This is a genomic window from Kitasatospora sp. NPDC086791, from assembly GCF_040685975.1.
Lineage (GTDB): Bacteria > Actinomycetota > Actinomycetes > Streptomycetales > Streptomycetaceae > Kitasatospora.
This window is the reverse complement of record NZ_JBFBOC010000002.1, coordinates 511,971-568,309: the sequence shown is the minus strand read 5'-3', so window position 1 is coordinate 568,309 and position 56,339 is coordinate 511,971. Positions and strand designations below refer to the sequence as shown.

Here is a 56,339-nt window from a genome sequence, read left to right as displayed (position 1 = left end):
CCACGGGTAGCCCAGTCGCTCGGCGGCATCACGCGACCCTCCCCAGACCTCGGCGGTGGCCCGGGGATCGCCTGCGGTCAGCCGCGCTTCGACGTGCTCGGCCTGGTCCGCCGGGTCGTCCGCGGAGATCGGGAGGGCGATCCCGAACTGGAGCTGATCCGCATCGGCCCGGTCCCGGGGATGCCTCAGGAGGACGTGGATTCGGTCGGGTTGCTCACGGGAGGCCCAGACGTCCTCGACCTCGCAGTCCCACCCGACGAGCCAGTCCTCGCGCCCCCTCAGCCCCGCCTCAAGCAGCCGCGCAACCGCTCCCGCCGGCCACTCCCCACTGCGGTCCGCTCCGGCTCGCCGGACCTCCGCCCCGTACTGATCCGCGGCGAACCGGAGCTCCGGCAGGTCGACGTCCTGATTGGCCCGGTCGCGCCAGGCCGCCCAGACAACGTGATCCCCGTCACGCCTGACCGTCAGGTAGAGGGCACCACAGCACTCCTCCGAGCCGCACCCGGACCAAGCGAGGCGAACCTCGTGGGGCGTCGCCGTGGCATGCAACGGCCCGTCCGGGCCCGACAGATACCGGGGGCCTCCTCCCAGGTACCGAGAGCCTCCCACGCCACCGGGGACCACCTCGGCCAGAAGATCCCGGCCGTTGACGATCGGGCGGACCTCCACGCCGCCCTCGCCGGGCGGCGGGCACAGGATGCTCAGGCTGAGACGGTCCGGTTCCGTGGTCATCGGTCAATGATCGCGGAGCCGACCGCTGCCGTCAGGTGAATTCGCGCGGCCCCTGCTCAGGGCGGCAGTTCGGGCCGCCCTCGGGCTCGCGGACCCGGCCCGGGGCGGCGGCCCTCAGGAGCCCGCGAGCAGGTCGCGCAGCAGGGCCACGGTGTCGGCGTCGAGGTCGCGGCCGGTGCGACGGCTGAGGGCGTCCAGTCGGTTGACGGCGCGCAGGAGCTGGTCGCGGGCGCCGGCCGAGGCGTAGGCGTAGAACAGGTCCCGGTGCAGGAGTTCGACGTCCGGGGCGACGGCGAGACCGCGGAAGACGGCGGCCTCGGCGCTGCGGTGGTCGCCGTACTGCAGGCGGCGGGCGGCCAGTTCGTGCGCGGTGTCCACGATCGCCGCGATCATGTCCTGGCGTTCGGCCTCGGCCCAGCCGTACGAGGCCGGCGGGGCCTCGGCGAACGGGGCCCCGCGGACCAGGGCGAGCGCGTGGGCCAGGGCGGCGTCGGCGGTGGCACTGGTGCTGCGCATGCCGCGCCGGTAGAGGCCGCGGAACTCGTCCCAGTCGCAGGTGACCGTCGGGGCGAAGGAGTAGCCCTCGGTGGTGTCGGTGGGCAGGAAGGCCCGGCCCTCGGGCGAGGTGCCGAACCAGGCCGCCAGATCGGCGAGTTTGGCCGGCAGCGGGCTCGTGGTGTCGGCCGCGGGGTGCGGGTCGAGGTGCGCGGCTCCGGGGTGCAGGTCCTGGTCGAGGACGTGGTGGTCGGAGCCGGGGCGCAGCGCGAGGTAGACGGCGAGTTCGGTGAGCCGGGGCAGCGCGCCGGGCGAGGCGGTGCCGAGGATGCCCGCGACGTCCACCGGGCCGAGCAGCCGGATCCGGGGCGCGTTGCGCGGGGCGTGCGCCTCCGGGGAGCGGAGGATGGCCAGCAGGTCGTCGCTGTCGCTGCGGCCGGATGTGGTCCGGGCGACGGCGGCGACGGGGGCGATCGGGGCGACGGCGGCGGGGCCGGGTTCCACGGCGGCCGCGGTGGCACCGGCTTCGGTGCCCCCGGTCTGCCCGGTTTCCACGGCCTCGGGCTCGGGCCCGGGCCCGGCGGCGGTCCCGGTAGCGGTCCCGGCGGCGGGAGCGGGAGCGGCTTCGGCGGACGGCGCCGCCTCGCCCGCCGGCTCCGGCGCGACGGGCGCCGGCCCGGCCGGCGCCACCGGCACGACCGGCACGACCGGCACGACCGGCTGGACGGCGAGCACGGCCGTCGGGGTGTCCACCGCCCCGGTGGCTTCGTCACCGGCCCCGGCGGCGGCCCCGTCCACCTCCGGCGCGCCCGGCCGCCGCAGGTCCCGGGTGGCCTCGTCGCTCGCCGCCTGCCGCCCCTGCCCGTTGACCGCGAACCGCGCCGGACCTGCCGGAACGGCAGCCGGACCGGCCGATCCCGACCCCGACGATCCCGAGGTCGGTGAGCCCGAGGTCGGCGAACCCGCGGTCGGCGATCCCGGCCCGGTCGGTACCGGCGCCGGCGTCACCGGGTCCGTGCCCGCGAACGGGCTGGCACCGGTGCCGATGACCCGGGCCAGCAGCCGTGGGCCTGCGACGGTGCCCGCACCGCTCTCCGACGCACCGACGGCGGCCCCGACCGAGGCCCCGACGGCGGCCAGCACCGGTACCGCGGCCGGAAGTTCGGTGGTGTCGGTGTCCTCGGGCCCGTCCAGGGTCCAGGCCGGGGCGGGGTGCTGGGTGCTGTCGTCGGCGGCCCGGAGCAGCTCGGCGACCTGGTCGTACTGGTGGCCGCTGAGCCGCTGCAGCTCGACGGTGAGGTGCAGGCCCGGGATGGCGGCCTGGCCGCTGGTCGGGAGCGTCCAGCGGGCGACCGGGCCGGTGCCGCGTTCGGGGGCGCGGGTGATGACGGCGACGCAGGTGCGCGGGCGGCCGTCGAGCAGCCGCCCGAGTTCGGCGGGGATCTCGCCGCCGGGCTGCTGGGCGCAGAGCACGATCTCGGGGGTCCACGACTCGTCGGCCTGGCCCCGGCTGCGGGCGTCGCGCGGGCTGGCGGCCTCGGCGGCGACCAGGGTGGCGCGGGCCTTGGCGGTGCGCGGGCCGAGGGCGGCGAGCGCGGCCTCCAGGGTGGTGTGGCGGTGCACCCGCTCGGCGGCCGGGCCGCTGATCGGCACCTCCTCGGCGAGGTCGACCAGGTGCAGGTGGAGCCGGTCGGCGAGCGGGCTGTGGGCGAGCTCGATGGCGAGGGTGCGCAGCACGTCGCGGGCGTCGTCCGGGTGGCCGGCGAGGTGGAGCAGCCGGACGGCCTCCAGGTCGGCGAGGACCACCGAGCCGTCCGGCGAGGTGCCGAGGGTGACGAGCGCGGGGTACGGCGCGGCGGTCTTGCGGGCCTGGGCGGCGTTGAGCAGGTCGCCGGAGTCGGCGCTGCACCACCAGACGTTCGCGGCGTGCGCGGCGCGGAACGGCGCGATCGGGGTGGCCGGGCCGGACAGGTGCAGCTCGACGGTGTGGTCCGGGGTGATCCGGGCGGCGACGATGGCGGGCAGGCGCTTGCCGCCGCGCACGGTGTTGCGGGCCAGGGTGCGCAGGGCGCGGTCCAGGAGTTCCAGTCCGGCCTGGTCCTGTCGGGCCAGCAGCTCGTTCTCGAAGGCGGCGGCCTCGACGGCGGGCATGGCGATGCGGTGCCGGGGGCGGCGGACGCGCTGCTGGGTGCCGCGCTTGTGGGCGACGGTGCCGACCATGATGGCGGCGAGCAGGACGCCGACGGTGGAGGCCGTGAGGGCGATGGAGTAGTCGTCGCTGGGGGCCGGGTCGGCGTGCGCGGCGGGGGCGGGCGCGTGGGTGGGTGCCGGGGCCGACTGCGGCGCGCCCTGCGAGGGCGCGGGGGCCTGGGTGGTCGGCGCAGGAGCAGGCGCAGGAGCAGGCGCGGGAGCGGGTGCGGGTGCCGGAGCAGGGGCAGGAGCAGGAGCAGGGGCCGGAGCGGGCGCGGCGGCCGCCCCCGGCACCGTGAGCACCATCCCCGGCACCACCACGTCCGGGTTGGTCAGCTGCTCCCCGTCCGGTGCCTGCACCCCCTTGTTCGCCTCGAACAGCTTCGGCCACTCCTCGCCGTCGCCCAACTCCCGCTGGGCGATGGCCGACAGGCTGTCCCCGGCCTGGACGGTGACGGTCCGCTGACCGCCAGCCCCCGCACCGGGCTCGGTGCCGGCCTGCGGCGTCGTGCCCTGCGGAGCCCCCTGTGCCGCACCGCCCGCCGGAGCCGGAGCCGGTGTCGGGGCCGGAGCCGGAGCCGGTGTCGGAGCCGGAGCCGGAGCCGGAGCGGGGCTCTTCGCCGCGTCCGGCTTGGCGTCCGCCGGCATCAGCAGTTCCCACCCGGGCTGGATCGGCCGGTCGGCGTCGAACCGGGTGCCCGAATCGTCCATCGCCCGGCCGTCGTTGAGCTTGGCGATCTCCACCCAGCGTTCACCCGAGCCCAGTTGGCGCTCGGCGATGGTCCACAGGCTGTCGGCAGGCCGGCTGTCCCGCACGGTGTACGTGGGCTGCTGCTCGGCGGCGGGCGCCGGCGCGGGCGCGGCCTGCGCGGCGGGCAGGGCGGCGCGCTGCACGCCCGGGGTCAACTGCGCCTGGACGGCGGGGGCGTGGGCCGGTTCGGGGACGGCCGCGAAGGCCGAACCGGCCACCGGCAGCAGGGCGAGCACCGAGCCGACCAGCCCGGCCGCGAGCCGTTGGCTCCAGCCGAAGGCCGGGATCCGGCGGGCGATCCGGCCGCGCAGCTGGGCGGGGATCTCCAGCAGGACGGAGAGCGCGAAGCACCCCCAGGCGAGCCAGCCGACCACCACCAGCGCCCACAGGAACAGCCGTCCGTCGTCCGGACCGGTGAGCGCCTCGCCCACGCCGCCCGGCGCGACCTCGCCCATGCCGGCGACGGCGTGGGTGCCGTACAGCAGCAGCGCGGGGACGCCGAACAACAGGACGAGCAGGGCGACCAGCGCGCCGAGCGCGGTGATCAGGGCGCCGCCGCGGCCTCGACGGCGGGGCGGTCGGGGTGCGGGGGCGGCGGGTCGTCGCGCGCCCCCGCCGCCTCGATGCGCGGCCCCGGCCCGGCCGGTACGGGCCTGGGCGGTTCGGGCCTGGTCCTTGGCACGTGGCGCGGCCATCAGTCGGTCTCCGCTTTCTCGACTCCGTGGACGAGGGTCGCACTGCCCTTGCCCGTTACCTTCCGCTCCCCGAGAGCGCCCAGCAGGACCGGCCGGTAGTCGGCCTGCACGGTGACGGTGACGACCTTGCCGTCACCGGAGAACTCGATGTCGCCGGCCTTCAGGCCGTACAGGCCGAGGTAGGCGTCGGCGGCGTCCCGGACGTACTTCTCCTCGACCCGGAAGCCCGCCCCCCGCAGCACGGCGGCCTGGTCGAGCTGCTGTCCGCCGACCCGCGCGGCCTCCTGGGCGTAGGCGTCGGTGCGCTCGGCGACCCGCAGTCGGCCGCCCGCGTCGATCACCAGGGCGATGACGAGCACGACGTAGGCCGCGCAGATCGCGACGAAGAGGGCCACCGCGCCCCGGTCGGACCGGCGCGCCCGCGCCCGTCGCCGCAGCCGGCTCACCACCCGCATCCCCTCCCCCCAATCCGCACGCTGCTCTCCCCACCGGCCCCCACCGGGCGCCGCTCGGTACCGTTCTGTCATCCCCCGGGCGCTCTCCGCTTGCGTCTCCCCCGCACGGGCCGCCTCCAATCCCCCGTCTTCCCGGTGGTGGCGGCACGTTTCGTCATGCGCCCCGGTAACGGTCCACCACCGAGGTGAACTCGCCGACGAGGTGCTTCGTCACGGGTACGCCGGACGGTCCGCCGAGCAGGTCGGCCAGTTCGACGTCGCAGACCACCGTGACCTTGACGGTCGTGACCGGGCCGCCCGGCAGCCCCAGCTCGCCCTTGACCACCCGGACGTCGCCGTTCCGGCAGGACACGCCCTGCTGGCGCAGCGAGGCGAGGGCGGAGTCCCTGGCCGGCTGGTCCATCCCGTCCACGCTGCGCTGCAGCGAGGCGGTCCGGGCCCCGGCACGGGCGGCGGCCTCCACGCTGCCGGCCGTGGTCTGCACCCGTCCGGCGGCGATGGCCACCAGGACCAGGCCCACCACGGGCGGCACGACGATCGCCGCCTCGATCGCGACCCCGCCGCGGTCCCGCCGTCGCGGGCGCCACCGGCGCAGGCGCGAACCGGGCGGGCGCGCACCGGTCCGTCCCCGTCTCACGGCTTCACCACCGGTGGTACGAAACGCTCCCGCGGCGCCTCCGCGAACTGCGTGATGGTGGGCGCCGAGAGCCCGGGTATCAGCAGCGGCGGCGTCAGCTCGACGGTGACCCGGATGGTCACGGGCGTGCTGCCGTCGGTCGTCACCGTGTAGCCGTGCGCACCCTGCCGGTCGAGGAAGTCCCGGGCCTGGCGCCGCGCCGCCTCGTTCTTCACCTCGTCCGTCGCGTTCCCCTGCACCCGCCCGGCGTCCACGCCCTCACGGGCGGCGGTGAGCGCGACCTGCCGGTCGTACCACCACAGCGCGGCCTGGACGACGAGCAGCAGGAGCAGCAGGACGACCGGGAAGACGATGGCGAGACTGACGCTCATCGACCCCCGGTCGTCGCTGCGGCGGAGAGGACGGTGCGTCACTTGGTGGCGCCGCCCGCGCCGCCCGGCATGTTCGGGTCCTGCTCCACCTTCTGGACGACCTTGTCCTTCAGCAGGTACAGCGCGGTCGCGACGGCTCCCGCGACGAACACCAACGCGATGATGGCGAGGGCGAGTTCGATGCTGATCGCGCCGCGGTCACCGCGCGCGCGGGCGGCCCGGAGCCGGCCGAGCCGCAGCGTGAACAGCAGCAGGGCGAATTGCACCGGTAGCAGGACGGGCCGCAGCACCCGGCCGGCCAGGTGGGCGAGTCGTACGGTCATCGGGTTCTCCCGGGGGACGTGACGGTGTGGTGTGGTGGTGCGTGGTGTCGGCTGCTCTGGAACGGACGTGGATCAGGCGCGGTCGAACGTCGGGCGCCGGTGTGGATTCCGGCGCGAGGCGGACATCGGGCGTCAGTTGAGCATCTGGTGGAGCGCGGGGAAGACGATCAGGACGGTCATCAGCAGCGTCAGGGCGGCCCCCGGCGCGACCATCCGCTCGCTGTCGGCGTTGGCGCGGGCGAGGTCCTCGGCGAGCAGTTCGCCGCGCAGGCCCTTGGCGCGGGCCCGCAGGGTGTCGTACACGGCGGCGCCGTCGGTGCCGGACAGCCGCATGATGTCGGCCACGTCCTGCAGCGGGCTGAGCCCCAACTCCTCGGCCAGCGCGTCGAGTCCGGCCCACGGCGGGAGGCGGTCGGTGGCCGCGCGCTCCAGCGCGTCGCGGATCCGCCGGAACACCACGCCCTGCCCGACCGAGGCGGCCCGGCGCAGCGCCTCGGCGGGCCCGCAGTCGGCGGCCCGCTCCAGCGCGACGAGTTCCAGGTAGGCGGCGATGCCGTGCAGGTACTCGGTGCGAGCCTCCTTGGCCTCGCCGCGCGCGATGGCGTCCGGGACGAACCACAGCAGGCCGGCCAGCAGCGGCCCGGCGACCAGCGGCAGTGCGAAGGGCAGGCCGATGTCCATCAGCACGGCCATCGCGCCCAGGTAGGCGGGCAGCACCAGCCCGATCGCGGCGAACAGCAGCTTGTGCACCATGAACCGGGCCGGGGTGCGGCCGATCAGGGCGAGTTCGCGGCGCGGGACGGAGACCCCGCGCAGCTGGAGGGAGCGCTCGCCGATCCGGTCGTACCAGCGCGGCCGCTCGTCCGGGTCCTGCACGCGGTCGGCGGGGACGGCGTGCAGCCGGTCCAGCGCCTGGCGCAGGTCCGGGGGCGCGGGCCGCAGTTCGGCGACCAGCAGGGCGAGGCCGCCGGCCGCCACGGCGCCCGCCAGCACGGACCAGGGGGAGATCACCGGACCTCCCCGAGCCGCTCGGCCGGCGCGGGCTCGGCCGCCCGGGCGCTCGTCCGCCGTCCGCTCCTGCTGCGCCGGTCGGGCGTGAGCAGCCGGGGCACCGGCGGGTGGGAGGCCAGCGCCCGCATCCAGGCGATGATCACGACGAACAGGGCGGCGACCACGGCGAGGACCAGCTGACCGAGGACGGTCCCGTACGGCCGGGTGTACTCGGTGTTGAAGGAACCGACCGTGACGACCAGCACGATGATGCCGACCAGCCAGCGGATGGTGGTCCGGTGCTTGGCCCGGTCGGCCTCGATCGCGCGGCGCTGACGGACCTCCTCGCGCACCGAGTCCGCCATGTCGGAGAGCGTGCGGGCCAGGCCGGGGCCGCTGTCCCCGGCCCGCAGCACGAGCGCGGCGAGCACCTTGTCGGCGGTGGCGTCGGCGAGGCTGTCGGCGAGGGCGTGCAGCGCCTCCTCGGGCCGCCAGCGGGCCTGCAGCCGGGCGGCCAGCTCGCCGATCTCGTCCTCCAGGGCGGCGGGGGCGGTGCGGCGGCTGGTGATGATGGCCTGGTTGAGGCCGACGCCGAGCAGCAGCACGTCGGCGATCCGCTGGGTCCACTCGGACAGCGCCTCCAGCCGCTCGATCCGGCGGGTGTCCGGGCGGGTGGTGTCGAACAGCCAGGGCAGGCCGAAGACGGCCAGCGGCACCAGCAGCGCGGTCAGCGGGATGCCGGTGAACAGCCAGGCCAGCGGCGCGCCGACGAGCGCGAGCGGCAGCTGGACCCGGCGCAGCCGCACCATCCGGGGCGCGGCCGAGCCGGGCGCGCCGTACCAGAACACGTGGGCGCGCCCGGCCAGCAGGTTGGTCCCCGCGGCGGTGTCCACGTCGTCCACGGTCTCGCTGCCGCGGGCCCAGGCCACCAGGGCCACCAGGCCGCCCGCGACCGCCAGCCCGCACAGGGCGAACAGCAGCATCACCGCGCGCCACCGCCGATCCGCAGCTGCAGCGGGGTGGCCCAACTCCCGTACCGGGAACCGAGCAGGCCGGCGTCGAAACCGGCCCGGCGCAGGTCGTCCAGGCACTGCGGCGGGGTGTGCGGGACGGCCCGCGGCTCACCGAGGTCCGGCCGGGGGCCGAAGACGGTGTTCAGCGCGGGGCGGCCGCTCTCGCCGAGGCCGGTGACCTCCAGGACGTGGGAGACGTAGCGGTGCCGGCGGCCGCCGACGGCGGTCTCGTCGACCATGGTGACGTGCACGATGAGGTCCAGGGCGTTGGCGGTGAGCCGGTAGGCGAGCGAGTCGGTCATGTGCGAGCCGTACTCCAGGCAGAGTTCGGCGATGCGGTCGACCACCATGTGCGGGCCGCGGGCGTGCAGGGTGCACATCGAGCCGCCCTCGCCGTTGGTCATCACCCGCAGCATCGGGACGACCTCGCCGGAGCGGACCTCGCCGACGATGATGCGCGAGAGGGTCATCCGCAGCGCGGCCGGGATGAGGTCGCCGATCGACAACTCCCCGGCCAGCCGCCCCTCGACGCGCTCGCCGTTGCCCTCGCGGGCCTCCATCGGGACGACCTGGCGCAGGTGTCCGAGGGTGTGCAGCCAGAGCTCGAACTCCGACTCCAGGGTGCCGATCCGCTCGTCCGGCGGGATCTCGGCGGCCATCGCGCGCAGCAGACTGGTCTTGCCGACGCCCTGGGTGCCGGTGATCATCACGTTCTTCCGGGCCCGGATCGCGGCGGCCAGGAACGCGGCCAAGGTGCCGTCCAGGGTGCCGAGTTCGACCATCTCGGGGAGCGTCGCGGAGGCCACCCGGTGGCGCCGGATCGCCACGTACGGGCGGGGCGTCACCTCGGTGAGCGCCTGCAGACGCATGCCGCCCTCCAGCCGGAGCGCAAGGGTCGGGCTGGCGGTGGACAGGCTGCGCTCGCCGCCCCCGTGCTGGCGGGCCAGGTCCTGCAGCAGCTCGATGAGTTCGGCGTCGCTGTCGGCCACCGGCGGTACCTGGCGCAGGGGTTGGTGCACCTTGGAGACCCAGACGTCGTCGCAGCCGTTGATCAGGATGTTCTCGATCTCCGGGTCGTCCAGGTACGGCTGGAGCCGGCCGGCCCGGAAGAGCAGGTCGAAGACGGCCTCGGCGAGCGCGCGGTCCTGCTCCCGGGTGGGCGGGATGCCGTGGGTCTGCGCGTAGGCGTCGGACCAGCGGGCGACGGACTCCTCGATCAGCGCCCGGCCGCGCTGGCGGCGGGTGGCCCGGTCCGGCTCGGAGCCGGAGGTGGCGGTCAACCGGCTGATCTGCTGGTGCAGTTCGGCCGCGACCTGGCGCTTCAGCTCGCGGGCGACCTGCGGGTCGACGGCCGGCCGGGTGGCGGCGCCGCGCAGGTCCAGCGAGGGCAGCTGGGCGGGTACGGCGGTGGGCCCGGACGCGCCGGGCTGCGGCGCGACCGGGCCGGGCGAGACCGGCTGCGGCGCGACGGGACCGGGTGTGAGCGGGCCCGGTGCGAGCGGGCCGGTCGCGGGCGCCGGAGTGGCCGTCGGCACGGTCCAGGGCAGCGCGGCCGGGTCGGCGGCGGGGCGCTGGTGCAGGGGACTACCGCGCACGGAGCACCTCCCCGGGGTTGTGCGGGTACTGCCCGTTCACCTGCACCTGACCATCCGTCACGCTCGGTTGCTGAAGCGGGTACCGGTCGTCCTGATCGTCCTGCTGCGGCGGCTGCACGTGCGCCGGGAACGGCGCCGGTGCGGCCGGCTGCGGCGCGAGCCCGGCGAGCGGCGCCACCGGGCCGGTAACGATCACCGGCGGGACCGGCTGGGGCGGGGTGTACGACGGCGGCTCGGCCTCCGCGGCGTCGTAGGACGCCTGGCCGTAGGCGCTCTGTCCGTGGGCGGCCTGTCCGTACGAGGTCTGCCCGTACGGCGTCTGCCCGTGCGAAGCCTGCCCGTACGAGGTCTGGGCATGGGGAGCCTGGGCATAGGGGGCCTGCCCGTACACCGTCGATGCGGGCGTCGGTATCGGCTGGATCGGCACCGAAGGCGCGGCCGGCGCCACCGGGGTCGGCTGCGGCGTCGGCACCGCACCCGCCGCCGGAGCGAGCGGCGCCGGCCGGACCTTCGCCTGCCCCACCCCCGACGCCGCCGCCGCTTCGGCGTTCGGCGCGAGCCGCTGCCGCCTGCGGCGGACCAGCAGCTGCACCTCGTCCGCCGCCGACCGCGCCGTCCGCATCAGCTCGGAGCGCACGAACCGCCGGTCGGTGGTGTCACCGCCGTCGGAGAGCACCTTCGCCGTCCGGGTGGCGTGCGGCAGCACCCCGAGCACCGGCAGCCCGAGTTCGCGCGTCACCTCCGCCCGCGCGTACGGCCCCTCGGCGACCAGCAGCAGGCCGAGCGCGTCCGTCCCGGTGCCGGCGGAGGCCAGGTCCTCGGCGAGGGCGGACAGCCGGGGCCGGACCGAGCTCAGCCCGCGCAGCGTCGTCCGGACGGTCACCGCCACCACGTCCGCCCGGCGGGCCAGCACCGCGCTCGCGCCGGTGGCGCCGGAGCGGCCGAGGTCCACGATGACGTCGTAGCCCTGCTGCTCGATGCCGTGCAGCAGTTCGGCGAGCGGCTCCCAGGTGTAGGCGAGGCCGGGGGCCTGGGTGGGATCGGTCAGCCCGGGCAGCAGCAGGCGCACGGCGTCGCCCTCGGGCGAGAGGTCGATCAGCTGCTCCCAGATGGTCTGCGCGAGCAGCCCGCGCCGGTCGGCGACGGCCAGGTTGCGCAGCCCGTAGACCGCCTCGACCCGGCCCTCCAGGGCGCCCGCGAGCACGGCGCCACCGTCCGGGTCGGCCTCGACCAGCACGATCCGCCGGCCGGGCTGGAGCGGCCAGGCCAGCAGCAGCGCCAGAGCGGTCGTGGTCGCGCCGGGCGCGCCCGGGCCGCCGACCACCGCGATCACCGCCATCAGGCGCCACCCGTCGCGGTCGGGGACCCGGGCACGCCGGCCCCGGCGGAGGCCGTGCCGGCCGCGGGCGTACCCGTGGCGGGCGCCCCGCCCGGTGCCGGGCTCGGCGCGCCGCTGCCCCCGGCCGAGGCGCCGCGCGGTGCCAGCAGCACCTGGATCCGCCCGCTCGCCACCCACTGCGCCAGCCGGGGCCCGTCCGCCGTGCCGACCGCCACGTCGACCACCTGGCTGCCGTCGGTGTCCACCCGGCCGACGGTGATCACCGTCGCGGGCAGCGAGTCGGCCCGGCCGTTGTCGGGCGTGTAGACCACGACCAGTTGCACCCCGGGCAGGAGCCGGCTGGCGGGCAGCTGGCTGCGCTTGGCCGACACCCCGACCACGATCTGCCCGGGCTGCACGGTGAGGCCCTGGGCCAGGTCGCCGCTGGTGAGCATCGCGCCGCGCTTGAGGTCGGTGGCGGCCCGCATGCCGATCGCCTTCGTCCGGTCCAGGGCCGACACCGGGTGCAGGGCGGGGTCGCCCGCGATCCGGGCCACCACCAGATCGTCCTCGGTGATCACCTGGCCCCACGGCACGTCCCGGGCGAGGGCGAGCACCGCGACCCGCTGGCCGGTGCTGTTGTAGAGGACGGCCCCGCCGAGCCCACCGGCCGCGATCAGCGCGACCGCCATCGCCAGCACCGCCGGCCGCCGCCGCCTCGCCCGCATGGTCCGCCCGGGCGCGTGCGGCACCGCCCGCCCCCGGCCCTTGCCCGGACCGCCGCCCTGCTCCTGCTGCTCCGGGAGCGCCACGGACGCCACGGCGCCCGCGGGTGTGCCGGATCCCGGCGTCGCGAATGTACGGTTCTCCACCGGGTTCCGCCCTTCCCTCGTTCGTCTCTGGATCATCGGTGGTCGAATCGCCTTCGTGGCGAGGTCAGTTGAGGACCTGCATCTCGGCGACCTTGAGCGTGAAGCCCGAGGACTGCGGGATGTCGACGTCGAAGGTCTTGGCGTTCGGCCCGGTCACGACGACGTGGCCCTGCCAGTTCGCCGTCACGGTGCCGGCGAAGACCCCGTCCTTCCTGGTGCCCGAACCGACGGCGAACTCGTACCCGCAGTCCGGGGACTTGGCCGCGCCGTACTTCGGGTCGTACGGCGTCCCGGGCTTGTCGCAGGTCACGCCGACGCCCTTGTCGAAGGTCCAGGTCACGTTCTTCAGCACGGGCGTGACGGTCACCGAGGCGCCGGGCACCGCGAGCGTCTTCGGCTCGGGCGCCTTGACGCCGTCGAGCCAGAGCCAGACCGGCGCCTTGACCACGGCCGTGGCCTTGGGCGCGACCCCCGCCGCCGGCTTCGGGAACCGCATCTCGTGGGCGAGGCTGAGGCCGATGGCCGCCAGGTTGAGCACCGGCGGTCCGGCCGGCGCCTGCGACTCGAACACGCTCTGGACGCCGTCCGTGCCGCCGCCGGTCTGCGGGCAGATCTTGGTGTAGACCGTGCCCTCCGAGGACTTGTGCCCCTCCCACTCGGGCGCCCCCTCGGGCGGCTGCGGGACCTGCACCTTGAAGTAGCAGCCCACGTCGCTGTTGAACCAGCCGCGTTCCGGGTCGTGGCAGGCCCATTCCACGCCGTGGTAACTGCACACCAGCGGACCGTCGGAGGAATTGTTGCCACCGCCCGGCTGGGTGGACCCGGGTTTCGGGGTGCTGCCGCCGGTGTGGACGTCCGAGCAGATCTTGTCGGGGGCGCACTGCTCGGCGCCCCCGATCGGTGGTTCGTCCGCCGACGCCGTCAGCGCCGTGGAAAGCAGCAACCCGGCGGACAACGGTGCGAGGATCACGAATCGCCGGGCCCGATGACGCCTGTTCGGATTGGTCAGCATGTCCGGTCCACCTCCCGCTTGAAGTCGTAGATCAGCCAACGTGCTTGGAACCAGCGCAGGGACGCCGTCGCCAGGTAGCGGTTCAGCCGCTGGGCCGGGTCCTTCGCGGCCCGCGTGACGGCGTCGACGCGATGCCAGTCCGACACGTCGACGCAGTCCTCGATCACGGCGGTCTGCGGATCGGCCCGGAGATCGACGGCCTTGACCACCGCGGAATTGCGCGGTGTTCCGGTCATCACCAGTTTGGCGTCGCGCAGTTGACGGAGGCCGACGAGGGCGTCCGACAACGCACGGCCGGAGGAGTAGGACTCCAGCGTGAATCCGTCCGAATCCGTGCGTGCGAATGCCTCGGTCTGCGCCTGCCACCAGTCCTGATAAGTCTTCAGGGCGAGTCGGCCCATCGCTCCTTCCGGGCCGTCGGTCGGCGCGATGGAGGCGTTTGAGGAACCACTCGAAGGAGTGAGCGGAACCACTCCCGCAACCGTGGGCGCCGCCGTCCCGAGATGATCGACGGAACCGCCGGAACCACCGCTCGCACAAGCCCCGAGCAGCAACACCAGAACCGCCCCACCGACCCCAACCGCCCCGGGGCGCAACACATTTCCGCGCTGCCGCATCGCCCACCTCGATCGCGACCGACCCGATCCGTGATCCACGGCCGCCAGAAGAATTCCGCTGTCCCGCCGGTCTTTCCGCTGGGGATCGATTCTTCGCCAACCCACCCCTTCACGGCAACACCTCGGGCCCCCTGACCTTACGCGGAAGGCGGTTCCGTCGGGGCACTTTCCCGCCACAGAACGGCCAACAGTTCTTCGGAAAGCGACAATCCGGCCAATGCGCCCCGAACCGCGGCCCGATTGCGCATCAACAGGCGCCCGCCGTACGGCGGAACGAGCAGGCGCGCGCCCGGCGCACCCGAACTACCGGCCGGTTCCGCCCCGTCCGTCAGCGCCGCCACGGCGGGCTGCAGGTCCAGCGGGGCGACGGCCGCGGGGGCGCCCGGGACGCCCTGCCGCAGGACGGTGGTCAGGGCCCGGCTGAACGAGCCCGCACCGCCCGGCAGTACGGCGTCCCGGCCGCGTCTGCCCGGGGCGTAGCGCCCGATCCGGCCCCACAGCGGGACGCGCGAGTAACTCAGCAGTTCGCCCGCGCTGTCCTCGCCACCGCGTTCCAGCGCCGCCCAGGTGTCCCGGTCGGCCACCGCGTCGACCAGCAGCAGCGCCTCCTCCTGGTCGCCGTGCACCATCGCGCTGACCACCCAGTCCCAGGCCAGGCCCCTGCGGTAGGCGTTGTCAGGGGTGCTGCCGCCGGTGACCAGGGCGAGCCGGCGCCCGCGCGGGTCGGCCATCAACTGGCCGACCAGGCAGACCACCAGCCAACGTCCGGGGTGCTGGGCGGCCTCCCGGACGACGGTGAGCATCGCGTTGGCGTCCGCGTCCGGCGGCGCCGTGACGACCCGGCAGCCGGCCGCGCCGGTGTCGAAGAACATCCCGGGCAGCACCTCGGCCAGCAACCCGGCACCCTCCGGTGCGAGCGCCGCACCACCGAAGGCCCGGTCGGGCCCGCCGTCCGCCCCGATCACCACCAGATCGACCCCGCCCGCCATCGGTCCCCCCTCCTGGCCGGCCCCGGCGCACCCGGGACCGCCGCCCACCACTGTGGTCCGCCCGCCGCGCGTTTCGCGGGCGGACCGCCCTCCGCGTCACCGCCCGCCTCACCGTTCGGGTCCGCGGCACCGTTTCGCCGCCGGGCAGGCTATCGCCCCGGGCGGCCGACGACGGGGCTCACGACCCGTCCGCTCAGGGACCATGGGCCCTATCGGCGCGCGCGCCGACCGAGGACGATCGGACGCATGGAGCGTGAGGACCGTGTGGAGACCCTGAGCGAGGCCGAGTGCCTGCGGCTGCTCAGCACCGTGCCCGTCGGGCGGGTGGTGTACACCGAGCACGCACTGCCGGCCGTCCTGCCGGTCTCCTTCGAGGTCCTGGACGGGCGGTTGGTGCTCGCCGTGCGCCGGGGAAGTGCCACCGCGCGCGGGCTTGACGGCACGGTGGTGGCCTTCCAGGCCGATCTGCTGGACCCGGTCACCCGCACCGGGTGGAGCGTGCTGGTGCACGGGCGGGCCGACGTGGTGCGCGACCCCGAGCAGGTGCGGCGGATGCTGCGCTCCGGCCTGCGGCCGTGGGTGGGCGACCCGGAGCCGCTGTTCGTCGCCCTGGTGCCGGAGCTGGTCAGCGGCCGGCGGCTGTTCCCGACCGGGGTCGGCGCCGTGGGGCGGGCCGCGCTGCGGCCGTGAGCGGCCGCCCCGGCCGGGCTCCGACTGCCGCTCCGGCCCTCGGTTCCCGCTCCGGCCCTCGGTTCCCGCTCCGGTCTTCGGATCCCGCTCCGGTCTCCCGCCCCGGTTCCACCTGGGGCTCCTGACAGATACCGATGGGTAGGCATACGCTTCCGGCGTCCTGGCCCCACCCCGGGCCCGTCCCTCTCCAGGAGCGCACCGTGACGACCTTCGCCTCCCTCGCCGAACTGACCGCCGCCGTCGGCACCGAGCTGGGCACCAGCGAGTGGCACACCATCGAGCAGCGGCAGATCGACCTGTTCGCCGAGGCGACCGGCGACCACCAGTGGATCCACGTCGACCCGGAGCGGGCCAAGGAGAGCCAGTTCGGCTCGACCATCGCCCACGGCTACCTGACCCAGTCGATGATCCCGGTGCTGGCCAAGGAGTGCTACGCCGTCGAGGGCGTGCGGATGGCGCTGAACTACGGCTCCGAGAAGGTGCGCTTCCCGGCCCCGGTGCCGGTGGGCACGGCGATCCGGGCCACCGCCGAGCTGCTCTCGGCCACCGAGGTGCCGGGCGGCGTCCAGGCCCTGGTGCGCTTCACCATCACGAGCGGGCAGAGCGCCAAGCCGCACTGCGTCGCGGAGACGATCACCCGCTTCTACGTCTGACCGGCCGCGTCCGGCGGGCGGCGGGTACCGGCCCGCCCGCCGGAAACGCGGCCGGGGTACGCCGATTGGACCGCACCGGGCCCTCCACCAGGTCCGGACGGCCCACGGCGAGTAACCTCCGACGAGATGGTTGTCGCACCGCAGTGACCCCCTGCAGCTCGCCGTGACTTCGGACGTCGCCGCGGTGCGCGCCCCGGCCCGCCCGGCAGCCGTGACCGTCCTTGGAGGAGCCGTGCCCCGCCCCGTCCCGTGGTTCTCCCGCCTCGTCGGTCTGTCCTCGCAGTTCGTCCCGCCGCCCTCCGGCCCCGCCGCCGACCGCGCCGTCCCCGGCCTGGCCGGACTGCCCCGGGCCGCCTGGCACCGGGTCCGCACCGACGCCTTCGGCGCCGAGCCACGGGGCGAGCGGCTGGCCCGGATCCGCCGCTCCCCGCAGTACGCCGACGGCGCCTTCCGCAACCCCGTGCCGACCCGCCGCCTGGTGTACGAGCGCAGCCCGCTGGAGATCACCCGCGCCCAGCTGACCGGGGACAAGACCCGCCGGTTCCCGGCCGCCGCCGTCCCGGTGCACCGGCTGCTCCCGGACGACCTGGCCGCGCCGCCGGAGTCCGGGCTGCGGCTCACCTGGCTGGGCCACGCCACCGTGCTCGCCGAGATCGGCGGGCGGCGGGTGCTGCTCGACCCGGTCTGGGGCGAGCGCTGTTCCCCGTTCGCCTGGACCGGCCCCAAGCGGCTGCACCCGGTACCGCTGCCGCTGTCCGAACTCGGGCCGGTGGACGTCGTCGTGGTCTCCCACGACCACTACGACCACCTGGACATGGCCACCGTCCGGGCACTGGCCGGGACGGAGGCGGTGTTCGCCGTACCGCTCGGGGTCGGGGCGCACCTGGAGCACTGGGGCGTGCCGGCCGAACGGATCGTCGAGCTGGACTGGTGGGAGTCGGCCGAGGTCGCCGGGCTGACCCTGACCGCCACGCCGGCCCGCCACTACTGCAGCCGCGGCCCGCGCACCAGCTCGCTGTTCCTGTGGGCCTCCTGGGTGGTGTCCGGCGGCGGGCACCGGATCTTCCACAGCGGGGACACCGGCTACTTCCCCGGGTTCGCCGAGATCGGCCGCCGGCTCGGCCCGTTCCACGCGACGATGATGCAGGTCGGGGCGTACAGCGACTTCTGGCCGGAGGTGCACATGACGCCCGAGGAGGGCGTCCGGGCGCACCTGGACCTGGGCGGCGAGCTGCTGCTGCCGATCCACTGGTGCACCTTCAACCTCGCGCTGCACCCCTGGGACGAGCCCGCCGAACGGGTGGTCACCGCTGCCGAGGCGCTCGGCGCCAGCCTGGCGGCGCCCCGGCCCGGCAAGCCCTTCGAGCCCGCCGACCCGCCCGCCCTGCGCCTCTGGTGGCGCGCCGTCGCCGTCGCCCGGGGCGCCGTCGAGCCCGCGGCCGACGTGCGGGAGCCCGCGGTCGGTACGCGGGAGCCTGCGGCCGGGTCGGCTCCGGAGACGGCCGGGGCGCTCGAAGAGGTAACGGAGTTCAGCTGACGGAGTTCAGCGAACAGACTTCAGCCGACAACTTTCAGCGAACAGATTTCATCATCTGTTTGATGAAAGTTGTTCGCTGAAACATGTCAGCTGTCAGTTGTCAGCCACCGGTCGCCACCACCCGCCGCCCCGGTTCACCCCGCGAGGACGTCCCGCAGGGCCCGCGCCTCCTTGACCACCCGGCTCGACCCGGCGCGCTCCGCCACCGCCGTCACCTCGGCCATCGGCCCGCGGGCCCCGGTGCGCCGCGCGCAGTCGGCGGCCAGCGCGACCAGGTCGCCCAGCCCCCGCACGGACGGATCGGTCGCACCCAGCAGGCCCGGCAGCGCCGGCCCGAGCACCGACCACACCGTGACACTCGCACCGGTCTCCGCCGCCATGGTGAGCGCCGCGCCCAGCCGGGTCGCCAGGACCGTGCCGCAGGCCACCAGCCCGCCCAGCTCACGCCCGAGCAGCTCACCGTCCAGGTCCCCGCGCGCGGCGAGCACCAGCAGGGCGTCCACCGCCGCCGTCCGGTCCTCGGTGTGCCGGGCGCCCAGGCCGTACGCCAGCGCCAGGTGCAGCGCGAGCCCGGCCGGGCCGCCGGCCTCGGCGAGCAGCGGGAGGTGACGGCCGGCGCCGCGCTCGTCCCGGTCGGCCCCCTCGGCGAAGGGGTCGAGCCAGCGCGCGGCCAGCTCCTCCCGGTGCCACGGGAGCATCGCGAACCAGTGTGCGACCGGCCGCCGACTCCAGTCGTACACCCTGCGGGCGCGGGCCACGCTGGGCTCGGTGCCGTCCAGCAGCGCCAGCAGCTCGGGCGCGAGCCGTTCGCCGTCCGGCCCCTGCGGTCCGGTGCCGATGCCCGGCTGGGCGACGGCGACCCGCTGGACGTCCTCCCACCAGCGATCCCCGTGCACGTTGGCCCGCCGGAGGCCCTGCCCGGGCGCGAACAGCACCCGCTCGGACGGCTGACCGGGCAGCCCACCGGTGCGCAGCCAGTGCGCCAGCCGGCGCCCGGCCGGGGAGGTGAGCGCCCCGGCGGCCCTCAGCACCGCCGCGTCCGCCTCCGCTCCCTCCGCACGCTCCGAGCCGTCCGCCCGCTCCACACCCTCTCCGCCTCCCGCACCGACCCGCAGCAGGGCGGCGGACAGGTCGACGGCTCCCGCGGTGACGCCCGCCGCCTCGTACCCGGCGATCCGCTCGACCAGCACCGCCGCGTCCAGCGCGCCGGTGGCGTCCGTCGGGGTGGCCAGCAGGTACGGCGGCCGGGTGGCCGTCACCTGCCAGGCCGCCTCCTCCAGTCGGGCGGCGAGCGCGGCGCCGGGAACCGTCGTGCGCGCGCCGCGCAGCGGGGAGTGGTTCCGGCCCCGGAGGGCGTCCCAGAGCCGGCGCGGCGGCGTTTCGCCCGCCACCGCGGCCACGACGAACAGCACGTCCCCGGGCGTGCAGTCCCCCCACTGGCCGGCGCCGCTCCACGGATGCGCGCGGCGGACCGGCTCCAGCGCCGCGAGCAGCGCGGCCCGGTCCAGGTGGGCCTGCCGGACCAGGCCGTCCAGCACCCGCTCGAAGGCCGTGACCCCGGGCTCCCGGGAGGCCAGCAGGGCGGACAGCTCCTCCGCGAGTTCGGCCGCCGAGGCGACCGGAGCGCCGAGCGGGCTCGGCACGGGGACGGGCGGCAGGACGTCGTTCCAGCCGGTGTCCGGGTCATCGTCGTCGCCGCCGACCGGCACGCCGACCGGTGCACCGAACAGCTCACCGGCGCGCCGGTGGTGGACCGGGTTCAGCGCCTCGGCCGCGAACCGCAGCTCCGGCAGCACCGCCTCCCCCGCCGCCGCGAGGTGACGGGCCACCACGTTCAGCGCCCGCTCCTGGACGCCGGTGTCCGCGCACCCGAACGCCTCGGCCGCCGCGAGCACCACCGGCCCGGAGCGCCCGGGCGCGCGCCGGGCGGCCCGCTCCAGCCAGCCCAGCTGGGCGCGCACCAGCTTCTTCTCGGTCCGGAACAGCACCACCGCCGAAGCCTCGTAGAGCACCTCGGGCTCGATCAGCCCGGCCTCGTCCAGCGCCGCGAGCACCCCCTGGGCGTGCCCGGCGATCACCGACGGGCCGGCCAGCAGCGCCGCCACGTCGCGCACCCGGGCCGCGTACTCCTCGGGCGTCGGGGCGAGCGCCCGCAGCACCTCCAGGAAGGCGCGCTGGTCGGCCGGCTTGCCGCCGCGCAGCAGTCGGGCCAGGCAGCGGTCGATCACCGCCGCCCGGTCCACCACCCCGGCCGCGGCCAGCTCGGCGATCGCCTCGGTCCAGACGTCGCCGGGGCGCGGGCTCAGCCGGATCGTCAACGCGTAGCCGACGTCCGCGAGTTGGAAGACCACGGGCAGCAGCACCGGGGTGAAGGAGTCCGCGCGCAGTTGCTCGGCCAGCGTCGGACGCGGGCCGCCCCGGCCGCAGGAGCCGTCCAGCCAGGCCCGGGCGAAGGCCTCGTCCCTCGGCACCTCGCAGCCGGTGCGCCGGACCACGGCCTCGATCAGCGGGTACATCGACCAGCCCCAGCCCCGGACCGGCCGGGCGGCCAGCCGGGTGGCCACCTCGACCTGCCACTGCTCCGGCTGCGCCTCGACCACCGTGTGCAGCGCGGAGTTCCGGGCCCAGTCGCGGACGGTGAGGTCGCCGCCGGCCAGCCAGGCGGCGGCGCCGGCCGGCCCGGCGTGGCACGCGGCCCCGGCCACCAGCAGCCTGCCCCTGGTGTCGATGGCGCCCTGCGACCAGTCCTGGCGCAGCTCCTTGCGCAACGCCTTGAGCCCGGGCAGGCAGGCCCGCCGCTGCGCCGCGTCCAGCCCGGCCAGCAGCCCCGGTATCCGCTCCAGCCGCCCGGACCGGACGGCCGCCAGCAGCTCCTCGACCCCGTCCGGCCGCCCCGCGTCCGTCGTCGTGCTCACGCCCCGGCCCCCTTCTCCACCGACTCCGCCGACCCCGTCACCTGCGACTCCACCGACCGCGACTCCACCGACCGCGACTCCGCCCCCGCCGACCGCACCATGCCGACCGCCAGCGCGTGCTTGCACGGCCCGCGCCCGCCCCGGTACTTGCCCCACCACAGGCAGGTGCAGCTCATCCGCCCCGCCTCGTCCGCGCGCACCCGCTGGAGGTGGTCGTCCACCGTGACGACGGCCGTCGCGCCGCCCTCCTCCAGCCGCACCGCGCCCGCCTCGACCAGTGCCCTGGCCGCCCGCAGCCGCGGGTTGGCGGTGTCGGCGCGCCCGGCGTCGTACGGGAGCTGCCGGTGGAAGTACGCGGCCTCGGCGGTGTCGTAGCCGATCTGGCCGGCGGTGCCGAGCCGGGTGAGCGCGGCCCGGACCCGCTCGGGGCTCAGGCCGGACTGCTCGGCCAGCTCCCCGACCTCGATCCGGGGCTCCCAGGCGAGCAGCACCGACACCAGCTCGGCGTCCCGCTCCGCCGTCGCGGTGGCGAGTGCGTCCAGCACCCCGCCCTCGCCGGAGAAGCCCCGGGAGGCATCGGGCGACAGCGTCAGGGTGAGCCGCATGCCGGGCAGCACCACCTCCCAGGCGGAGCCGGCCGGCTCCCCGGCGGCCACCGGCCCGTACACCCGCAGGGCGAGCGCGTGCCGCAGCACCCGCTGCAGCGCCACCAGCCGCTCCGGCCCGGGCAGGCAGACCGCCCCGGGCACCGGGCGGGTGGTCGGCCGCAGCGTCCGCCCGGCCGGGACGACCCAGCCGACGCCGCCCCGCCCGCCGCGCGGCAGCGCGCGCAGGAACCGCACCGCCTCGGCCGCGGGCAGCTCGGCCCGCAACTCGAAGCCGGCCGCGACGACCTGGGTCTCGGCGAAGCCGCGCAGCCAGCGCTCCGGCAGCGGCACCTTCTTCTCGACCAGCGGGCCGTCGAAAACGGTGACCTCCAGCGTGTCCGGCCCGACCGCGAGGTGCAGCGGGTCGGCCGGGCCGATCCTGGTCAGCGCCTCCCGCAGCGGGTCGTTGACATCCACGTTGGTGGTGCCGTGGCCGATCTCGTCGCCGTCGAGCCCGGCCTGCAGCACGTCGAGCCGGGCGTAGACGCCGCAGCAGCCGGAGAAGGACTCGAAGCGCAACCGGTCCCCGTTGGCGGTGACCACCGGGTCGAGCGAGGCCCGCAGCTGCGGCTGGTGGTAGCGGGCGGCGGCGACGTCCGCTACCGCGAGCAGCGCCGCGGCGGCGGGCGCCGGGTCGGCCAGGAAGCCCGCGAAGAAGCGCGGGTTGGCGACCGCGCCGAGCGGGGTTGCGCCCCCGGAGGTGGCCAGGTCGAGGCGTCGGCCGTCGGCACCGTCGAGGACGGCCGACGGGCGCAGATAGGCGTACGCCTGTGCGGATCGCGTCATGCCGAACACGCTAGGTGAGGGGTCTGACAGCCCCTCGCGTCACGTACTGGACTGAAACGTGTTCTACGGGCCACAGCACCTCGGGAGCGTTACCCATGTCACACCACGACACGGTTGGCTTCTGCCACTATGACCTCGTGACCGACCTGACCGTATCGCCTGTCCGGGCCGCCCGGGACGCCCGCCCGGCCTCCCCGTTCGCCGAGCTGCTGGAGCTGGAGCAGCTGGACGAGAACACGTTTCGGGGCTATTGCCACGCCGGTGCCCCGATGCGCGCCTTCGGCGGCCACGTCGCCGCGCAGGCGCTCGTCGCCGCCGGGCGCACCTGCGAGGACCTGCGCCCGGTGCACTCGCTGCACGGCTACTTCCTGCTGCCGGGCACCCCGGCCCAGCCGATCGACTACGTGGTCGAGCGGGTGCGCGAGGGCGTCTCCTACACCACCCGCCGGGTGACGGCGGTGCAGCGGGAGAGCGAGATCTTCTCGCTCTCCGTCTCCCTCAAGCACCCCGAGCCGGGCCCCGACCGCCACCGCGAGGTGCCGTCGCTGCCCGGCCCGGAGTCCCTCCCGGACGCCGTCGCCGGCGCGCCGGAGGAGGTCCGCAGGGCGGTCGCCGTCGGCGGCGGCTTCCGCGACCTCGACGTGCGCTTCGTCCCGCCGCAGGCCCCCGGGGTGCCACCGGCCGTCCCGGGCCTGCTCCAGCAGTTCGTCTGGATGCGCACCGCCTCCCCGCTGCCGGCCGGCGACCCGCTGCTGCACGCCGCCGCGCTCGTCTACCTGTCCGACCTCACCCTGGCCTCCACCGCCGGGCTGGACGAGCAGCCGAACTTCTTCCAGCGCACCGAGCCGCCCACGCTGCTGATGGCCTCGCTGGACCACGCGATGTGGTTCCACCGCCCGTTCCGGGCCGACGAGTGGCTGCTGTTCGCCCAGCGCAGCCCGTCCTCCTCGGACGGCCGGGGCCTGGCCCTCGGCGAGTTCTACGACCGGGAGGGCCGGCTGGTCGCCTCGGCCGTCCAGGAGGCGCTGATCCGCCGCCAGCCGTAGGGCCCGCGGCGGCGGGCCGGCGCCGGGGTTCGGGAACGGACCCGGTGCTTCCGCACCCCGGTGACCCACAGGCGAACGGAAGGGGGCCGGTCGGCGTCATACTCCTGAGCGGCCCCGGCCCGTATCATGGTGCGGGTGACCAAGGTTGACCTGTCACCACGACCGGTGGAGGCGATGTCTCCGCGTCAGCTCGAACGCCGCGAAAGCCTGATCGCGGCCGCGCTCGCCCTGGTGAACGAGATCGGCGTCGAGCGGCTGCAGATGAAGCAAGTCTGCGAGCGGTCCGGAGTCGCCCTGGGGACGGCGTACCGCTATTTCTCCTCCAAGGACCACCTCCTGGCGGCGGCGATCGCCGATTGGCACCGCCTGCTGCTGGCCGACCTGGTGGCCGAGCTGCGCGGGCCCCGGGCGGGGTCGGGCGACACCGACCGGGCGGTCCGGTTCGTCCGGGGCGGGATGCGGGCCTACCAGCGGCAGCCCGAACTCGCCCGGCTACGGGTAGCCGTGGCCGCCTCCACCGATCCGTTCGCCAGCGAGGCGCTCCAGGGCATGGCCCGGGCCGACAGCACCGCCCTGCAGGCGGTGACGGCCGAGGTGCCGGCCGCGTCCAGCGACCTGGTGCGGCACATCGTCGCCCACGCCTGGCAGGGCGAGCTGACCGCCTGGGTGACCGGCCGCACCACCCTCGGGGACGCCCGACGACGCCTGGAGGACGTGGTGCGGCTGGTGCTGACCCCGTACGAGACGCGGTACCCGGCCCCGTACGAGGTCCAGTCCACCGGTTGAGCCCGGGCGGATCCGGGCCGGCGGCCGTCCCTCAGAGGGCGTTCGATACCGATTTAGGCTGCCGCGAGCGGTTTCGGGCGGAGGTATTGCCCGGTTCTGTCCGGGCTGGCGGTCAGGCGGTCGGCCATGGAGTTCACCATGGCCCACTGGATCATCGAGCGTGACCGGTCCGGCAGTTCCTCGTAGTCGCGGTGGAGGCGCCGGTACCGGGACATGATCCCGAAGGTCTGCTCCACGCGCCAGCGGATCGGCTGCACGACGAAGCCCTTCTGTTCCTTGTCCCGGGCCACGACCTCGACGTCGATGTCGAGTGCGGCGCCGTGCCTGACGACGCCGTTGTTGTAGCCGGCGTCCACCCACGCCTTGGTCACCGTGGGCCACTGGGCGGCGAGGGTGTCCAGGACCTGCCTGCCGCCGGCGGAGTCCTGGACCCCGGCGGCGGTGACGATCAGGACCAGGAGCAGGCCGAGGGTGTCGGTGGCGATGTGGCGCTTGCGGCCCTTGACCCGCTTCCCACCGTCGTAGCCCTGGCTGTCGGCCGGGGCGTTCGGCGAGGCCTTCACCGACTGGGCGTCGATGATCGCCGCTGTCGGCAGGACCCGACGGCCCTTCTTCGCCCGCAGCTGGTCACGGAGCGTGTCGTGGATCTGCTCGGTGGTGCCGTCGCGTTCCCATTCCTTGAAGTAGCCGTAGACGGTGGTGTGGGGCGGGAAGTCGTGCGGCAGGTAGCGCCAGGCGATCCCGGTCCGCGCGACGTAGAGGATCGCGTTCACCACCTCGCGCAGCTCGGTCGTGGGCTCACGCCCTTCGGCGCGAGTGCGTCGCCACTCCAGCAGCATGGGCTCGATGAGCTCCCACTGGTCGTCCTTCAGGTCCGAGGGATACCGGCGTCGTTCCGTCACGGTTGATCAATATCGCGGACACGGACCCGGCCGCCACGAGATCCTGGAACCGAGTCCGTGCCGCACCATTCAAAGCCGGACAGTTGGGGGGAATCCCCTATCGAACGCCCTCTCAGGCGGGTTCGGACCACCGGCCACCGGGCCGCGTCAGACCACCGTCACCGGGTGGGCCACCACCGCGCCGAACAGGTAGCCCTCCCGGTTGAACACCGCCCGCTCGGGCTGGCTGTTCCCCCGGCGGTCCGTCGCGCGGGCACGCAGCTCGTACCGGCCGGGCCGCTCGGGGCGCCAGTCGACGCTCCAGCGCGCCCAGTCGTCGGCGTGCGAGCCGCCGTGCAGCGCGGCGCGCCGCCACGTCCGGCCGCCGTCGCTGCTCACCTCGACCCGGCGCACCGCCGCCGCGCCGGACCACGAGCGCCCGTGCAGCCGGTGGCTGCGGCCCGCCTCCAGCACCGCCCCCGGGGCCAGCTCGAACGCGCTCCGGACCACCTGCGCGGTGAGCGGCTCGCCGCCGCCGGGCGGGTGATCGGGCCCGAACATCCGGTAGAAGTCGGTGTTCCACGGCGAGTGGAGCGGGTGGTCGGCCACCTCGATGGTGCCGACCCACTTGATCGAGGCGATCCCCACCCAGCCGGGCACCACCAGCCGCAGCGGCGCACCGTGATCGGGGGTCAGCGGCGCGCCGTTCATCTCGTACGCGAGCAGCGCGTCGTCCAACGCCTTGGCGACCGGCAGCGGGCGGCGCACCGGGCCGTGGTCGACGCCGTCGACCACGTAGTTCGCGTCCAGGCCGGTCGGCAGCACGTCGACCGCCTCCCCGGTCAGTCCGGCCGCCCGCAGCACCTCCGCCAGCCGGACGCCCCGCCAGGCCGCCGAACCGATCCCGCCGAGCGTCCACGGCGTACCCGGGACGCTCTGGCCCTGCTGGCGGCGGAAGTAGTCCCGGCCGTTCCCGGCGCACTCGATCACCGCGCTGATCCGGGTCTCGGGCAGCGCCCGCAGGCCCGCCAGGTCGAACTCCACCGGCCGCTCGGCCGTCGGGGCGCCGCGCAGGCCGCTGCCGTACAGCCGCAACCGCCAGGCCCCGGGGTCGATCAGCGGGGTGCCGGTGTGGTTGCGGACGAAGAACCGCTCCACCGGCACGTGCCGGCCGACGGCGGCCGAGCCGTCGGCCGCGCGCAGGGCCTCCCAGCGCATCTCGGCGTTGGTGCCGTGCGCGACGAACCACTCGGCGGGCAGCGGCTTGACGATCCCGGACGACCCGCCGCCCGACGCGGCCCCGCCGGACGGGAGGTCGGCGGGCGGCAGGTCGGCGGGCGGGGCACTGCCGGACGCGGCACTGCCGGCCGGGGCATCGGCGGGCACGGCACTGGCGGACGCGGCGTTTCCGGACATGGAGCCTGGCACCTCCTCGGCGGCCGCCCGGCCCGGGGCAACACCGGCGCGGCCGACGCGGGCACGGTGAGCGCCCCGGCGGCGGAGGGGTTCGTACGGTGTCCGAACCGCGCTCCACACCCTCAGCGTAGGCGCTCCGGCGCGGTACGTGACCACGGCGGCGTGCGACCGTGCCCGCTCCGGCCACCTCGCCGCCCCGCCGCCGGCCCCTCCCGCCTCCACCCCCAGCACGGTCTGCGGGACGCCGTCCAGGTCGCCGTCGGCGACCCGACTCCACCCCGCTGACCAGGGCGTACGCCCCGCTCACGGGGGGTGGGGCGTACGCGGCCAATCGACGCCCAACCCCCGTCCGGACTTCACCCGCGCGTACCGACCGTTCACGCCGCCCTGGCAGCCTCCCTGTCATGAACGCCAGCCCTCAGGCGCCCTCCCAGGAACCGCGCCTCCCCATGCCCCAGCGGCACCGCCGCCTCCTCGCCTGCACCGCCGTCCTCGCCTCCGTCGCCCTCGGCGCCCTGGGCGTCGGGGCCACCGTGGAAACCGTCGAACACGGCCCCCTCGCCAGCGCCACGGCCGGCAAGTAGCCGCACCGCAGCCACCACCTCCCGGCACCGCAGCCCCGCAGTTCGGGCGCGGTGCTTCTGCTTTTCCCGGGCCGGGCCGGGCCGGCCCGGGCCCCGTGGCCGTGGCGGCAGAGTTCCCGGGCGGTCGGTGCCGGCCGGGCGGGCGCTACGGCCGCGGCTCGGTGCGGGGCCCCGGCGGGGGCGGGACGAAGGGGGCCGGGCGGGAGTGGCGGCCGGTGCCCGGGGTGGGCCGCAGGTCGGGGGCGGGGGCGAAGCGGGCCGCCGGCGCGCGGAGGTGCCAGGTCGGCGGGCGCTTGGGCTGGGGGGTGGGGGTGATCAGGCCGAGGCGGTGCAGCAGGTCCAGCGAGTCGCGGCGCAGCGCGGTGCGGTCGGAGAGGTAGCGGGCCGGGAGTCCGTACTCGTCGGCGATGTCGCCGAGGACGCCGTCTATCAGTGCGTCGGCGATCGGGACATCGCCGTCGGCCGTCTCGCCGGGCAGCGGGCGGACCTCCTCGACCAGGCGCTCGACCAACAGCAGGGTGGCCTGGGCGAGGGTGCCGGCGCCGGGGAGGGCGAGGTCGGTGAGTTCGGCGGCCGGGTCGAGCAGGGCGACGCCCTCGGCGCGCAGTTCGGCCTCCAGGCCGAGGAACTCGGCGAGCGCGGCCGGGCCGCTGAGCCGGTGCTCGTGCAGCCAGGCGCGGCGGTCCTCGGAGAGGTCGGCGGCGAGGACCGCGGGCGTCTCGGCGAGCAGGCGGCGTACGGCGGTGGCGGGTTCGGCCTCGGCGGCACGGCGGATCAGGTCGGCGGCGTCGTCGGCCAGGGCGGGCGGTCCGGCCGGGACGGCGCGGGCGAGTTCGCGGTCCACGGTCAGGACGTGGGTGTCGTCGGCGGGGTCGTCCGACAGGTAGCCGAGCACCTCCCACCCGGCCAGCGTGGCCAGCGCCATGTCGACGTCGGCCGGGTCGGCGGCCGGGCCGGGTACGGCGGCGCGCATCGCCGCCAGCAGCCGCCGGTACTCCAGTTGCTCGGGTGCGTCGACCAACAGGGACAGGGCGAGGGCGAGTTGGGCGTAGCCGCCCGGGGTGAACGGCGCGCCGGTAGTGGGGTGTTCGAGGCGACGGCCGGCGCCGGGACCGAGGCCGGCCTTGCAGAGCCGGGCATGCCAGGGCCCGACCTCCAGGCGGTAGCCGAGCAGGGTGTCGAAGCGCTCGGCGAGCCAGTCGCGGTGACGGCGGATCAGCGGGAAGCCGTCGGCGTGCGGGCCGGAGGCGGTGACCAACGGGTGGGCGAGCAGCAGCCGGGCGGCGATCCGGCGCTCGGCGACGGGTAGCTCCTCACCGGAACGATCCTGCGTGACCGGGGGCGGCGGCGGAAGGGCACCGGCGGCCGCCTCCGGCAGCGTCCGGGTGCGCTCGGGCCTGCGGTGCCTGCCGGGCCCACCGGGCTTGGCGCCTGACCGGACGACGGGCAGTGCGGCGGAGTCGCGCCGGGCGCGGCGCAGGCCGCCGTCGCCGCGGGACTCGCGGGCCTCGCGGGAGCGCGCGGAGGCGACGCCGTGCGCGGTGGGGCCGTGCCACCAGCTGACGTCGGGGTCGGCGGGCTCGGCGGACGCGCCGAGGTGGCGGGCGGGGTAGAGACCGAAGGAGGCGGCACAGAGGTCGTCGGCGGTGCCGGGGGTGGCGGCCGCGAACCAGCGGGCCAGCCGCAGCAGCCCGGGGTCGGGCGAGAGGGCGGCGTCCTGGCTCGGGTCGCGGATCGTGTCGCGGATCGTGTCGTGGCCGGCGTCCCGGGTGGCGCAGTGGGTCTGCGCGTCGTCAGCACCACCTGCGCGGGCGTCCCCCGGCACCGCTCCGGCGGTGTCCGCGTCGGCGCCGCCCGTGGCACCGGCCCGCGTGACTCCGCGTACGGCGAGGACGGCGTCGGCTGTTCCCCGGCCTGCCCCGCCCGCGCGTCCGTCCGGCCTGCCGGCGGCCACCCGGGTGGCGCCGACCGCGTACTCCTGCTGATCCATGTCGGGGTCCAGAGTAGACGGTGCCCGGGTCACCCGGTGGCAGCAACCGGCCTCCTGAGGAAGTCTCCGCAAGAGCCCTCGAACCGGCCGACCGCCCTCCGCTCCCCGGCCGACCAGCGTCCCGCTCCCCTGCGGCCCGGTTCCCGGCCGTCCCGTCACCCGCCCGACCCCGCCCGGGTTACGCACCGGTAACCTGTTCCTCCGCCGCACGTCCGGCTCCCTCAGGGGCGAGCCGGATCCCGCACCGCCCGACCGTCGGAGGCCGCGCAAGCATGAGCATTCGTACGACCACCCGTGCCGTCCTCGGCTCGCGCCTGCGTTCGGCCACCGGGCTGTTGGGCGGCTTCGCGGCCACCTCGGCGGCACACCTGGGCTCGATCCTGTCCGGCGCGTCGGTGCTGCAGAACGCCACCAAGCCGGCGCTGATGCCGCTGCTGGCCGCGCACAGCGCGGCGGCGGCCAGGACCGCCGGTCGGGAGGCGCCCGAGCTGCTGGCACCGGCGCTGCTGCTGAGCGCGGGCGGGGACGTCCTGCTCCAGCTGAAGAACGACCCCGCGTTCCTCGCCGGGATGGGCTCGTTCGCGGCCGCACACGTCTGCTACGTGACGATGTTCGTCCGGCGCGGCGCGCTCACCGACCGCCGCCGGGCCCTGGTGGTCGCGGCCGCGTACGCGACGGCCTGGGTGGCCCTGGTGGGTCAGCTCTGGCCGGACCTCGGCGACCTGCGGGTCCCGGTGGCCGGCTACAGCCTGCTGCTCACCTCGACGGCCGTGACCTCGGCCGGGCTGGGCTGGCGGACCGGGCTGGGCGGGGCGCTGTTCCTGCTCTCCGACACGCTGATCGCCACCAAGCTGGCGAAGTGGCGGGAGCTGCCGGGGCATCAGTTCTGGATCATGGCGACCTATGTGCTGGCCCAGTACCTGCTGGCCGGCGGACTGCTCGCGCACGAGGAGCAGCCCACGCGGCGGGAGCCCCGACCGGTCTGACGCAGCGCCGCAGCGCCGCACCGCCGGACCCCGTTGGCGGGTCCGGCGGTGCGGCGCAGGGCGCGGAGGGGGCGCGAGGGCCGTCAGGCACCGCGCCTCCGGAGCAACCAGAAGCCGCCGACGCCTCCCGCGACCAGGGCGAGGCCGCCGGCCAGCTCCGCCGGGTCCGCCGCGACCGAGCCGCCGAGGCCGGTCTCCACGGCGCCGTGCGGGGCGACCTGCTGGCTGCCTGCGCCGGACTGGCCGAGCGAGCCGGCCCACTCCCCCGCCGCCTTGCCCCAGTCGCCGAGGCTCTTGTCGGGGGTGGTGGCGGCGACGGTGGTGACCGTCACGGTCGTCGAGAAGGCGCCGCCGTTCGGGCAGGTGCCGTCGACCTTGCTGTCCCCGGAGTGCTGGGAGGCGAGCCGGGCGGAGCCGGTGTGCTTCCCGTCGGAGCCGAGGGTGAGGGTCGCCGGGCCGCCCTCGAAGGCGGCGGAGTGGGCGGTGATGGTCTTGGCCTCGGGCTTGTCCGACTTCTCGCAGGAGACGGTGACCGTCACGGTCTGGCCCGGTGCGGCCTGGGACGGGCTGACCGAGGCCGCGCCGTCCCTGGCGTGAGCGAGGGGGGCCGTCAGGCCGGTCAGCGCCGTCGCGCCGATCAGGGCGGCGGCGGCCGTACGCATGGGGCGCATGCCGGAACCTCCGGGATTCTCGGGCGCAGCCGGGGACTCCCATGTCCACGTGGTCGTCAACTGCACCCGGTCACTCACCGACGGTAGGCACGCGCCCCGGGCTCGGCCAGCGCTCAGGACCGTTCGGGTTACGGCCCGTCACCGCTGGTCACCGGGGTGCCGCCCCGGCGCGGCTCACAGGTCGAGGTCGACCACGACCGGCGCGTGGTCCGAGGTGCCCTTGCCCTTGCGGGCCTCTCGGTCGACGTAGCTGTCGGTGACGGCGTCGGCGAAGGCCTTGTTGGCGTAGGTGAGGTCGATCCGCATGCCCCGGTTCTTGGGGAAGGCGAGCTGGCGGTAGTCCCAGTAGGTGTACGGGCGGTCGTACTTCAGCGGGCGCGGGACCACGTCCTGCAGGCCGATCCCGCCGAGGGCCTCCAGCGCGGCGCGCTCGGCCGGGGTGACGTGGGTGAGGCCTTCGAACGCGGCGACGTCGAAGACGTCCTCGTCGGCCGGGGCGATGTTGAAGTCGCCCAGGACGGCGAACGGGCGGGAGCCGGCGGCGTCCTCGACGGAGGCCTTGCGCAGCGCCTCCAGCCACTCCAGCTTGTAGTGGTAGTGCGCGTGGCCGACCTCGCGGCCGTTGGGCACGTAGACCGACCAGACCCGGACCGGGCCGCAGGTCGCGGCGATGGCGCGCGGCTCGACGTCGGGCAGCAGGGCGCCGTCGGCGAGGTACCCGGGCTGGCCGGGCAGGTCGCGCACGACCTCCTCCAGGCCGAGCCGGGAGACGACGGCGACGCCGTTCCACCGGCCGGTGCCGTGCGCGGCCGTCTCGTAGCCGAGCTCGCGGACCTCGTCGTACGGGAAGGCGTCGGCCGCGCACTTGAGCTCCTGGAGGCAGAGCACGTCGGGCTTGGCGCTCTCCAGCCACTCCAGGAGCTTGGGCAGCCGCGCGGTGACGGAGTTGATGTTCCAGGTGGCGATGCGGACGGTCACGGCGGGCGGCCTTCCCGGTGGTTCGGTACGGACGGGGGTCCGGATCCGGAGGGGTGCGGACGGGGCGGGCCGGCCCTGGTGAGGGAGGCCCACCCCGAACATACCGCCCGCCACTGACGATCCGGACGGCCCCGACCCGCGGCCACCGGCCCCGTCGGGGCGCGGACCCGGCCCGATCGGCGCGTGCGGGGCCTGCCCGGTCAGCGCGGGCCGGTCAGCGCGGGCCGGTCAGCGCGGGCCGGTCAGCGCGGGGCCCGCCCGGTCAGCGCGGGGCCCGCCCGGTCAGCGCGCGGGCCGGACCACCGCCGCCGAGCCGCCACCGCGCCGCACGGGTTCGGCGGCGGCCACCCAGCGCCCGTCCGGCAGCCGTTCCACGCCCGTGGCGGCGCCGATCTCGGCCACGCCGGTGAAGACCTGCCCCAGCGCCTCCAGCTCCGCCCGCTCGGGCAGCGCCAGGAAGGCGGGCTCGGCCTGGGTCGCGGCCGTGTTGCGCTGGCTGGCCCGTGGCGCGGCGATGGCCTGCTCCAGGCTCAGGCCGCGGTCGAGCCGCCCGAGCAGCACCTGCAGGGTGGTGGTGATGATGGTCGCGCCGCCCGGGCTGCCGGTGGCGAGGAAGGGCTCGCCGTCGCGCAGCACGACGGTCGGCGACATCGAGGAGCGCGGCCGCTTGCCGGGGCCCGGCAGGTTGGGGTCGGGGACGCCGGGGGCGAGCGGGGTGAAGTCGAAGTCGGTCAGCTCGTTGTTGAGCAGGAAGCCCCGGCCGGGGACGGTGATGCCGCTGCCGCCGGTCTGCTCGATGGTGAGCGTGTAGGAGACGACGTTGCCCCAGCGGTCCGCGACCGTCAGGTGGGTGGTGTTGGGGCCCTCGTACGGCTCGGCCACGGCCTGGCCGGTGTCGGCGCAGTCGGCCGGGTGGCGGGGGTCGCCGGGGGCGAGCGGGCTGGTGAGCGCGTGGTCGGGGCTGACCAGGCAGGCCCGGGAGGCGGCGTACCGCGCGGAGAGCAGCTGCCGGGTGGGGACGTCGCCGGAGGCCGGGTCGCCGACCCAGCGGTTGCGGTCGGCGAAGGAGATCCGGGAGGCCTCCAGGAAGTGGTGGTAGTACTGCGTGCCGCTGTAGGCGGAGACGTCACCGCCGTCCTCCAGGATGTTGAGCGCCTCGCCGACGGTGGTGCCGCCGGAGCTGGAGGGGGCCATCGAGTAGACGTCGTAGGCGCCGTGGGTGACGTGGGTGGGGTCCTGGTCGCGGACCCGGTAGGCGGCGAGGTCGGCGGCGTCCACCGCGCCGGGGCGGGCGTTGCGGCCGGAGGCCGGGTCGACCGGCGGGTGCTGCAGGGTGTTGACCACGTCCTCGGCCAACTGCCCCTGGTAGAAGGCCTTCACGCCGTCCTTGGCGAGCAGCCGGTAAGTGGCGGCGAGGTCCGGGTTGCGCAGGACGCTGCCGACCTCGGGGGGCTTGCCGCCGGGCAGGTAGAGCTTGGCGGTGGCCGGGAAGTCCTTGAACCTGGCCTGGTTGTCGGCGGTCTGGCCGCGGAAGGTCTCGTCCACGACGAAGCCGTCGTCGGCGATCCGCTCGGCGGGTTCGAGGGCCTGGGCGAGTGACCTGGTGCCCCAGCGGCGCAGTGCGGCGTCCCAGGTGGCCGGGGTGCCGGGGACGCCGACGGACAGGCCGCTGGTGACGGCGTCGGCGAAGGGCAGCGGCTTGCCGCCCTCCAGGAACAGTCCGGCGTCGGCGGTGCGGCCGGCGGTCTCGCGGCCGTCGATGGTGTGCACCCGGCCGGTGGCGTGGTCGTAGTAGACGAAGTACCCGCCGCCGCCGATGCCGGAGGAGTACGGCTCGGTGACGCCGAGGGCGGCCGCGGCGGCGACCGCCGCGTCCACCGCGTTGCCGCCCTTGCGTAACACCTCGATCCCGGCGGCGGTGGCGTCGGCGTCGACGGTGGCCACCGCTCCGCCCCAGCCCACCGCCTCGGGCGCCTTCGGCGGCGGGGTCGCGGCTCCGGCCGGCAGCGCGGTGGACCAGAGCAGTGCGGTGGTGAGCAGCAGTGGTGGGGCCAGGCGGGTCAGAGTCCTCACGGGTCCTCCTGAGTCGACGTCAACTCAGTTGTTCCACAGGCGGGATGTTCCGACAACCACACCGTGCCACTACCGACCGGTAGTTGACAGTACGGAAGCAAAAGGGGGACGGACGGCCGAGCGGCGAACAGCTGACAGCTGACAGCTGACAGAGTTCAGCGAACAGAAAACGAAATCTGTTCGCTGAACTCTGTTCGCTGAATGTTGTCAGCCGTCAGCCGCCCACCCCGGGCACCCCCGGCTCCCGACACCCCCACCCCTACAACGCGCTGCGCTCCACCCGGCGCCGCTTGATGGTGCGGAACCGCCGGGCCACCTGGCGGGCCAGGTCCGCGGCGCCGACCAGGCCGGCCTCGTTGCCGAGGGCGGCGTGCACGATGGCGGCCTCGGGGCGGAAGCCGCGGCCGGTGAGGGTGCGGCGGAAGGTGTCCCGGGCCGGGCCGAGCAGCAGGTCGCCGGCCTCCGAGACACCGCCGCCGATGACGAAGCGGCCCGGGTCCAGCCCGGCGGCCAGGTTGGCGATGCCGACGCCCAGCCAGGTGCCGACCTCGTAGAGCAGCTCGATCGCGGTCGGGTCGCCCTCCTGCGCGGCCTCGGTGACCAGCGGCCCGGTGATGCCCTCGACCGTCCCGCCCGCCCGCGCCAGCAGCGCCTGCACCACCGGGGACTCCTCGGCGACCAGCTCCCGCGCGTCGCGCACCAGCGCGTTGCCGGAGGAGTACTGCTCCCAGCAGCCGCGGTTGCCGCACGGGCAGCGGTGGCCGCCGGGCAGCACCTGCATGTGCCCGAACTCGCCCGCCAGCCCGTACTTGCCGCGGTCGACGTAACCGTCCCGGACCACGGCTCCGCCGATGCCGGTGCCCAGGGTGAGCATCACCATGTGGTCCTCGCCCCGCCCGGCGCCGAAGCGCCACTCGGCCCAGGCGGCCGCGTTGGCGTCGTTCTCCACGATCACCGGGAACCGCAGCCGCTCGCTGAGCACCTGCTGGAGCGGCTCGTTGCGCCAGTTGAGGTGCGGGGCGAACAGCACCCGGGAGCGGTCGGCGTCGACCCAGCCGGCCGCGCCGATGCCGACCGCGTGGACGTCGTGCCGGTCGGCCAGCTGCAGCACCAGCTCGACGATGACGTCCTCGACGACCTTGGGGCTCTTGCTCTTGTCCGGCGTGTCGGTGCGCAGCTTCTCCAGCACCTTGCCCTCGCCGTCCACCACGCCGGCGACCACCTTGGTGCCGCCGATGTCGACGCCGATGGTGGGCAGTCGCAGTATCCCCGCGGGCAGGGCGCGGCGGCGCCGCTCGGCGCGCGGGCCGAGGCCGAGCAGCGTGGGCAGGACGGGCGGCCGGGTGCCTTGAGGGCTGGTCACGACTGCGGACGCTCCTCACGGGAGTCGGGACTGGAAGGACGGAAAGGACTGGAAGGACCGGAAGGACCGGAAGGGCCAGAGGGGCCGGAAGGGCTGGAGGGAAGGCCGGGCCGGGCCAGCTCGTGCGAGAGTTCGGCGAGGTCGGAGCCGCCGGCCATCTCGGTGGTGAGCTGTTCCAGGCCGATCTCGGCCCGGGGGTGACTGCCCGCCATCCGGCCGCGCTTCAGCAGGGTGAAGTGGTCGCCGACCAGGTACGCGTGGTGCGGGTTGTGGGTGATCAGCACGACCCCGAGCCCGGCGTCGCGGGCCGCGGTGACGTACTTGAGCACCACCCCGGACTGCTTGACGCCCAGCGCCGCGGTGGGCTCGTCCAGGATGAGCACCTTGGCGCCGAAGTGCACCGCGCGGGCGATCGCCACGCACTGGCGCTGGCCGCCGGAGAGGGTGCCGATCGGCCGGTCGACGTCGTGCAGGTCGATGCCCATCTCGGCGAGCGCCGTGCGGGTCGTGGCGCGCATGCCCTCGGCGTCCAGGCGCAGGCCGCCCCAGCGGCGCGTGCCCCGCTCGGAGCCGAGGAAGAAGTTGCGCCAGACCGGCATCAGCGGGACGACGGCGAGGTCCTGGTAGACGGTGGCGATGCCGCGGTCCAGGGCCTGGCGCGGGGAGTCGAAGCGGACCTCCTCGCCGCCCACGGTGTAGCTGCCCTCGTCGTGCCGGTGCAGCCCCGAGATGATCTTGATCAGGGTGGACTTGCCGGCCCCGTTGTCGCCGAGCACGCAGCTGATCTCGCCGGCCCGCAGGGTCAGCGAGACGTCCGAGAGCGCCCGGACGGTGCCGTAGCTCTTGCCGACCCGGTCCAGGGAGAGCAGTTCGTCGTTCATCACGGCCTCGGTACTCGTTGCGACCTCGGTACTCTTCCCGGCTTCGGCATTCTTCACGGCCTCCGGGCTCGTCGCGCCTTCGGCACTCATCGCGGCCCCCGCTCGGCCCGGCGCTTGACGTAGGCGTTCAGCAGTGCCGCCAACAGCAGCATGGCGCCGAGGAAGAACTTGAACCAGTCCGGGTTCCACTGGGCGTAGATGATGCCCTTGCTCGCCATGCCGAAGATCAGCGCGCCGAGCGCGGAGCCGACCACCGAACCGTAGCCGCCGGTGATCAGGCAGCCGCCGATGACGGCCGCGACGATGTAGATCAGCTCGTTGCCGACACCCTCGCCGGACTGCACGGTGTCGAAGGAGAACAGCAGGTGCTGCCCGAGCACCCAGGCGCCGAAGCCGACACCCAGGTAGAGCACGGTCTTCGTCCGGGCGACCGGCACGCCGACCGCACGGGCGGCGTCCGCGTCGCCGCCGACGGCGAAGATCCAGTTGCCGAAGCGGGTGCGCAGCAGCACCCAGCTGCCGACCACCAGCAGGCCGAGCCACCACCAGACGGTCGCCTTGATCGTCAGCCCGCCGATGGTGACCTCGGAGGCGAACAGCCGGCGGCAGGACTCGAAGCCCTCCATGTCGGCGATCGACTTGGTGGAGACGGTGCCGGAGACCGCCTTGGTGATGCCCAGGTTGGCGCCGGTCAGCATCAGGAAGGTGCCGAGGGTGACGATGAAGCTGGGGAGCTTGGTGCGGCCGAGCATCCAGCCGTTGAACCAGCCGATCGACAGCGTGGTCGCGAGCGAGACCAGCACGCCGACCCAGGTGACCGCGGTGAACTGGTACGAGACCAGCGAGGAGGTCAGCGCGGCGGTGGTGACCAGCACGCCGGCCGAGAGGTCGAACTCGCCGCCGATCATCAGCAGCGAGACCGGCACCGCCATGATCCCGATGGTGGACGCCGCGTAGAGCACGGTGCCCAGCGAGGAGACCCGCAGGAACGGTTCGGCGACGACGGCGAAGACCAGGAACACCGCGACGGCCGCGATCAGCGAGCCGAGCTCCGGGCGGGCGAGGAGCCGCCGCAGGGCCGCCGGACGGTCCTGGAGCAGACCGTCCCGGGCGAGCAGGTCCGGAGCACTCACCGGGTCCCCCTCGCCACGTACTCGGCGAGCGCGGCGGCGTCGTCCTTGGTCAGGATCTGCGGGCCGGTCTCGACCGGCTTGCCGCCGCCGAGCATGTCCAGGTTGGACTTGTACAGCCAGAGCAGGTCGACGCCCTCGTAGCCCTGGAGGTAGGGCTGCTGGTCGACGGCGAAACCGACGCTGCCGGACTTGAGCCCGGCCACCACCTGCGGGCCCAGGTCGAAGGTGTCCAGCTCGACGGAGCGGCGGGCGTCCTGGACGGCCTGCAGTCCGGTGGCGGCCATCGCGCCGGAGAGGGTGAGCACGGTGTCGATGGCCGGGTCGGCCTGGAGCTTGGCGGAGATCGCGGCGCGGGCGTCGGGCATGTCGACGCCGTTGACGTAGAGCACCTGGAAGGACCCGCCGGACGTGGCCCGGGCGCCGGAGCAGCGCTGCTCCTGGCCGACGTTGCCCTGCTCGTGGATGACGCAGAGCACGTTCTTGCGGCCGCGGGCGGCCAGTTCGGTGCCGGCCGCCTGGCCGGCGGTGGACTCGTCCTGGCCGATGTGGGTGAGCGCGCCGAACTTCTGCGAGTACTCCTGGCCCGAGTTGAGGGTGATCACCGGGATGCCGGCCGCCTTGGCCTTGGCGAGGACGTCGGCCATGGCGTCGCCCTTGGCGAGGGTGACGAGCAGGCCGTCGACCTTCTGGTCGATGGCGGCCTGGACGAGCTGGACCTGGTTCTGGGTCTGCGCGTCGTTGGAGTACAGGAAGGTGATGTTGTCCTTGGCGGCGGCCTGCTCGGCGCCCTTGCGCACGGTGTCCCAGAAGGAGTCTCCGGCGCCGGAGTGGGTCACCATGGCGACCTTCCAGCGCGGGGTGGTGACGGCGCTGCCGCCGGCGGCCGCGGCCTTGGCACGGGCCTCCTCGGCGCGTCTTCCTCCGGTACTGCTGCATCCGGCCGCGGCGACCGCGAGGGCCAGGACGGCGCACACGGGCCAGAGGCGTGGGGACGGGCGAAAGCGGGTGATGCTCATCCCCATAGTCTCCCTGGCCTGGTCGTACGCCATCGCACCGCCTCGCCCGGCGGCCCGCACGCCCCGGGAGGTAGGGTTCGCCGGGGGACCTTTCCTGGAAGTTCGCTGAACATCTGGTCCGGACGACCCCCGTCCGGGTGACAGACTAGGCGCCGGTCCGAAGGGGGCTCATCGCGGAAAAGTGATGTTCCTCTCAGGTTCCGCACAGAATCGGACGGCAACCGATCATCGGTCGCCGGCCGTCTGATGACATTGACGCGCGTTCGGGCGACTGGGGCCCCGGGCGGCGAGCGACCCGGATACGAGAACGCGATGGAACTGACAGGTACGCCATTCTTCCTCCTCACCGTCCTTCTGGTGCCGGTGTCCATCACCGTGGCGTTGCTGTTCTGGGGGAAGGTCGGCGGCCCCCAGCCGGTGAAGGTCCTGTCCCGGATCGTCATGATCATGTTCTGTCAGGTCACGGCAGTCCTGATGGTCTTCATCATGGTCAACAACGCCAACCTGATCTACGGCAGCTGGGACGACCTGCTCGGCACCGGCAACCACGTCCGGGCGGTGCCCCAGGTGCCGCCGGCGGACCAGGGCGGCGCGGGCGGCAACGGTGACGCCGCGAAGGACAAGCCGAAGGTGAAGCAGAGCTTCGGCGGCGTGAACGACCCGGCGGTCCCCAGCGACGTGCAGAAGACCGATCTCAAGGGCCAGCTCTCCGGCGTCGACGGCGAGGTGCTGGTCTGGCTGCCGCCGCAGTACAACGACCCGGCGTACAAGGACAAGAAGTTCCCCGTGGTCGAGCTGATCCCGGGCTTCCCGGGCTCCTCCTCCACCTGGTACGGCACGCTCAAGGTCTCCGAGCAGCTCAAGCCGCTGATGCAGCAGGGCAAGGTCGCGCCGTTCATCCTGGTCTCGCCGCGCACCCTGCTGCTCGGCAACAGCCAGGACGCCGGCTGCACCGACATCCCCGGCAAGATCAACGCCGACGCCTGGATCACCCGCGACGTCCCGCAGATGGTGCTGGACAACTTCCGCGCCGACCCGTCCGCGGACCGCTGGGCGATCGCCGGCTACTCGGCCGGCGCGCACTGCGCGGCCAAGCTGTCGCTGGCCCACCCCAACCGCTACCGGGCCGCCATCGCGATGTCCGGCTACAACGACCCGGCGAACGAGAAGGACTCGCTGGTCGGCAAGGACCCGAAGCTGCGCGAGGCCAACAACCCGGTCAACATCCTGAAGGCCGCCCAGCAGGCGCCGAAGGTCGCCATGCTGATCAGCGCTTCCAAGGGCGACGGCTACGAGGACGGCGAGGCGATCCGCGCCGCGGCCAAGGCCCCGACCACCGTCCAGGTGGAGGAGGGCACCGGCCCGCACACCACCGAGCAGTGGAAGAAGATGGTGCCGGGTGCCTTCACCTGGCTGACCTCGATCATCCCCGCCCAGTAGCGGACCGCCGCACCGCACACCAGCACGACCGCACGACCAGGGCCCGCCGCGAAACCGTTCGCGGCGGGCCCTCGCGCGTTGCCGGGTGATCCGTCAGGCCAGCTCCAGCGCCAGGTAGAAGTCCACCCGGTCCTCCAGCCGGGAGAGGTCACGCCCGGTCAGCTCCTCGATCCGGCCGATCCGGTACCGCAGGGTGTTCACGTGGACGTGCAGCTGCGCGGCGCAGCGGGTCCAGGAGCCGTCCGAGCGCAGGAAGGCCTCCAGGGTGCGGACCAGGTCCGCCTGGTGTTCGAGGTCGTACCCGACCACCTTGTCCAGCAGCCGGCTGCGGAAGGCGCGGCGCACCTCGTCCGGGACGGCGGCCAGCAGCAGGACGTGCGAGGCGAGTTCCTCCGGCCCCGCGACGCAGACCCGGCCGACCCGGGAGGCGGCGATCCGACGGGCGTGCCGGGCCTCCTCCAGGGCGCCGCGCAGGCCGCCGGCCCCGGCTACGGGGGCGGAGACGCCGAGGGTGATCCGGCCCTCGGAGCCGAGCCCGGCCTCCAGCGGGGCGAGCAGGTCGCGCACGGTGTCGGCGGGCACCGGGCCGTCCAGGACGGGCAGCACCACGACCGCGCCGGTGCCCGTCCCGGCGACCAGGGCACGGTCGGAGGTGGCGCCGAGCGCCTCCTCCAGGACGGCCCGCACGGTGCCCTCGGGCAGGCCGGTGCCCTCGGCGCTGAGCACCAGCCAGGCGTCGTCCTCGGCCTGGGACCTGGGCTCGGGGCTCTCGTAGCGGGCGGCCATCGCCGAGGAGGCGTACAGGGTGCGGCTGATCTCGGCCGGGTCGGCGTCGCGGCGCAGCAGGGCGAGCACCTCGTCGGCGAGGCGGCGGCGCAGCCGTCGGCCCTCGTCCCGGCGGTGGCGCTCGGCGGCGACCAGGCGGGCCAGGTTCTCGGCGAGCTGCTGGCGCTTGGTGGTCCATTCGGTGATGTCGCCGGCCACCGCGAGCATCCAGTCGGCGAGCGGCGCCTCGTGCTCGGCGGAGGCCGCGGCGGGCAGCAGCGAGTAGGCGCCGGTGGCCAGGCGGGCCCGGTGCGGGGGGCGGCGGCGCTGGCGCCGGGCGGCGAGGTGGGCGCGGACGAGCTGGTCACGGTCCGCGGCGGAGAGGCGGTCGGCCGGGCCGGCGATCACCGCGCCGGTGGGGGCGAGCACCCAGCAGTCCAGGTCGAGGTCGCCGCCGAGCAGGTCGAGCACCGCGTCCAGGCCGCCGCCACCGGCCGCCGAGACCAGCAGCCGGTGCCGGTCGACCAGGGCGGCGAGGTCGGCGGCGCGGTCGGCGGACACCTGGCGGCCGATGAACTCGGCGACGGCGCCGAAGGCGATGTCTTCGGGGACGGCGAGCAGCGGCATCCGGTGCCGGTTGCAGGCCTCGACCAGGTCCTCGGGCACCGGGCCGACCTCGGCCTCGCCGGCCGCGAGGGCGACCGCGCCGCCGGCCGCGATGGTCCGTACGAAGCGATCGGAGTCGGCCGGGACGGTGCGCCAGAGCATGCCGGTGAGCACCAGTTCGCCGCCGTGCAGGTAGCGTCCCGGGTCCTGCAGGTCCGTCGTCATCACGCCGCTGACCTGCCGGTCCAGCTCTTCCTCGGCCGCGAGCAGGCGCAGGCGCGGGGCGCCGGGGGCGAGCAGGTCACGGACACGCATCCGCGGACTCCTTCGGGGCTGGATCGGGGCGGGCAATCGGGGCAAGTGCTCGGAACGGGTGATCGGAACGGGTGATCGGAACGGAAATCGGGAAGGAGGTCGGAGGGAACGGGTACCGGGCCTTCGGTCCGGGGGGTCACAGTGTGCCCGAACATCCGTGCCCGGTGTGACGCATGACCGACGGCCGGGACGCGGGCCCGTAGCCCGTCCGTCACGGCCGGATTACGGTCGTAGGTAGCACCCGGCCAACACCCGGGCTGCGGGATTCTGCTCCTTAGAGGAACGTACAGGATGCCGGGCGGGACCACAGCCGGGGCTTCATGCCATCGGTGACTGCCAGCGGGCCGCGTCACAGGGGTTCACTGGGCGACACGCCGCCGGACACCCGGCGGGCGACGACTTGAGGAGACACCCGCATGGAGTTCCTTCGGCCCGCCACCTGGGACGAGGCACTCGCGGCGAAGGCCGAGTACCCGGCCGCGCTGCCCATCTCGGGCGGTACGGACGTCATGGTCGAGATGAACTTCGACGTGCACCGGCCACCCGCGATCCTCGATCTGAACCGCATCCCCGAGCTGACCGAGTGGTCCGACGACGGCGGTGTCGTGAAGCTCGGCGCCTCGGTCCCGTACACCCGGATCATCGACGAGCTGTCCGGGCCGCTGCCCGGCCTCGCCCTGGCGGCCCGCACCGTCGGCTCGCCGCAGATCCGCAACCGCGGCGGCGTCGGCGGCAACCTCGGCGGGGCCTCTCCGGCCGGTGACGCGCACCCCGCGCTGCTGGCCGCCGGGCGGGACGTGTTCGTCGAGGCGGCCTCGGTGCGCGGCACCCGGATGATCCCGATCGACGACTTCTACGTCGGTGTGAAGCGCAACTGCCTGGCGGCCGACGAGCTGATCCGGGCGGTGCACATCCCGGTGGCGGACGGCCCCCAGCAGTTCTCGAAGATCGGCACCCGCAACGCGATGGTGATCGCGGTCTGCGCCTTCGGCTTCGCCCTGCACCCGAAGAACGGAACCGTGGGCACCGGCATCGGGTCGGCCGCCCCCACACCGCGCCGCGCCGTCGAGGCCGAGGAGTACCTGCAGGACGTGCTCGCCGAGCGCGGGCTCTGGGAGTCCGGCGGCCTGCTGGGCACCGAGGTGATCCAGCGCTTCGGCGAGCTGGTGAAGACCGCGGCCTCGCCGATCGACGACGTCCGGGGCACCGCCGACTACCGGCGCCACGCCCTGGCCGTGATGGCCCGCCGCACCCTCACCTGGTGCTGGAACGACTACGGCAAGCAGATCGGGAGCGCGGCATGAGGGTCACTTTCACCGCCAACGGCAAGCCGGTCGAGGCCGACGACGTGTGGGAGGGCGAGAGCCTGCTCTACGTCCTGCGCGAGCGGGTCGGCCTGCCGGGTTCGAAGAACGCCTGCGAGCAGGGCGAGTGCGGCTCCTGCACCGTCTACCTGGACGGCGTCCCGGTCTGCTCCTGCCTGGTCGCGGCCGGCCAGGTGCAGGACCGCGAGGTCCGCACGGTCGAGGGGCTGGGCGAGGAGAACGGCGAACTGGGCCTGGTCCAGCAGGCGTTCGTCGACGCCGGCGCCGTCCAGTGCGGCTTCTGCACCCCCGGCCTGCTGGTGCAGACCGACGCCCTGCTGGAGCAGGACGCCCGGCCGAGCGACGACGACATCCGCGAGGCGCTGTCCGGCAACCTGTGCCGGTGCACCGGCTACGAGAAGATCATGGACGCGGTGCGGCTCGCCTCGGCCCGCAAGTGCGCCGGGAAGGGCACGGCATGACCACGCGCACGATCCAGGGCCAGAAGAACCTGCAGAACATCGACCAGGCCTCCAAGGACGGCATCGGCGGCTCGCCGCTGCGCCCGGACGGCCAGCTGAAGGTCAGGGGCGAGTTCGCCTACTCCTCGGACCTGTGGCACGAGGACATGCTGTGGGGCACGACGCTGCGCTCGCCGCACCCCCGCGCCGACATCCTCTCGGTGGACGTCTCCGAGGCGCTCAAGGTGCCCGGCGTGTACGCGGTGCTGACGCACGAGGACATCCCCGGCTCGAAGTACTACGGCCTGGATGTCAAGGACCAGCCGGTCCTGGCCATCGACCGGATCCGGTACCAGGGCGAGGCGATCGCGCTGGTCGCCGCCGACCACCCGGAGACGGCCCGCCGCGCGGTGAAGAAGATCGCGGTCGAGTACGCGGTGCGCACGCCGATCGTCACCGAGGAGCAGTGCCTCGACCCGGAGACGCACGGCTACGTCCACGAGCCGCACGAGTACAAGTCGCACGCCCACGGCAACATCTGCCACGAACAGCGGCTGGTCTCCGGCCGCGGCGTGACCGACGAGGTGCGGGCGCTGGCGGACGTCATCGTCAGCGGCGACTACGAGGTCGGCATGCAGGACCAGGCCTTCCTCGGCCCCGAGTCCGGCCTGGCCGTGCCCGCCGAGGACGGCGGCATCGACCTCTACATCGCCACCCAGTGGCTGCACGTGGACCGCGAGCAGATGGCCCCGGTGCTCGACCTGCCCGAGGAGAAGGTCCGGCTCACGCTGGCCGGCGTCGGCGGTGCCTTCGGCGGCCGCGAGGACATCTCGATGCAGATCCACGCCTGCCTGCTGGCCCAGCACACCGGCAAGCCGGTCAAGATCGTCTACTCCCGGGACGAGTCCTTCTACGGGCACGTGCACCGCCACCCGGCGAGGATGCACTACGAGCACGGCGCCACCCGTGACGGCAAGCTGGTCTTCGCCGACGCCCGGATCGTGCTGGACGGCGGAGCGTACGCCTCCACCTCGCCCGCCGTGGCCGGCAACGCGGCCTCGCTCGGGCACGGCCCGTACGTGATCCCGAACGTCCGGATGCACGCCATCGCGCTCTACAGCAACAACCCGCCCTGTGGTGCGATGCGCGGCTTCGGCGCGGTGCAGGCGGCGTTCGGCTACGAGTCGCAGATGGACAAGCTGGCAGCCGAACTGGGCATGGACCCGGTGGAGTTGAGGCAGCTGAACGCGATGTCGGAGGGCGACTACATGCCCACCGGCCAGCGGATCGACTCGCCCGCGCCGGTGGCCGACCTGCTGCGGCGGGCCAAGGAGATGCCGCTGCCGCCGCCGCTGGACACCGAGCACCCCGACGTGCGCCGACTGCCCGGCGCACTGTCCAACACCTCGCACGGCGAGGGGATCGTCCGCGGCGTCGGCTACTCGGTCGGCATCAAGAACGTCGGCTTCTCCGAGGGCTTCGACGACTACTCCACCGCCCGGGTACGGCTGGAGGTCATCGGCGGCGAGCCGGTCGCCATGGTGCACACCGCGATGGCCGAGGTCGGCCAGGGCGGCGTCACCGTGCACGCCCAGATCGCCCGCACCGAGCTGGGCGTCGAGCAGGTCACCATCCACCCGGCCAACACCGAGGTGGGGTCGGCCGGTTCGACCTCCGCGTCGCGCCAGACGTACATGACCGGCGGCGCGGTGAAGCTGGCCGCCGAGGCCGTCCGGCGGGAGCTGATCGAGAAGGGCCGCCGGCGCTACGGCTGGACCCACCAGGACATCGTGCTGGCCGGCGGCAAGGTGGTGTCGGAGAGCGCCGGCGTGCTGGTCCCGATGGTGGACCTGCTCGGGGACGAGGCCGTCGACTTCACCCGCGAGCACCACCACCGGCCCACCCAGCCCTTCGACAAGGAGACCGGCCAGGGCTTCGGCCACGTCCAGTACAGCTTCTGCGCCAACCGCGCGGTGGTGGACGTGGACGTGGAACTGGGCCTGGTCAAGGTGGTCGAGCTCACCGCCGTCCAGGACGTCGGCAAGGCGCTCAACCCGCTCTCGGTGGTCGGCCAGATCCAGGGCGGCTGCACCCAGGCGCTCGGCCTCGCGGTGATGGAGGAGATCATCGTGCGGGACGGCAAGGTCCGCAACGCCTCCTTCACCGACTACCTGATCCCCACCATCCTGGACACCCCGCCGATCCCGGTGGAGATCCTCGAACTGGCCGACCCGCACGCGCCGTACGGGCTGCGCGGGGTCGGCGAGGCGCCGACCGTGTCCGCGACGCCGTCGATCGTGGCCGCCATCCGCAACGCCACCGGTCTCGCACTCAGCCGGATCCCGGTCCGGCCGGAGCACCTGACCACCGAACAGCCCGGCTGACGGCGGGCGTTCACGCTTCCCGGGGCGGCGGCGCTCGTCCCCGCCGCCCCGGGGGGCACCCCCCGGGAAGCACCTGGGTCCTCACCGGGGTGTTCGTGCTCCCCTTCGCGCTCACGCCGATCAAGTCCCGGCCGGGCGTGCACTGGAGAGTCGCCGGTTGCCGGTTGCCGGCCGTTGGCCGTTGGCCGTCGGCCGACGGGCCGCCGCCGTCGGGCCGCACCGCTTCCGCGCCACTGTCCGGCCGCGCCCGTTCGGCCGCACTGTTCGGGACCGCCTGCTTGCACAGCCGTTCTGCAACACCGCCGCCGTACCGGATCGTTTCCCGTACGGCGGCGTCCCCGCTACTGTCGGAACCGTGTAAGGAGCCACCGCCATGCAGGACATCGCCGAGCAGCTGCAGGCCTGGCACGCGGCCGGGCGCGCCTTCGCCGTGGCCACCGTGGTCGGGGTGTCCGGCAGCGCTCCGCGCGACCCGGGTGCGGCCCTGGCCGTGGACGCGGCCGGGGAGGCGGTCGGCAGCGTCTCCGGCGGCTGCGTCGAGGGCGCGGTGTACGAGCTGTGCCGGGCCGCGATGGAGAGCGGCGAACCGGTGCTGGAGCGGTTCGGGTACAGCGACGAGGACGCCTTCGCCGTCGGGCTGACCTGCGGCGGGGCCCTGGACGTCTTCGTCCACCCGGTCGTGCCGGGGGCCGACGCCGGGCTGGACGCCGGGATCGCGCACCTCGCCGCCGGCACGCCGGTGGCCCTGGTCCGGGTGATCGCCGGTCCGGGCGCACTGGTCGGCGCCACGGTGGCCGTGACCGCGGACGGACACAGCGGGGCGCTCTCCCCGGCGCCGTCGGTGGTCGGCGGGCTGGAGCGGGCAATCGTCGCGGAGGCCCGGGCGATGCTGGAGGCCGGTCGCACCGGCCGGCTCGTGCTCGGCCTGGACGGGCGGCCCTGCGACGAACACGAGCGGGGCACCGTCAGCTGCTTCGTCGAGTCCTACGTGCCCGCGCCGCGGATGCTGGTGTTCGGGGCGATCGACTTCGCCGCCGCCGTGGTGCGGATCGGCAGGTTCCTCGGCTACCGCGTCACCGTCTGCGACGCCCGGCCCGTCTTCGCCACCGCCCGCCGCTTCCCGGAGGCCGACGAGGTCGTGGTCGACTGGCCGCACCGCTACCTGGACTCCCAGCTCGGCCGGATCGACGGGCGCACCGTGCTCTGCGTGCTCACCCACGACGCCAAGTTCGACATCCCGCTGCTGGAGCGCGCCCTGCGACTGCCGGTCGTCTACGTCGGCGCGATGGGCTCGCGCCGCACCCACCGGGACCGGCTGGCGAAGCTGCGCGAGGCGGGCCTCACCGGGGCCGAACTCGCCCGGCTGCGCTCCCCCATCGGCCTCGACCTCGGTTCGCGCACCCCGGAGGAGACGGCGGTCTCGGTCGCCGCCGAGATCATCGCCCACCGGCGCGGCGGCGGCTGCCTGCCACTGAGCGCCGGCGACGGGCCGATCCACCACGATCACCACGACCGCACCGAGCGCCACGACGGGTCACCGGTGGCGGCGGAGGGGACGGACGGTCCGGAGGTCGCCGCGGCACGGTCGCGGCCGCCGCGTCCCCACGCCGCCTGACGTCGCGCGGCGTGAACCGGCGTGGCTCGACGCCGCATTGCGTGGCCACCGGGGCGGCGGGACGCTGGAGTTGCGGACTCACCCCGAGCCCGGGGAAGGAGCGGGGACGATGCGCGCCCTGCTGGAAGTCACCCTCGACACCGGAACCTCCAACAAGCTCATCGCCGACGGCTCGGTCGGCCCGGTCCTGGAAGGGATCATCAGCAAGCTCAAGCCGGAGGCGGCGTACTTCTTCGCCCGCCACGGCCGCCGGGCCATGCTCTTCGCCGTGGACGTCCAGGACGAGGCCTCGGTGGTCACCGCCTGCGAGCCGTTCTGGCTACAGCTCGACGCCGACGTCCAGATGTTCATCTGCATGAACGCCGAGGAGCTGCAGGAAGGGCTGTCCCGGCTCGGCCGGCAAACCGCCTGATCAGGCCACCTGATCAGTCGCCGATCGCCAGCTTCACGCCGAAGCCCACCACGACCGCGCCGGTCACCCGGTCCATCAGCCTGCGCGCGGCCGGTCGGCGCAGCCAGCCGCGCACCACCCGGGCGAAGCCCACCAGGACCGTCGACCAGAGCAGGCCCTCCACGACGTGGACGCAGGTCAGCGCCACGCCGGCGGCGAAGTGCGGCACACCGGCCGGGATGAACTGCGGCAGCACGGCCACGTAGAAGACCCCGACCTTGGGGTTCAGCAGGTTGGTCAGCGTGCCCCGCCGCCAGCCGTGCCGGAACCCGCCCTCCGCCGGCTCGTCCTCGGCCTCCGCCTGGGCACCCCGGTTGCGCAGCATCCCGATGCCCATCCACACCAGGTAGGCGGCGCCCGCCCAGCGCAGGACCTCGTACGCCACCTGCGAGGCGGTCAGCAGCGCCGTCACCCCCGCGGAGGTCAGCGTCCCCCAGATCAGCGTGCCGGTCTGGATCCCGAGCACGACCCCCCAGGCCTGACGCCGCCGTCCGAGGGCGGACGTCCGCAGGATCAGTGCGGTGTCGAGCCCGGGCGTCAGGGTGAGCAGCCCCACGACGAGGGCGAAGGACGACAGAGCGGTTGTCATCTCCATGGACCTCGATGCTCTCACAGCACCCGGACCGCGCCTCGGGCGGTGTCAGTCCGCGGCACCGGGCGGCACGACCCACTCCGTCGGCTGACCGGTGACGGCGGCGATCATGTCGTAGTCGCCGTCGTAGTGGATACCGGGCAGAGGCCGACTCATCGATCAGGTAGCGCTCACTCACCCCTTTCCACCGGCCCGGTGAGGTCGGGCAGACCGCCCTCGGCGAGCCAAGCCATGAAGGCCTCGCGCTTGCGGCGCTTCACGAGCTCTTCCAGAGCCCCGTTCACGGTCGCGACCTTCGTCGTCGTACCGAGGATCTCGGCAGCCTCGGCCAGCAGTCGTCGTTGACGTTTATCACGGTACGGGCCATGGACGACCTCCCGGAGCGGGCCTGCGGTATCACATTCAACCCTGCTTGATAACGAAGGCCTCGCTGGTCCGTTCCGGTGACATCCACCCGATCAAGTGACGTTGAGGCGGGCGGCGAGGCGGAGCAGGCCGGGGCTGAGGCGGGAGAGGAAGCGGGCGGCCTTGGCCTCGGGGGTGACCGGGACGACGGGCTTGCCGGTGCGGACGGCGCCGAGGATCGCGGCAGCGACCTTCTCCGGGGGGAAGCCGCGGCGGGCGTAGAGCTTGGCGGCGCGGGCCCGCTTGGCGGCCTGTTCGTCGGCGGTGGTGGCGGAGAAGGTGGAGGTGCGGGTGATGTTGGTGTTGACGATGCCCGGGCAGATGGTGGAGACGCCGATGCCGTGGCCGACGAACTCGGCGCGCAGGCAGTCGGAGAGCATGAACACCGCGGCCTTGCTCGTGGCGTAGGCGGTGAGCGCCTTGGAGGGCAGGTAGGCGGCGGCCGAGGAGACGTTGACGATGTGGCCGCCCTGGCCGCGGTCGGCCATCAGGGTGCCGAAGGCGCGGCAGCCGTGGATCACGCCCCAGAGGTTGACGTCCAGGACGCGCTGCCACTCCTTCTCGGTGGTCTGCAGGAAGGTCCCGGAGTGGCCGATGCCCGCGTTGTTGACCACCACGTCGGGCACCCCGTGCTCGGCGGCGACGGTCTGCGCGAAGGCGTCCACCGCGGCGCCGTCCGAGACGTCCACCCGGTAGGCGTGCGCCGACGGGCCGATCAGCGAGGCGAGTTCGGCCGTCCGCTCGGCGGCCGCGAGGTCCAGGTCGCAGACCACGACCCGGGCGCCCTCCTCGGCGAAGGCGAGCACGGTGGCCCGTCCGATGCCGCTGCCGCCGCCGGTGACCACCACCAGCCGGCCGTCGTCCAGGGCGGGCCGGTCCTGCGCCGCCCCGGCGGCGCGCCCGGGCTCGTTGCGGGCGGTGAACTCGCGGACCAGGCCGGCCACGGTGGCTCCCCTCTCCAGCAGCGCCGACCAGTGGCCGGCGTGCAGCGTCCTGCGGGTCAGATCCGGCACCCAGCGCTCCAGGCCGTCGGAGAGGTAGGTGCCGACGTAGCGGTCCCGGGTGAGGGTGATCAGCTGGACCGGCACCTCGGTCCGCCGCTCGCGCGGACTGCCCATGGTGGGGCGGAAGTTGGCCCGGTACAGCTCGATGCCGCGGACGGCGTCGCGGCGCAGGCTGGGCTGCGGGTGGTCGGCGCGCGGGGAGACGTGCTCCAGGTCGCGCAGCACCCGCGGCCAGGCCCGGGCGAGGCCGAGGCGCCAGACGCCGGGGGCGAGGTAGGGCAGGTGGAAGGCGGTGATGTACCAGGAGTGCAGGCCCTGGTGGAGCAGCTGCTTCAGGTGGCGCGGGGTGGGGCGGCGCAGCCGGTGGCGCAGCCAGTACCCCAGGTGGTCGAGGCTGGGACCGGACATCGTGGTGTACGAGGCGATCCGGCGCTCGGCGCCGGGCGCGGTGACGGCCTCCCAGGACTGGATCGAGCCCCAGTCGTGGGCGACCAGGTGGACCGGGCGGTCCGGGCTGACCGCGTCGGCGACGGCGAACAGGTCCTCGGCCAGCCGCTCCAGGCGGTAGCCGTCGCGGTCCCCGGGAGCGCCGGACTCGCCGGCGCCGCGCACGTCGTAGCGGACCACGTGGTGGTCGCGGGCGAGGTCGGCGGCGATGTCGTCCCAGACGGCGTGGGTGTCGGGGTAGCCGTGGACCAGGAGGACGGTGGGGGCGGCCGGGTCGCCCTGCTCGAAGACGGCGAGCGGCAGGCCGCCGGAGTGGACGGTCCGGCGGCGGGTCGGGGTCGTCATCGGGGTCGTCATCGGGTGGCCTCCAGGGTGGTCGGCTCGGCGGTCGGCTCGGTCGCGGTGGCTGCGGTCCCGGCGGTCTCGGCGGTCTCGGCGGTCTCGGTCCAGCGGCGGACGTGGGGCAGGTCGTCGTCGAGCCAGTAGGCGTCGTCCTCGGTGACCACCAGCAGTTCCTCGAATTTGATGCCCACACCGCGGAAGCCGATGTGCGGCTCGACCGCCCACAGCCCCGGGGTCGGCGCGTGCCGGGACGACCGGCCGTCCGCCCAGAGCGGCGAACGGCCGTGCAGACGCTCGGAGATGAGCTCGCGGCCGAGGGTCTGCAGGGTGCGCACGCCGAAGCCGAGGACGTTCACCCCGGCCGGACCGCGGGTCACGGTGCGGGTGACCTGGTGGCCGATCACCCGGCCCGGGTAGACCTGGTGGCGGTTGTCGTAGCCGTGCGCGGCGAGCTGCGCGTCCACCGCCGCGTACACCTGGTCGAGCGGCTTGCGAGCCCGCACCTCGGCGAGGATCAGCTCGCGGTAGACCCGCAGGTCGGCGGCGAGCCGGTCCCAGACCCGGTTCTCGCCCACCTTGCCGCCGTAGCCGATGTCGGCGGTGTAGCCGTCCACGACGGGCGCGCAGTCCAGGACGTACGGCATGCCCTCCTCCAGGCGGCGGTTGCCGGCGAAGAACTGCAGCGGGGTGTGGAAGTGCCGGAAGGCCGTACGGTCGCCGAACCAGGCGAAGGGGACGTGGAAGAAGTCCTGCACCCCGGCGGCGACCAGGCGGCGGCGCAGCTCGGCGGTGGCCTGCCGCTCGGTGACGCCCGGTTCGATCCAGCCGGCGACCTGCTCGGCGCAGTCGTAGGCGAGTTGCTGGGTCTCGCGGAAGCGGGCGAGGTCGCGCTCGGTGTAGCGGAAGGCGGGGGTCGCTTTCGCCATGGCGGGGCTCCTTCTAGAGGTCGAGCACGAGGGTCTCACCCTCGGCGGCCCGGGAGACGCAGGGCAGCAGGGCACCGGCGGCACGCTGCTCGGGGGTGAGGCGGCGGTCGCGGTGGTCGGGCGAGCCGGCCAGCAGGCGGACCTCGCAGGTGCCGCAGAAGCCCTGGTGGCAGGAGTACGGGAGGTCCGGGCGGGCTTCGCGGAGCACGTCCAGGGCGGACCGGTCGGCGGGGACGTCGAGGGCCGGGCCGTCGGTGCCGAGGCGGACGGCGAAGGGGGCGCCGTCGGTGACCGGGGCGGCGCCGAAGCGCTCGAAGTGCAGGCCCGCGGCCGGCCCGCCGGACCCGACCGGGCCGCCGTCCAGCGCCCGCTGCACGGCGGCGAGCATCGGGGCCGGGCCGCAGCAGTAGACCGCCGCACCGCGCGGGGCGTGGGCGAGCAGTTCGGCGCCGGTGGGGACGCCGCCGTGCTCGTCGTCGGTGCGCAGCACCACCCGGTGCGGGTCGAGGGCGCGCAGCTCCTGCGCGTACGGGAGGGTGTCGGCGCTGCGGCCGACGTGCACCAGGCGCCAGTCCAGGCCTTGCCGCTGCGCCTCGCGGGCCATCGGGAGCAGCGGGGTGATGCCGATGCCGCCGGCCAGCAGGAGGACGGCGGGCTCGGCGCAGAAGGCGAAGCCGTTGCGCGGGTGGCGGGCGGTGAGGCGGGTGCCCGGGTGCAGGGTGTCGTGGATCTCGACGGACCCGCCGCCGCCCGCGGGCAGCCGCCGGACGGCGATGCGGTAGGCGGCGCGGTCGGCCGGGTCGCCGCTGAGGGAGTAGTGGCGCTCGCGGCCGGAGGGCAGGACGAGGCGCAGGTGGGCACCGGGCTGCCAGGCCGGGAGCGGGCCGCCGGAGGGGTCGGCGAGCTGCAACTCGACGACGTCGGCGGCCAGTCGGCGGCGGGCGGTGACGACCAGTTGCAGCGGCGGGGTGGGCCGGCTGGACGGACGGCGGGGGTTGCGGCGCAGCAGGGGGCCGCCGAGGGCCTGCACGTAACGGTCCTGGAAGGCGGTGAGGCGGCGCAGGAAGCGGTCCGCGCGGGGGCGTCCGTAGAGGTCGGGGGGCGGGGTGAGCAGGTCCATCCACGGTCCTTGGCGTCGGGGGTGGCGAGTGGCGGATGACGGGTGACGGGTTTCAGGTTTCAGACTTCAGCTGACAGATAACAGATGACGTCTTCTGTCAGCTGAAACCCGTCGGCGGTCAGCCGCTCGCGGCGGCGGCGCGGGCGGCCGGGGAGGTGGCGAGGTAGCCGAGGGCCTGGCTGGAGGACCCCTCCAAGGTGGGGTGGTAGCCGGGCTTGAGGTACCGCAGGCCGGAGCGGATCGACTTGACCGGGTCGGGCAGCAGGCCGCGCCTGGTGATCCGGTAGGCCTCGCGCCAGCTCGGGCGCAGCCGCCCGTCCAGCGTCGGGTCCGCGGCCAGCAGGAACCGCACCCCGCGCACCCAGAGGTGGACCAGCAGCGGGCCGGCGACCGCCATGGTGCGGACCCGGCGCACGTACCCCGGGTCCAGGTGGACCAGCAGGTCGAAGGCCACGCTGCGGTGCTCGACCTCCTCGGCGCCGTGCCAGCGCAGCAGGTCGAGCATCGTCGGGTCGGCCTCGGCGCGGTCCAGCCCCGGGGAGTTGAGGATCCAGTTGCCGAGGAAGGCGGTGTAGTGCTCGATCGCCGCGATGGCGGCGACCCGCTCGATGAGCCCCTCGCGCTGCCTGGCCGGGGACAGCCCGGGCCGCTCCCCGAGCACCCGTTGGAAGACCCAGGCGACCTGCCGGACGTACGGCCGCGGGTCGAGCCCCTGGCCGAGCAGGTGGTCGAGGACCTCCTGGTGGGCCTCGGCGTGGATGGCCTCCTGCCCGATGAAGCCGAGCACCTCCTCGCGCAGCCGCTCGTCCCGGATGAGCGGCAGCGCTTCCTTGAACACCTTGACGAACCAGCGCTCGCCTTCGGGCAGCAGCAGGTGCAGCACGTTGAGGATGTGGGTGGCCATCGGCTCGTCCGGGACCCAGTGCAGCGGCAGCTCGGCCCAGTCGAAGCGGACGTCCCGGGGTGCCAGGACGAGGCTGTCGTGCACGCGCGCGGCGGGGACGGCGAGGGCGGGGACGGGGGTGGAACGGGGCATGGCAGGCGCTCCTGACCTGGGGGCGGCGGCTCGGCTCAGGGGAAACGTACTCGCGGGTAGCGACGGGGACAAGGGGTTCGGCGGCCCTTATCGACATCGAGTCTAATAAGTGATGTGCGCCGCGGAACGTCCCGGGAAACACGCGAGCCCCGTCGGATCCCGACGGGGCTCGTACGTGGCGGACGGACTGCCGTACGGTCAGACCGCCATCGCCAGCATCAGCGGCGCGGCCCGGGCCGCCAGCAGCTCGGCGGCGGCCTTCAGCTTGTGGATGTTGTCCACCGGCATCGAGGTGGCCAGGCAGCCGACCGTGCTGCCCGCCGTGATCGGCACCGCCGCGCAGACCGTGCCCAGCGCGTACTCCTGGATGTCCAGCACCGGCACGGTGGCCGGCTGCCGCTCCAGCCGGTGCATCAACTGGTCGGCGTCGATGACCGTGCGGGAGGTGAGCCGGGCGACCGGGTGCCGGGAGAGGTGGTCGAGCCGGGCGTCCGCGTCCAGCTGGCCGAGCAGGCACTTGCCGATCGCACTGGCGTGCGCGGTGGCCCGGAAGTCCACCCACTCCTGCACCGCCGGCGCGTAGTCGGCCGCCGAGACCGCCTCCACCGACAACTCGCCCTCGTGGTAGCGGGTGAAGTACACCGCAGCGCCCAACTCGTCCCGGAGTTCAGCGAGTTTGCGGTTGAGACGGGCCTTGACCAGCTGCTCGCGGTTGTGCTGACCGAGCAGGGCGAAGGTGCCGCCGAGCACCCAACCGCCGTCCTGGCACTGGAGGTAGCCCTCGATCTCCAGGATCTCCGCGAGCCGCCGCACGGTGGGCAGCCCGAGCGAGGTCTCCCGCGCGAGGGTCACCAGGGTGGCGCCGTCGGGGTGGCGGTCGACCGCCTCCAGCAGTCTGAGGGCGTGCTGCAGGGAGGTGAACGGGCCCGTGGGGCCCTGGTCCAGCGCGGCGTGACGACCCGGGGCTGGTGTCGACATGTCGTCCCCTTCCGATGTCCCCCCACGGAGCGACCGCGGGCACGCACCAGCCTATCGACCCGGCGGCTCCGGCGACTGCCGTCCGTGAATATCCGTGAACATTCCGTGGAGCAACCTCCGGTCGCCCTGGGCGAACGCGGCCCGGCCGGTACGGTCGGCGACCGCGGCGCCGGGCTCCGCGGTCGGCATCTCGGGCCTGGCGGGTCCTTCCGCGGTCGATGAGAGCGGTGCGCGGAAACCGGATTGACGGTCCGTCACGTCAGAGGCGTGCGGCCTCAGATGCCGAGCAGGCGCCAGACGGCCGAGCGGCGGCGGGAGGAGTGCTCGCCGTCGGGGCCGTCGACCGGCCGGAGTGCCGCGACGGCGGCGCCGGCCGCGGCCGGGTTCGCCAGCGGGCGGGCGGCGGTCAGCGCGGCGGCCTCGTCCGCGGTCAGCCCGGCCTCGGTGAGGGCCGCGGCGGCCTCGGCGGCCGGGACGGCGTCGAACCAGCGCAGCGCGAGGGCCGCGCGGCCGGCCCCGGTCAGGCGGCCGGTGAGCCGGAGCCGGGCGAGCCCGCCGTCCGGGTAGACGTTGATCCGCACGTGGGTCACCGGGCGGCCCGGGGGGAGCCGGAAGCGGTGCCGGGTGTCGGGCTGCAACCGGGTGCGCGGCAGCAGTTCGAACCACTCGTCGACGGCCGGGTCGGCCCCGGTCGAGGCGTCGAAGCCGACCAGGTCGGCCCAGCCGGGGGCGTTGGCGACGAAGTGGGTGGTGTCCACCTCGGCGGCCAGCACCTCGCCGCCCCCGGCCAGGGCGATCCGCACCCAGTCGTTGGCCTTGTCGCGCCGACGCCGGGTTTCCCAGCCCTCGCCCATGACGGAGGCGCGGCCGGGCGCGTTCAGGTTGTGCGGGGAGGAGAAGTAGCGGTCGGACGCCGCCTCGGCCACCCCGCCGTACTCCTGGGCGGCCAGGTCGAAGGTGAGGCCGTCCAGCTCGCGCGGGTCGGGCAGCACCTCGCCGTGCACGCGCAGCCGGGCGACGCCGCCGTCCGGGAAGATGTTCAGCCGCACGTGGGTGTAGCGGGTGCCGTCCTCGACGGGGAACTCGTGCGCGGTGTTCCCGCGCAGCGGGGTGCGCGGCACGAGCGTGGTCCACGCAGCGTCCCGCAGTTCCTCGGGCGAGGGGTGGCCGGGCACGGACGCGGCCTCGACGGAACCGGACTCCGGGTAGTTGCCGGTGAAGTGGGCGGTGTCCACGATCACGCCGCGGATCACGCCCCCGGCGCCGAGCCGGACGATCACCCAGTCGTGGTCCCGGTCGGTGGGGTGCGGCTGCTCGGCCGAGACGCCGCGGCGGCGCTTGGACTCCCAGCCGTCCATGATCTGGCCCTTGTGGCCGAAGGTGTGCGGGCGGAACTCGGCCGGCTTGGCGACCAGCAGGTTCTCGGCGTCCGCGAAGGTGTCCTCGTTGGTGGCGACGACGCCCGCACCGAGGAGCCGGGAGGCCAGGTCGACCAGCTCGGTGAAGGGAGCACTCGGGGTGTCGGCAGTGGTCACTGACTCTCCATCAGGCGCGATCGGACGGGGTGGCGGTGCGGGTGGTGGCAGCGGTACGGGTCGCAGCGGCGGTGCCGGTGGTGGTGGCAGTGCTGGTGGTGGCGCTGGTGGCGGCAGTGCTGGTTCAGGCGGCGGTGGCGGGCCGGGCGAGCTGCCGGCCGAAGGGCCGGGCCGCGGTGTCCACCGCGCGGCCGCGCAGCCAGGTGCCGCGCACCGCGCCGGTGAGGGCCCGGCCCGCGTACGGTGTCACCGGGTTGCGGTGGTGCAGCTCGCTCGCCCGGACGGTGAACTCGCCCTCCGGGTCGAAGGCGACCAGGTCCGCGTCGTGGCCGGGGGCGATCGCGCCTTTGATGCCGGTGAGGCCGACCAGTTCGGCCGGTCCGGCGGACATCCAGCGCACGAGGTCGGACAGGGTGTGGCCGCGGCGGCGGGCCTCGGTCCAGACGGCCGGCAGGCCGAGCTGCAGCGAGGCGATGCCGCCCCAGGCGGCCGCGAAGTCCCCGCTGCCGCCGTACTCGGGCAGCAG

At 74.7% G+C, this 56,339-nt stretch carries 47 protein-coding genes and 3 pseudogenes (2 of these 50 cut by a window edge); 13 read left to right on the top strand and 37 right to left on the bottom strand.

Annotated features, from left to right (window positions below; all coding sequences use genetic code 11):
* From AB0Q99_RS06440 to AB0Q99_RS06375, 14 genes are all read right to left on the bottom strand, one after another.
* Nucleotides 1-732, bottom strand: the 5' portion of a protein-coding gene (locus AB0Q99_RS06440) for a hypothetical protein (RefSeq protein ID WP_363569030.1). Its footprint begins 27 nt before the window's first position; only the first 732 of its 759 coding nucleotides appear in the window; its start codon is at nt 730-732; its stop codon lies off the left edge, out of view.
* A 114-nt stretch (nt 733-846) separates the two neighbouring features.
* The gene (locus AB0Q99_RS06435; protein ID WP_363569028.1) at nt 847-4,863 is read right to left on the bottom strand and encodes a LysM peptidoglycan-binding domain-containing protein; all 4,017 of its coding nucleotides are present in this window, start codon (nt 4,861-4,863) and stop codon (nt 847-849) included.
* Nucleotides 4,863-5,318: a hypothetical protein gene (locus tag AB0Q99_RS06430; RefSeq protein ID WP_363569026.1), complete on the bottom strand. Its 456-nt coding sequence runs from the start codon at nt 5,316-5,318 to the stop codon at nt 4,863-4,865. Before AB0Q99_RS06430 ends, AB0Q99_RS06435 begins: the two co-directional genes overlap by 1 nt.
* Nucleotides 5,319-5,472: 154 nt before the next feature.
* Nucleotides 5,473-5,955: a TadE/TadG family type IV pilus assembly protein gene (locus tag AB0Q99_RS06425; RefSeq protein WP_363569025.1), complete on the bottom strand. Its 483-nt coding sequence runs from the start codon at nt 5,953-5,955 to the stop codon at nt 5,473-5,475.
* Nucleotides 5,952-6,326 (bottom strand): TadE/TadG family type IV pilus assembly protein, encoded by a 375-nt coding sequence (locus AB0Q99_RS06420; RefSeq protein WP_363569023.1) that lies wholly within the window; start codon nt 6,324-6,326, stop codon nt 5,952-5,954. Before AB0Q99_RS06420 ends, AB0Q99_RS06425 begins: the two co-directional genes overlap by 4 nt.
* Nucleotides 6,327-6,364: 38 nt before the next feature.
* Complete coding sequence (locus AB0Q99_RS06415; protein WP_363569021.1) at nt 6,365-6,649, bottom strand: hypothetical protein; 285 nt, start codon at nt 6,647-6,649, stop codon at nt 6,365-6,367.
* A 132-nt stretch (nt 6,650-6,781) separates the two neighbouring features.
* Nucleotides 6,782-7,660 (bottom strand): hypothetical protein, encoded by an 879-nt coding sequence (locus AB0Q99_RS06410; protein ID WP_363569019.1) that lies wholly within the window; start codon nt 7,658-7,660, stop codon nt 6,782-6,784.
* Nucleotides 7,657-8,622, bottom strand: a complete 966-nt coding sequence (locus tag AB0Q99_RS06405; protein WP_363569018.1) for a type II secretion system F family protein — start codon at nt 8,620-8,622, stop codon at nt 7,657-7,659. The genes AB0Q99_RS06410 and AB0Q99_RS06405 overlap by 4 nt, the downstream gene beginning before the upstream one ends.
* Complete coding sequence (locus tag AB0Q99_RS06400) at nt 8,622-10,247, bottom strand: ATPase, T2SS/T4P/T4SS family (protein WP_363569016.1); 1,626 nt, start codon at nt 10,245-10,247, stop codon at nt 8,622-8,624. Before AB0Q99_RS06400 ends, AB0Q99_RS06405 begins: the two co-directional genes overlap by 1 nt.
* Nucleotides 10,237-11,586 (bottom strand): hypothetical protein, encoded by a 1,350-nt coding sequence (locus tag AB0Q99_RS06395; RefSeq protein ID WP_363569014.1) that lies wholly within the window; start codon nt 11,584-11,586, stop codon nt 10,237-10,239. Before AB0Q99_RS06395 ends, AB0Q99_RS06400 begins: the two co-directional genes overlap by 11 nt.
* Entirely contained in the window at nt 11,586-12,377 is a 792-nt protein-coding gene (locus AB0Q99_RS06390) for an SAF domain-containing protein (RefSeq protein ID WP_363569012.1), read from the bottom strand. Before AB0Q99_RS06390 ends, AB0Q99_RS06395 begins: the two co-directional genes overlap by 1 nt.
* 124 nt (nt 12,378-12,501) lie before the next feature.
* A complete protein-coding gene (locus tag AB0Q99_RS06385) occupies nt 12,502-13,392 on the bottom strand; it encodes a hypothetical protein (RefSeq protein ID WP_363569010.1) in 891 nt (296 codons plus the stop codon).
* A 50-nt stretch (nt 13,393-13,442) separates the two neighbouring features.
* Entirely contained in the window at nt 13,443-13,850 is a 408-nt protein-coding gene (locus AB0Q99_RS06380) for a hypothetical protein (RefSeq protein ID WP_363569008.1), read from the bottom strand.
* Between the two features lie 353 nt (nt 13,851-14,203).
* Entirely contained in the window at nt 14,204-15,055 is an 852-nt protein-coding gene (locus AB0Q99_RS06375; RefSeq protein ID WP_363569007.1) for a hypothetical protein, read from the bottom strand.
* A gap of 246 nt (nt 15,056-15,301) precedes the next feature.
* Between AB0Q99_RS06375 and AB0Q99_RS06370 the strand changes: the two genes are divergently transcribed.
* The 3 genes from AB0Q99_RS06370 (at nt 15,302) to AB0Q99_RS06360 (ending at nt 17,935) form a co-directional block, all read left to right on the top strand.
* On the top strand, nt 15,302-15,745 hold the full coding sequence (locus AB0Q99_RS06370; protein WP_363569005.1) for a pyridoxamine 5'-phosphate oxidase family protein: 444 nt from the start codon (nt 15,302-15,304) through the stop codon (nt 15,743-15,745).
* 200 nt (nt 15,746-15,945) lie between these two features.
* The gene (locus AB0Q99_RS06365; protein ID WP_363569003.1) at nt 15,946-16,398 is read left to right on the top strand and encodes a MaoC family dehydratase; all 453 of its coding nucleotides are present in this window, start codon (nt 15,946-15,948) and stop codon (nt 16,396-16,398) included.
* Between the two features lie 331 nt (nt 16,399-16,729).
* Nucleotides 16,730-17,935 (top strand): MBL fold metallo-hydrolase, encoded by a 1,206-nt coding sequence (locus AB0Q99_RS06360; RefSeq protein WP_363569280.1) that lies wholly within the window; start codon nt 16,730-16,732, stop codon nt 17,933-17,935.
* Between the two features lie 134 nt (nt 17,936-18,069).
* Here the strand turns inward: AB0Q99_RS06360 and AB0Q99_RS06355 are convergent, their stop codons facing one another.
* The gene (locus AB0Q99_RS06355; protein WP_363569002.1) at nt 18,070-20,850 is read right to left on the bottom strand and encodes a DUF6493 family protein; all 2,781 of its coding nucleotides are present in this window, start codon (nt 20,848-20,850) and stop codon (nt 18,070-18,072) included.
* Nucleotides 20,847-22,283, bottom strand: coding sequence for an SWIM zinc finger family protein (locus AB0Q99_RS06350; protein ID WP_363569000.1), 1,437 nt, complete (start codon nt 22,281-22,283; stop codon nt 20,847-20,849). Before AB0Q99_RS06350 ends, AB0Q99_RS06355 begins: the two co-directional genes overlap by 4 nt.
* 146 nt (nt 22,284-22,429) lie before the next feature.
* Between AB0Q99_RS06350 and AB0Q99_RS06345 the strand changes: the two genes are divergently transcribed.
* Entirely contained in the window at nt 22,430-23,329 is a 900-nt protein-coding gene (locus tag AB0Q99_RS06345; RefSeq protein ID WP_363569279.1) for an acyl-CoA thioesterase domain-containing protein, read from the top strand.
* 135 nt (nt 23,330-23,464) lie between these two features.
* Nucleotides 23,465-24,115, top strand: coding sequence for a TetR/AcrR family transcriptional regulator (locus tag AB0Q99_RS06340; protein ID WP_363568998.1), 651 nt, complete (start codon nt 23,465-23,467; stop codon nt 24,113-24,115).
* A gap of 53 nt (nt 24,116-24,168) precedes the next feature.
* Here AB0Q99_RS06340 and AB0Q99_RS06335 read toward each other — a convergent pair whose 3' ends face one another.
* Together AB0Q99_RS06335 and AB0Q99_RS06330 are read right to left on the bottom strand one after the other, a co-directional pair.
* The gene (locus tag AB0Q99_RS06335) at nt 24,169-25,017 is read right to left on the bottom strand and encodes an IS5 family transposase (RefSeq protein WP_363568996.1); all 849 of its coding nucleotides are present in this window, start codon (nt 25,015-25,017) and stop codon (nt 24,169-24,171) included.
* Between the two features lie 147 nt (nt 25,018-25,164).
* Nucleotides 25,165-26,412, bottom strand: a complete 1,248-nt coding sequence (locus tag AB0Q99_RS06330) for a sulfite oxidase (protein ID WP_363568994.1) — start codon at nt 26,410-26,412, stop codon at nt 25,165-25,167.
* 404 nt (nt 26,413-26,816) lie between these two features.
* Here AB0Q99_RS06330 and AB0Q99_RS06325 point away from each other — a divergent pair, with 404 nt between their 5' ends.
* A complete protein-coding gene (locus AB0Q99_RS06325) occupies nt 26,817-26,996 on the top strand; it encodes a hypothetical protein (protein WP_363568992.1) in 180 nt (59 codons plus the stop codon).
* A 145-nt stretch (nt 26,997-27,141) separates the two neighbouring features.
* On the opposite strand, the gene AB0Q99_RS06320 is transcribed toward AB0Q99_RS06325, so the two are convergent.
* Nucleotides 27,142-28,986: a DUF2398 family protein gene (locus tag AB0Q99_RS06320; RefSeq protein ID WP_363568990.1), complete on the bottom strand. Its 1,845-nt coding sequence runs from the start codon at nt 28,984-28,986 to the stop codon at nt 27,142-27,144.
* A gap of 272 nt (nt 28,987-29,258) precedes the next feature.
* On the opposite strand from AB0Q99_RS06320, the gene AB0Q99_RS06315 reads away from it, so the two are divergent.
* Nucleotides 29,259-29,972 carry a lysoplasmalogenase gene (locus AB0Q99_RS06315; RefSeq protein WP_363568989.1) on the top strand — a complete coding sequence of 238 codons (714 nt, stop codon included), beginning with the start codon at nt 29,259-29,261 and terminating at the stop codon, nt 29,970-29,972.
* Nucleotides 29,973-30,055: 83 nt separating this feature from the next.
* On the opposite strand, the gene AB0Q99_RS06310 is transcribed toward AB0Q99_RS06315, so the two are convergent.
* From AB0Q99_RS06310 to AB0Q99_RS06280, 7 genes are all read right to left on the bottom strand, one after another.
* Complete coding sequence (locus tag AB0Q99_RS06310) at nt 30,056-30,643, bottom strand: hypothetical protein (protein WP_363568988.1); 588 nt, start codon at nt 30,641-30,643, stop codon at nt 30,056-30,058.
* A 174-nt stretch (nt 30,644-30,817) separates the two neighbouring features.
* Nucleotides 30,818-31,621, bottom strand: coding sequence for an exodeoxyribonuclease III (locus AB0Q99_RS06305; RefSeq protein WP_363568986.1), 804 nt, complete (start codon nt 31,619-31,621; stop codon nt 30,818-30,820).
* 282 nt (nt 31,622-31,903) lie between these two features.
* Nucleotides 31,904-33,628 (bottom strand): gamma-glutamyltransferase, encoded by a 1,725-nt coding sequence (ggt, locus tag AB0Q99_RS06300; protein WP_363569278.1) that lies wholly within the window; start codon nt 33,626-33,628, stop codon nt 31,904-31,906.
* Nucleotides 33,629-33,953: 325 nt separating this feature from the next.
* Nucleotides 33,954-35,015, bottom strand: coding sequence for an ROK family glucokinase (locus AB0Q99_RS06295; protein WP_363569277.1), 1,062 nt, complete (start codon nt 35,013-35,015; stop codon nt 33,954-33,956).
* Between the two features lie 38 nt (nt 35,016-35,053).
* Nucleotides 35,054-35,938, bottom strand: a complete 885-nt coding sequence (locus AB0Q99_RS06290) for an ATP-binding cassette domain-containing protein (protein ID WP_363568985.1) — start codon at nt 35,936-35,938, stop codon at nt 35,054-35,056.
* 86 nt (nt 35,939-36,024) lie between these two features.
* The gene (locus AB0Q99_RS06285; protein WP_363568983.1) at nt 36,025-37,071 is read right to left on the bottom strand and encodes an ABC transporter permease; all 1,047 of its coding nucleotides are present in this window, start codon (nt 37,069-37,071) and stop codon (nt 36,025-36,027) included.
* Entirely contained in the window at nt 37,068-38,087 is a 1,020-nt protein-coding gene (locus AB0Q99_RS06280; protein ID WP_363568981.1) for a sugar ABC transporter substrate-binding protein, read from the bottom strand. Before AB0Q99_RS06280 ends, AB0Q99_RS06285 begins: the two co-directional genes overlap by 4 nt.
* Nucleotides 38,088-38,399: 312 nt before the next feature.
* Between AB0Q99_RS06280 and AB0Q99_RS06275 the strand changes: the two genes are divergently transcribed.
* On the top strand, nt 38,400-39,527 hold the full coding sequence (locus AB0Q99_RS06275; protein WP_363568979.1) for an alpha/beta hydrolase-fold protein: 1,128 nt from the start codon (nt 38,400-38,402) through the stop codon (nt 39,525-39,527).
* Nucleotides 39,528-39,620: 93 nt separating this feature from the next.
* On the opposite strand, the gene AB0Q99_RS06270 is transcribed toward AB0Q99_RS06275, so the two are convergent.
* Entirely contained in the window at nt 39,621-41,213 is a 1,593-nt protein-coding gene (locus AB0Q99_RS06270) for a helix-turn-helix domain-containing protein (RefSeq protein WP_363568977.1), read from the bottom strand.
* A 416-nt stretch (nt 41,214-41,629) separates the two neighbouring features.
* Between AB0Q99_RS06270 and AB0Q99_RS06265 the strand changes: the two genes are divergently transcribed.
* The 5 genes from AB0Q99_RS06265 (at nt 41,630) to AB0Q99_RS06245 (ending at nt 47,389) form a co-directional block, all read left to right on the top strand.
* On the top strand, nt 41,630-42,517 hold the full coding sequence (locus tag AB0Q99_RS06265) for an FAD binding domain-containing protein (protein ID WP_363568975.1): 888 nt from the start codon (nt 41,630-41,632) through the stop codon (nt 42,515-42,517).
* Nucleotides 42,514-42,999 (top strand): (2Fe-2S)-binding protein, encoded by a 486-nt coding sequence (locus AB0Q99_RS06260; RefSeq protein ID WP_363568973.1) that lies wholly within the window; start codon nt 42,514-42,516, stop codon nt 42,997-42,999. Before AB0Q99_RS06265 ends, AB0Q99_RS06260 begins: the two co-directional genes overlap by 4 nt.
* Nucleotides 42,996-45,362 (top strand): xanthine dehydrogenase subunit D, encoded by a 2,367-nt coding sequence (pucD, locus tag AB0Q99_RS06255; protein WP_363568971.1) that lies wholly within the window; start codon nt 42,996-42,998, stop codon nt 45,360-45,362. The genes AB0Q99_RS06260 and pucD overlap by 4 nt, the downstream gene beginning before the upstream one ends.
* Nucleotides 45,363-45,735: 373 nt before the next feature.
* The gene (locus AB0Q99_RS06250) at nt 45,736-46,977 is read left to right on the top strand and encodes an XdhC/CoxI family protein (protein WP_363568970.1); all 1,242 of its coding nucleotides are present in this window, start codon (nt 45,736-45,738) and stop codon (nt 46,975-46,977) included.
* A gap of 109 nt (nt 46,978-47,086) precedes the next feature.
* Nucleotides 47,087-47,389, top strand: coding sequence for a hypothetical protein (locus tag AB0Q99_RS06245; protein ID WP_363568968.1), 303 nt, complete (start codon nt 47,087-47,089; stop codon nt 47,387-47,389).
* A 13-nt stretch (nt 47,390-47,402) separates the two neighbouring features.
* Here AB0Q99_RS06245 and AB0Q99_RS06240 read toward each other — a convergent pair whose 3' ends face one another.
* From AB0Q99_RS06240 to allB, 10 genes and pseudogenes are all read right to left on the bottom strand, one after another.
* Nucleotides 47,403-48,017, bottom strand: coding sequence for a LysE family translocator (locus tag AB0Q99_RS06240; protein WP_363568966.1), 615 nt, complete (start codon nt 48,015-48,017; stop codon nt 47,403-47,405).
* Between the two features lie 51 nt (nt 48,018-48,068).
* A pseudogene (locus AB0Q99_RS06235) lies at nt 48,069-48,155 on the bottom strand (VapC toxin family PIN domain ribonuclease); the annotation flags it as partial.
* A 35-nt stretch (nt 48,156-48,190) separates the two neighbouring features.
* Nucleotides 48,191-48,387, bottom strand: a pseudogene (locus AB0Q99_RS06230) (type II toxin-antitoxin system VapB family antitoxin).
* 91 nt (nt 48,388-48,478) lie between these two features.
* Nucleotides 48,479-50,233, bottom strand: coding sequence for an SDR family oxidoreductase (locus AB0Q99_RS06225; RefSeq protein ID WP_363568965.1), 1,755 nt, complete (start codon nt 50,231-50,233; stop codon nt 48,479-48,481).
* Nucleotides 50,230-51,144, bottom strand: a complete 915-nt coding sequence (locus tag AB0Q99_RS06220) for a M24 family metallopeptidase (RefSeq protein WP_363568963.1) — start codon at nt 51,142-51,144, stop codon at nt 50,230-50,232. Before AB0Q99_RS06220 ends, AB0Q99_RS06225 begins: the two co-directional genes overlap by 4 nt.
* A gap of 13 nt (nt 51,145-51,157) precedes the next feature.
* Complete coding sequence (locus AB0Q99_RS06215) at nt 51,158-52,264, bottom strand: PDR/VanB family oxidoreductase (RefSeq protein ID WP_363568962.1); 1,107 nt, start codon at nt 52,262-52,264, stop codon at nt 51,158-51,160.
* Between the two features lie 118 nt (nt 52,265-52,382).
* A complete protein-coding gene (locus AB0Q99_RS06210) occupies nt 52,383-53,300 on the bottom strand; it encodes a metal-dependent hydrolase (protein WP_363568960.1) in 918 nt (305 codons plus the stop codon).
* 198 nt (nt 53,301-53,498) lie between these two features.
* On the bottom strand, nt 53,499-54,278 hold the full coding sequence (locus AB0Q99_RS06205; protein WP_363568958.1) for an IclR family transcriptional regulator C-terminal domain-containing protein: 780 nt from the start codon (nt 54,276-54,278) through the stop codon (nt 53,499-53,501).
* A gap of 509 nt (nt 54,279-54,787) precedes the next feature.
* A pseudogene (alc, locus tag AB0Q99_RS06200) lies at nt 54,788-55,834 on the bottom strand (allantoicase); the annotation flags it as partial.
* A gap of 103 nt (nt 55,835-55,937) precedes the next feature.
* Nucleotides 55,938-56,339, bottom strand: the end of a protein-coding gene (gene allB / locus AB0Q99_RS06195) for an allantoinase AllB (RefSeq protein ID WP_363568956.1). Its footprint extends 990 nt past the window's final position; 402 of the gene's 1,392 nt are visible here — the last part of the coding sequence; its start codon lies off the right edge, out of view — the gene reads right to left on this strand; it ends in the stop codon at nt 55,938-55,940.

Coding starts and splice junctions, on each gene's coding strand:
- AB0Q99_RS06435 (WP_363569028.1), bottom strand. CDS start 4,863: ATGGCCGCGCCACGTGCCAAGGACCAGGCCCGAACCGCCCAGGCCCGT.
- AB0Q99_RS06430 (WP_363569026.1), bottom strand. CDS start 5,318: ATGCGGGTGGTGAGCCGGCTGCGGCGACGGGCGCGGGCGCGCCGGTCC.
- AB0Q99_RS06420 (WP_363569023.1), bottom strand. CDS start 6,326: ATGAGCGTCAGTCTCGCCATCGTCTTCCCGGTCGTCCTGCTGCTCCTG.
- AB0Q99_RS06415 (WP_363569021.1), bottom strand. CDS start 6,649: ATGACCGTACGACTCGCCCACCTGGCCGGCCGGGTGCTGCGGCCCGTC.
- AB0Q99_RS06405 (WP_363569018.1), bottom strand. CDS start 8,622: ATGCTGCTGTTCGCCCTGTGCGGGCTGGCGGTCGCGGGCGGCCTGGTG.
- AB0Q99_RS06395 (WP_363569014.1), bottom strand. CDS start 11,586: ATGGCGGTGATCGCGGTGGTCGGCGGCCCGGGCGCGCCCGGCGCGACC.
- AB0Q99_RS06380 (WP_363569008.1), bottom strand. CDS start 13,850: ATGGGCCGACTCGCCCTGAAGACTTATCAGGACTGGTGGCAGGCGCAG.
- AB0Q99_RS06375 (WP_363569007.1), bottom strand. CDS start 15,055: ATGGCGGGCGGGGTCGATCTGGTGGTGATCGGGGCGGACGGCGGGCCC.
- AB0Q99_RS06370 (WP_363569005.1), top strand. CDS start 15,302: ATGGAGCGTGAGGACCGTGTGGAGACCCTGAGCGAGGCCGAGTGCCTG.
- AB0Q99_RS06350 (WP_363569000.1), bottom strand. CDS start 22,283: ATGACGCGATCCGCACAGGCGTACGCCTATCTGCGCCCGTCGGCCGTC.
- AB0Q99_RS06330 (WP_363568994.1), bottom strand. CDS start 26,412: ATGTCCGGAAACGCCGCGTCCGCCAGTGCCGTGCCCGCCGATGCCCCG.
- AB0Q99_RS06325 (WP_363568992.1), top strand. CDS start 26,817: ATGAACGCCAGCCCTCAGGCGCCCTCCCAGGAACCGCGCCTCCCCATG.
- AB0Q99_RS06320 (WP_363568990.1), bottom strand. CDS start 28,986: ATGGATCAGCAGGAGTACGCGGTCGGCGCCACCCGGGTGGCCGCCGGC.
- AB0Q99_RS06315 (WP_363568989.1), top strand. CDS start 29,259: ATGAGCATTCGTACGACCACCCGTGCCGTCCTCGGCTCGCGCCTGCGT.
- AB0Q99_RS06310 (WP_363568988.1), bottom strand. CDS start 30,643: ATGCGCCCCATGCGTACGGCCGCCGCCGCCCTGATCGGCGCGACGGCG.
- AB0Q99_RS06290 (WP_363568985.1), bottom strand. CDS start 35,938: ATGAACGACGAACTGCTCTCCCTGGACCGGGTCGGCAAGAGCTACGGC.
- AB0Q99_RS06280 (WP_363568981.1), bottom strand. CDS start 38,087: ATGAGCATCACCCGCTTTCGCCCGTCCCCACGCCTCTGGCCCGTGTGC.
- AB0Q99_RS06275 (WP_363568979.1), top strand. CDS start 38,400: ATGGAACTGACAGGTACGCCATTCTTCCTCCTCACCGTCCTTCTGGTG.
- AB0Q99_RS06270 (WP_363568977.1), bottom strand. CDS start 41,213: ATGCGTGTCCGTGACCTGCTCGCCCCCGGCGCCCCGCGCCTGCGCCTG.
- AB0Q99_RS06265 (WP_363568975.1), top strand. CDS start 41,630: ATGGAGTTCCTTCGGCCCGCCACCTGGGACGAGGCACTCGCGGCGAAG.
- AB0Q99_RS06260 (WP_363568973.1), top strand. CDS start 42,514: ATGAGGGTCACTTTCACCGCCAACGGCAAGCCGGTCGAGGCCGACGAC.
- pucD (WP_363568971.1), top strand. CDS start 42,996: ATGACCACGCGCACGATCCAGGGCCAGAAGAACCTGCAGAACATCGAC.
- AB0Q99_RS06250 (WP_363568970.1), top strand. CDS start 45,736: ATGCAGGACATCGCCGAGCAGCTGCAGGCCTGGCACGCGGCCGGGCGC.
- AB0Q99_RS06245 (WP_363568968.1), top strand. CDS start 47,087: ATGCGCGCCCTGCTGGAAGTCACCCTCGACACCGGAACCTCCAACAAG.
- AB0Q99_RS06240 (WP_363568966.1), bottom strand. CDS start 48,017: ATGACAACCGCTCTGTCGTCCTTCGCCCTCGTCGTGGGGCTGCTCACC.
- AB0Q99_RS06225 (WP_363568965.1), bottom strand. CDS start 50,233: ATGACGACCCCGATGACGACCCCGACCCGCCGCCGGACCGTCCACTCC.
- AB0Q99_RS06220 (WP_363568963.1), bottom strand. CDS start 51,144: ATGGCGAAAGCGACCCCCGCCTTCCGCTACACCGAGCGCGACCTCGCC.
- AB0Q99_RS06215 (WP_363568962.1), bottom strand. CDS start 52,264: ATGGACCTGCTCACCCCGCCCCCCGACCTCTACGGACGCCCCCGCGCG.
- AB0Q99_RS06210 (WP_363568960.1), bottom strand. CDS start 53,300: ATGCCCCGTTCCACCCCCGTCCCCGCCCTCGCCGTCCCCGCCGCGCGC.
- AB0Q99_RS06205 (WP_363568958.1), bottom strand. CDS start 54,278: ATGTCGACACCAGCCCCGGGTCGTCACGCCGCGCTGGACCAGGGCCCC.